Source organism: Serratia sp. Z4 (assembly GCF_009900725.1).
Classification (GTDB): domain Bacteria; phylum Pseudomonadota; class Gammaproteobacteria; order Enterobacterales; family Enterobacteriaceae; genus Serratia; species Serratia nematodiphila.
Map to the genome: position 1 here is coordinate 171,850 of NZ_JAAABD010000005.1, position 56,665 is coordinate 228,514.

At 58.5% G+C, this 56,665-nt stretch carries 54 protein-coding genes, 1 tRNA gene and 1 pseudogene (1 of these 56 cut by a window edge); 20 read left to right on the forward strand and 36 right to left on the reverse strand.

The window, feature by feature from the left end:
* Positions 1 to 1,242, reverse strand: the 5' portion of a protein-coding gene (locus GT753_RS18495; protein WP_004934074.1) for an MFS transporter. The gene continues 294 nt to the left of window position 1, outside the view; 1,242 of the gene's 1,536 nt are visible here — the first part of the coding sequence; it begins with the start codon at positions 1,240 to 1,242; the stop codon falls past the left edge of the window.
* A gap of 140 nt (positions 1,243 to 1,382) precedes the next feature.
* Between GT753_RS18495 and GT753_RS18500 the strand changes: the two genes are divergently transcribed.
* On the forward strand, positions 1,383 to 2,285 hold the full coding sequence (locus tag GT753_RS18500) for a LysR family transcriptional regulator (protein ID WP_031299766.1): 903 nt from the start codon (positions 1,383 to 1,385) through the stop codon (positions 2,283 to 2,285).
* Between the two features lie 199 nt (positions 2,286 to 2,484).
* Positions 2,485 to 2,823 (forward strand): colicin E1 family microcin immunity protein, encoded by a 339-nt coding sequence (locus tag GT753_RS18505; protein ID WP_004934067.1) that lies wholly within the window; start codon positions 2,485 to 2,487, stop codon positions 2,821 to 2,823.
* Positions 2,824 to 3,169: 346 nt separating this feature from the next.
* Here GT753_RS18505 and GT753_RS18510 read toward each other — a convergent pair.
* The 12 genes and pseudogenes from GT753_RS18510 to GT753_RS18565 all read right to left on the reverse strand — a co-directional run.
* Positions 3,170 to 3,650: pseudogene (locus GT753_RS18510) on the reverse strand (IS5 family transposase); the annotation flags it as partial.
* Positions 3,651 to 4,729: 1,079 nt separating this feature from the next.
* Complete coding sequence (gene istB, locus GT753_RS18515; protein ID WP_032666787.1) at positions 4,730 to 5,512, reverse strand: IS21-like element ISSen3 family helper ATPase IstB; 783 nt, start codon at positions 5,510 to 5,512, stop codon at positions 4,730 to 4,732.
* Positions 5,509 to 6,531: an IS21 family transposase gene (gene istA, locus GT753_RS18520; protein WP_033631445.1), complete on the reverse strand. Its 1,023-nt coding sequence runs from the start codon at positions 6,529 to 6,531 to the stop codon at positions 5,509 to 5,511. The genes istB and istA overlap by 4 nt, the downstream gene beginning before the upstream one ends.
* A 1,269-nt stretch (positions 6,532 to 7,800) precedes the next feature.
* Entirely contained in the window at positions 7,801 to 8,418 is a 618-nt protein-coding gene (locus GT753_RS18525; protein ID WP_072010079.1) for a reverse transcriptase domain-containing protein, read from the reverse strand.
* Positions 8,419 to 8,459: 41 nt separating this feature from the next.
* Positions 8,460 to 9,035 carry a fimbrial protein gene (locus tag GT753_RS18530; RefSeq protein ID WP_050501214.1) on the reverse strand — a complete coding sequence of 192 codons (576 nt, stop codon included), beginning with the start codon at positions 9,033 to 9,035 and terminating at the stop codon, positions 8,460 to 8,462.
* A 10-nt stretch (positions 9,036 to 9,045) separates the two neighbouring features.
* Entirely contained in the window at positions 9,046 to 9,546 is a 501-nt protein-coding gene (locus tag GT753_RS18535; protein WP_050501213.1) for a fimbrial protein, read from the reverse strand.
* A gap of 12 nt (positions 9,547 to 9,558) precedes the next feature.
* Positions 9,559 to 10,050, reverse strand: coding sequence for a fimbrial protein (locus GT753_RS18540; protein ID WP_033633520.1), 492 nt, complete (start codon positions 10,048 to 10,050; stop codon positions 9,559 to 9,561).
* 10 nt (positions 10,051 to 10,060) lie between these two features.
* Positions 10,061 to 10,726, reverse strand: a complete 666-nt coding sequence (locus GT753_RS18545) for a fimbrial protein (protein ID WP_139182605.1) — start codon at positions 10,724 to 10,726, stop codon at positions 10,061 to 10,063.
* Positions 10,727 to 10,778: 52 nt separating this feature from the next.
* A complete protein-coding gene (locus tag GT753_RS18550) occupies positions 10,779 to 11,585 on the reverse strand; it encodes a fimbria/pilus periplasmic chaperone (protein WP_081877825.1) in 807 nt (268 codons plus the stop codon).
* 77 nt (positions 11,586 to 11,662) lie between these two features.
* The gene (locus tag GT753_RS18555; RefSeq protein ID WP_033631443.1) at positions 11,663 to 14,248 is read right to left on the reverse strand and encodes an outer membrane usher protein; all 2,586 of its coding nucleotides are present in this window, start codon (positions 14,246 to 14,248) and stop codon (positions 11,663 to 11,665) included.
* 68 nt (positions 14,249 to 14,316) lie between these two features.
* Complete coding sequence (locus GT753_RS18560) at positions 14,317 to 14,853, reverse strand: fimbrial protein (RefSeq protein WP_033631442.1); 537 nt, start codon at positions 14,851 to 14,853, stop codon at positions 14,317 to 14,319.
* Positions 14,854 to 14,957: 104 nt separating this feature from the next.
* On the reverse strand, positions 14,958 to 15,494 hold the full coding sequence (locus GT753_RS18565) for a fimbrial protein (RefSeq protein WP_033631441.1): 537 nt from the start codon (positions 15,492 to 15,494) through the stop codon (positions 14,958 to 14,960).
* Positions 15,495 to 15,931: 437 nt separating this feature from the next.
* Between GT753_RS18565 and GT753_RS18570 the strand changes: the two genes are divergently transcribed.
* From GT753_RS18570 to GT753_RS18615, 10 genes are all read left to right on the forward strand, one after another.
* Entirely contained in the window at positions 15,932 to 16,729 is a 798-nt protein-coding gene (locus tag GT753_RS18570; protein WP_033631440.1) for a winged helix-turn-helix domain-containing protein, read from the forward strand.
* A gap of 6 nt (positions 16,730 to 16,735) precedes the next feature.
* Positions 16,736 to 17,221 (forward strand): hypothetical protein, encoded by a 486-nt coding sequence (locus tag GT753_RS18575; protein ID WP_072010078.1) that lies wholly within the window; start codon positions 16,736 to 16,738, stop codon positions 17,219 to 17,221.
* A gap of 336 nt (positions 17,222 to 17,557) precedes the next feature.
* Complete coding sequence (locus tag GT753_RS18580) at positions 17,558 to 18,211, forward strand: response regulator transcription factor (protein WP_081877824.1); 654 nt, start codon at positions 17,558 to 17,560, stop codon at positions 18,209 to 18,211.
* A gap of 2 nt (positions 18,212 to 18,213) precedes the next feature.
* The gene (locus GT753_RS18585) at positions 18,214 to 18,606 is read left to right on the forward strand and encodes a hypothetical protein (protein WP_033631438.1); all 393 of its coding nucleotides are present in this window, start codon (positions 18,214 to 18,216) and stop codon (positions 18,604 to 18,606) included.
* The gene (locus GT753_RS18590; protein WP_238545827.1) at positions 18,603 to 20,000 is read left to right on the forward strand and encodes an FKBP-type peptidyl-prolyl cis-trans isomerase N-terminal domain-containing protein; all 1,398 of its coding nucleotides are present in this window, start codon (positions 18,603 to 18,605) and stop codon (positions 19,998 to 20,000) included. Before GT753_RS18585 ends, GT753_RS18590 begins: the two co-directional genes overlap by 4 nt.
* Before the next feature lie 246 nt (positions 20,001 to 20,246).
* A complete protein-coding gene (locus GT753_RS25880; RefSeq protein ID WP_238545826.1) occupies positions 20,247 to 20,711 on the forward strand; it encodes a DUF3892 domain-containing protein in 465 nt (154 codons plus the stop codon).
* Between the two features lie 133 nt (positions 20,712 to 20,844).
* Positions 20,845 to 22,071 (forward strand): nucleotidyltransferase, encoded by a 1,227-nt coding sequence (locus GT753_RS18600; RefSeq protein ID WP_033631436.1) that lies wholly within the window; start codon positions 20,845 to 20,847, stop codon positions 22,069 to 22,071.
* A gap of 1 nt (position 22,072) precedes the next feature.
* Positions 22,073 to 22,552 carry a hypothetical protein gene (locus GT753_RS18605; RefSeq protein ID WP_238545825.1) on the forward strand — a complete coding sequence of 160 codons (480 nt, stop codon included), beginning with the start codon at positions 22,073 to 22,075 and terminating at the stop codon, positions 22,550 to 22,552.
* Positions 22,542 to 23,096 (forward strand): 3'-5' exonuclease, encoded by a 555-nt coding sequence (locus tag GT753_RS18610; RefSeq protein WP_033631434.1) that lies wholly within the window; start codon positions 22,542 to 22,544, stop codon positions 23,094 to 23,096. The genes GT753_RS18605 and GT753_RS18610 overlap by 11 nt, the downstream gene beginning before the upstream one ends.
* Before the next feature lies 1 nt (position 23,097).
* Positions 23,098 to 24,204 (forward strand): SAVED domain-containing protein, encoded by a 1,107-nt coding sequence (locus tag GT753_RS18615; RefSeq protein WP_033631433.1) that lies wholly within the window; start codon positions 23,098 to 23,100, stop codon positions 24,202 to 24,204.
* A gap of 250 nt (positions 24,205 to 24,454) precedes the next feature.
* Here the strand turns inward: GT753_RS18615 and GT753_RS18620 are convergent, their stop codons facing one another.
* The 10 genes from GT753_RS18620 to GT753_RS18665 all read right to left on the reverse strand — a co-directional run bounded on the left by GT753_RS18620 (position 24,455) and on the right by GT753_RS18665 (position 33,349).
* Positions 24,455 to 26,803, reverse strand: coding sequence for a primase-helicase zinc-binding domain-containing protein (locus GT753_RS18620; RefSeq protein ID WP_033631432.1), 2,349 nt, complete (start codon positions 26,801 to 26,803; stop codon positions 24,455 to 24,457).
* 10 nt (positions 26,804 to 26,813) lie between these two features.
* Positions 26,814 to 27,149: a DUF5375 family protein gene (locus GT753_RS18625; protein WP_033631431.1), complete on the reverse strand. Its 336-nt coding sequence runs from the start codon at positions 27,147 to 27,149 to the stop codon at positions 26,814 to 26,816.
* Positions 27,146 to 27,409, reverse strand: a complete 264-nt coding sequence (locus tag GT753_RS18630; protein ID WP_033631430.1) for a hypothetical protein — start codon at positions 27,407 to 27,409, stop codon at positions 27,146 to 27,148. Before GT753_RS18630 ends, GT753_RS18625 begins: the two co-directional genes overlap by 4 nt.
* On the reverse strand, positions 27,406 to 27,948 hold the full coding sequence (locus tag GT753_RS18635; RefSeq protein WP_050501271.1) for a host cell division inhibitor Icd-like protein: 543 nt from the start codon (positions 27,946 to 27,948) through the stop codon (positions 27,406 to 27,408). The genes GT753_RS18630 and GT753_RS18635 overlap by 4 nt, the downstream gene beginning before the upstream one ends.
* 5 nt (positions 27,949 to 27,953) lie before the next feature.
* Positions 27,954 to 28,199, reverse strand: coding sequence for a hypothetical protein (locus tag GT753_RS18640; protein WP_033631428.1), 246 nt, complete (start codon positions 28,197 to 28,199; stop codon positions 27,954 to 27,956).
* Complete coding sequence (locus GT753_RS18645) at positions 28,196 to 28,459, reverse strand: AlpA family transcriptional regulator (RefSeq protein WP_033631427.1); 264 nt, start codon at positions 28,457 to 28,459, stop codon at positions 28,196 to 28,198. Before GT753_RS18645 ends, GT753_RS18640 begins: the two co-directional genes overlap by 4 nt.
* A 725-nt stretch (positions 28,460 to 29,184) precedes the next feature.
* On the reverse strand, positions 29,185 to 30,375 hold the full coding sequence (locus GT753_RS18650) for an integrase arm-type DNA-binding domain-containing protein (protein ID WP_033631426.1): 1,191 nt from the start codon (positions 30,373 to 30,375) through the stop codon (positions 29,185 to 29,187).
* 162 nt (positions 30,376 to 30,537) lie between these two features.
* A tRNA-Sec gene (locus GT753_RS18655) sits at positions 30,538 to 30,632 on the reverse strand.
* 98 nt (positions 30,633 to 30,730) lie between these two features.
* Complete coding sequence (locus tag GT753_RS18660) at positions 30,731 to 32,074, reverse strand: esterase-like activity of phytase family protein (protein WP_160125828.1); 1,344 nt, start codon at positions 32,072 to 32,074, stop codon at positions 30,731 to 30,733.
* A gap of 75 nt (positions 32,075 to 32,149) precedes the next feature.
* Complete coding sequence (locus GT753_RS18665; protein WP_031299770.1) at positions 32,150 to 33,349, reverse strand: cyanate transporter; 1,200 nt, start codon at positions 33,347 to 33,349, stop codon at positions 32,150 to 32,152.
* A gap of 126 nt (positions 33,350 to 33,475) precedes the next feature.
* Between GT753_RS18665 and GT753_RS18670 the strand changes: the two genes are divergently transcribed.
* A complete protein-coding gene (locus tag GT753_RS18670) occupies positions 33,476 to 34,330 on the forward strand; it encodes a LysR family transcriptional regulator (protein ID WP_160125829.1) in 855 nt (284 codons plus the stop codon).
* A gap of 6 nt (positions 34,331 to 34,336) precedes the next feature.
* On the opposite strand, the gene GT753_RS25885 is transcribed toward GT753_RS18670, so the two are convergent.
* Both GT753_RS25885 and GT753_RS18680 read right to left on the reverse strand, forming a co-directional pair.
* The gene (locus GT753_RS25885; RefSeq protein ID WP_254071035.1) at positions 34,337 to 34,612 is read right to left on the reverse strand and encodes a hypothetical protein; all 276 of its coding nucleotides are present in this window, start codon (positions 34,610 to 34,612) and stop codon (positions 34,337 to 34,339) included.
* A gap of 111 nt (positions 34,613 to 34,723) precedes the next feature.
* Positions 34,724 to 35,344: a nucleotidyltransferase domain-containing protein gene (locus GT753_RS18680; protein WP_160125846.1), complete on the reverse strand. Its 621-nt coding sequence runs from the start codon at positions 35,342 to 35,344 to the stop codon at positions 34,724 to 34,726.
* A 207-nt stretch (positions 35,345 to 35,551) separates the two neighbouring features.
* Here GT753_RS18680 and GT753_RS18685 point away from each other — a divergent pair, with 207 nt between their 5' ends.
* The 3 genes from GT753_RS18685 (at position 35,552) to GT753_RS18695 (ending at position 38,518) form a co-directional block, all read left to right on the forward strand.
* Positions 35,552 to 36,940: an amidohydrolase family protein gene (locus GT753_RS18685; RefSeq protein ID WP_160125830.1), complete on the forward strand. Its 1,389-nt coding sequence runs from the start codon at positions 35,552 to 35,554 to the stop codon at positions 36,938 to 36,940.
* Positions 36,941 to 37,040: 100 nt separating this feature from the next.
* Positions 37,041 to 37,592 carry an isochorismatase family protein gene (locus GT753_RS18690; protein ID WP_160125831.1) on the forward strand — a complete coding sequence of 184 codons (552 nt, stop codon included), beginning with the start codon at positions 37,041 to 37,043 and terminating at the stop codon, positions 37,590 to 37,592.
* Between the two features lie 2 nt (positions 37,593 to 37,594).
* Positions 37,595 to 38,518 (forward strand): GlxA family transcriptional regulator, encoded by a 924-nt coding sequence (locus tag GT753_RS18695; protein ID WP_160125832.1) that lies wholly within the window; start codon positions 37,595 to 37,597, stop codon positions 38,516 to 38,518.
* On the opposite strand, the gene GT753_RS18700 is transcribed toward GT753_RS18695, so the two are convergent.
* Positions 38,513 to 39,505, reverse strand: coding sequence for an acyltransferase (locus GT753_RS18700; protein ID WP_160125833.1), 993 nt, complete (start codon positions 39,503 to 39,505; stop codon positions 38,513 to 38,515). The two genes, GT753_RS18695 and GT753_RS18700, sit on opposite strands and share 6 nt — an antisense overlap.
* Positions 39,506 to 39,722: 217 nt before the next feature.
* Here GT753_RS18700 and GT753_RS18705 point away from each other — a divergent pair, with 217 nt between their 5' ends.
* A complete protein-coding gene (locus GT753_RS18705; protein WP_004934040.1) occupies positions 39,723 to 40,970 on the forward strand; it encodes an MFS transporter in 1,248 nt (415 codons plus the stop codon).
* A gap of 53 nt (positions 40,971 to 41,023) precedes the next feature.
* On the opposite strand, the gene GT753_RS18710 is transcribed toward GT753_RS18705, so the two are convergent.
* Complete coding sequence (locus GT753_RS18710; protein WP_088381117.1) at positions 41,024 to 41,650, reverse strand: LysE family translocator; 627 nt, start codon at positions 41,648 to 41,650, stop codon at positions 41,024 to 41,026.
* Positions 41,651 to 41,771: 121 nt separating this feature from the next.
* Between GT753_RS18710 and GT753_RS18715 the strand changes: the two genes are divergently transcribed.
* Positions 41,772 to 42,683, forward strand: a complete 912-nt coding sequence (locus GT753_RS18715; RefSeq protein WP_015376176.1) for a LysR family transcriptional regulator — start codon at positions 41,772 to 41,774, stop codon at positions 42,681 to 42,683.
* Here GT753_RS18715 and selB read toward each other — a convergent pair.
* From selB to fdnG, 8 genes are all read right to left on the reverse strand, one after another.
* The gene (selB, locus tag GT753_RS18720) at positions 42,673 to 44,529 is read right to left on the reverse strand and encodes a selenocysteine-specific translation elongation factor (protein WP_160125834.1); all 1,857 of its coding nucleotides are present in this window, start codon (positions 44,527 to 44,529) and stop codon (positions 42,673 to 42,675) included. The genes GT753_RS18715 and selB overlap by 11 nt on opposite strands.
* Positions 44,526 to 45,920, reverse strand: coding sequence for an L-seryl-tRNA(Sec) selenium transferase (gene selA / locus GT753_RS18725; protein WP_160125835.1), 1,395 nt, complete (start codon positions 45,918 to 45,920; stop codon positions 44,526 to 44,528). Before selA ends, selB begins: the two co-directional genes overlap by 4 nt.
* 66 nt (positions 45,921 to 45,986) lie before the next feature.
* Positions 45,987 to 46,592, reverse strand: coding sequence for a glutathione S-transferase (locus GT753_RS18730; protein WP_021504148.1), 606 nt, complete (start codon positions 46,590 to 46,592; stop codon positions 45,987 to 45,989).
* Positions 46,593 to 46,627: 35 nt separating this feature from the next.
* Entirely contained in the window at positions 46,628 to 47,278 is a 651-nt protein-coding gene (locus tag GT753_RS18735; RefSeq protein WP_004934023.1) for a DcrB-related protein, read from the reverse strand.
* A 114-nt stretch (positions 47,279 to 47,392) separates the two neighbouring features.
* Positions 47,393 to 48,322: a formate dehydrogenase accessory protein FdhE gene (gene fdhE, locus GT753_RS18740; protein WP_004934019.1), complete on the reverse strand. Its 930-nt coding sequence runs from the start codon at positions 48,320 to 48,322 to the stop codon at positions 47,393 to 47,395.
* Entirely contained in the window at positions 48,322 to 48,957 is a 636-nt protein-coding gene (fdoI, locus tag GT753_RS18745) for a formate dehydrogenase cytochrome b556 subunit (RefSeq protein WP_004934017.1), read from the reverse strand. The genes fdhE and fdoI overlap by 1 nt, the downstream gene beginning before the upstream one ends.
* Positions 48,954 to 49,856, reverse strand: coding sequence for a formate dehydrogenase subunit beta (gene fdxH / locus GT753_RS18750; protein WP_004934014.1), 903 nt, complete (start codon positions 49,854 to 49,856; stop codon positions 48,954 to 48,956). The genes fdoI and fdxH overlap by 4 nt, the downstream gene beginning before the upstream one ends.
* A 12-nt stretch (positions 49,857 to 49,868) precedes the next feature.
* Positions 49,869 to 52,916 carry a formate dehydrogenase-N subunit alpha gene (fdnG, locus tag GT753_RS18755; RefSeq protein ID WP_103086119.1) on the reverse strand — a complete coding sequence of 1,016 codons (3,048 nt, stop codon included), beginning with the start codon at positions 52,914 to 52,916 and terminating at the stop codon, positions 49,869 to 49,871.
* A gap of 416 nt (positions 52,917 to 53,332) precedes the next feature.
* On the opposite strand from fdnG, the gene sodA reads away from it, so the two are divergent.
* The gene (gene sodA, locus GT753_RS18760) at positions 53,333 to 53,953 is read left to right on the forward strand and encodes a superoxide dismutase [Mn] (protein ID WP_004934003.1); all 621 of its coding nucleotides are present in this window, start codon (positions 53,333 to 53,335) and stop codon (positions 53,951 to 53,953) included.
* Positions 53,954 to 54,078: 125 nt separating this feature from the next.
* Positions 54,079 to 56,007, forward strand: a complete 1,929-nt coding sequence (locus tag GT753_RS18765) for a methyl-accepting chemotaxis protein (protein WP_160125836.1) — start codon at positions 54,079 to 54,081, stop codon at positions 56,005 to 56,007.
* Positions 56,008 to 56,039: 32 nt separating this feature from the next.
* Here GT753_RS18765 and GT753_RS18770 read toward each other — a convergent pair whose 3' ends face one another.
* Positions 56,040 to 56,654, reverse strand: coding sequence for a histidine phosphatase family protein (locus tag GT753_RS18770; protein ID WP_031299772.1), 615 nt, complete (start codon positions 56,652 to 56,654; stop codon positions 56,040 to 56,042).
* Between the last annotated feature and the right edge of the window lie 11 nt (positions 56,655 to 56,665).

Sequence of the window (56,665 nt, forward strand, 5' to 3'; positions counted from 1 at the left end):
CGCCGCAAACGGCCCGTCGGTCGGTAACAGCCCACCGGTCGCCTGCATCAGCAGGGGGATGATCGCCATCGGTTGCGCGACCGCCTGCAACAGCGCGATAACGCGAAACGTCTCGCCGTTCCATTCCGGCGTCAGCTGGGCGGCCAGCACGCAGGCGGTGGCCATCAACAGCAGGCTGATCGCCAGTACCCAGCGGCAATCCACCCGCGGCGTATTGCAAATAATGGCGACAATCGGCAGCGTAATTAATTGCGGCAACGCCACCCACAGCATTAAGTCGGAAGTTTGTTCCTGACGATAGCCCTGAATCGCGGATAAATATCCCGACGTAATATTGACCAGCGACACCATAATTAACAGCACGCCACCCAGCGTAATTAAGGAGAAAGACAAATTCCTTTTGCTTAATAGCTGCAAATTAAAAAAAGGCAGCGGGTGATACCATTCGTTAATCAGAAATAACGCCAATAATCCGCCGCCGCCCAATAATAAAACGTAGATCAGCGGCGAGTTCAGCCAGTCGAGCCGCTCCCCCTGTGAAATGCCCACCGTCAGCATGCCGAGCGCCATGCCGCCGAGCAGCAGGCCGCGCCAGTTGAACTGCCGCAGGCGCTCCAGCCGCAGAGGATCCTGCGGCAGACCGTAGCCGATACACACAGCGGCAATCGCCATCAGCGGCAGGTTCCAGTAGAAGTACCCACTCCAACCCCAGTGAAAGGCGAAAGCGGCGGCGGTGGCGCCCAGCGTAGCGCTCCAGGCCGAGACCCAGCCGTAGGCGCCCAGCCCCAACACCTTGATCAGCGGCGGCATAAAACGCAGCACCACCGTCATCAGCATCGGCGGCAACGCGCCGCCGGCGAAGCCCTGCAGGCTGCGCACCGCCAGCAACACGCCATACTGTTCTCCCAACCAGGGCGTCAGCAGCCCGCCGGCCAGGTAAATGCCGCACATCGTCAACGCCACCCGGCGCAACGAAAAGGTCGGCCAAAAACAGGGGGTGAACCCGGAACCGATCACAAAGCCGGTAACGTAACAGGTGGTCAGCCAACTGCCGGCATCGAAACTCAGCAGCATGCCGCCCTGTATATCCGCCAGCGCGAACTTGCTGGCGTTTTCCCCCACGCCGCTGGCCATCACCGCCAAAAACACGCCGAACAATCCCAGCCAGGTGCGGCCGTTGATTTCGCCGGCGCTGGCGAGCCACCGATTTTTGTGGTGCGGCGTAACAGACACCTCAACCATTCCCCACTCCTGCTGTTTCAGCCTCAATCTTTGTTGTCGTGGGCAGTATCCGGACTTATTTCGATTGTTTAAAATGAAATGATGTAATTAACTAATTGCACAAAACGCAATCCATTGAACGCACCACCACCGGAGAGGCCATGCCGCAAAAAATTGATTTCAACCTGATCTATGCGCTGAATCTGCTGCTGGAAGAAGGGAGCGTGAGCGGCGCCGCCGAGAAGATGAATCTGAGCGCGCCGGCGATGAGCCGCATTCTGGGGCGCATCCGCCGGCAGTTCGACGATCCGATCATGGTCAGGGCCGGCAAGCATCTGGTGCCGACGCCGCGCGCGCTGGAGTTGAAACGCCAGCTCGGCGAGATCATCGAGCAGGCCGCCGCGCTGATCGCACCGAATGATGCGTTCGAACCCGGCAAGCTGACCCGAACCTTCACCATTCGCGCCAACGACATTTTTATCGGCGCGCTGGCGGGCGGCTTGCTGGAGACGCTGCGGGACATGGCGCCGTTAAGCGGCCTGAAGTTTATCGCTGAAAGCGACGGCGAGGATGACGCGCTGCGCAGCGGCAAGGTGGATCTGGTGATCGGTTCCTCGCGCGACTGGCACCCGGAAATCAAGACGCAGAGCCTGTTCACCAGCACCTTTCAGGCGCTGGTGCGCCCTGGGCACCCAATCATCGGCCGGGTAACGCCCGAAACCCTGACTCATTACCCGCATATCAGCGTCTCCCGCCGTGGGCGCACGCAGGGGCCGATCGACGACGCGCTGCGCGATCTCGGCCTGCAGCGCAACGTCGCCCTGACCCTGCCGGGCTTCCATTCGGCGATGATGCTGACCATGAAATCGGACTTTATCCTGCCGCTGCCGCGCCACGTACTGCAGGGGGTGAGCAACATCCACCTGCCGTTGGCGGAGATCGAGCTACCGCTCGAGCTGGAATCGGTGTTTATCGTGCAGGCCTGGCACCCGCGCCTGGATCGCGATCCGGCGCATCGCTGGCTGCGGCAGACCATCAAGCAGTTCTTTTTGCAGAGGGAGTGAGGGGGTTAGGGGTTGGGGAGAAGAGACGCTCGCGGCAGAACCCAAATACGCCTGCCAGATAAGCCGGTAATATGGCATTTTGCCGAAGCCCTGCGCATACTCAGACGTCTTGGGTAAACCGAGCGGCGCGGGCAATGGCATCGATGTTCCATTTCGCCAAGCACGAAACAGAAAGGAACTCATGCGCAGGGAGGCGAAAATGACCAAAGTGTATTATTGGAAAAGTCAGGCGTGGGGCGTGACTTACTTTTTTATCGCGCTTTATTACATCTATTCTTTCCAGGACATGGTGAATATCGCACTTTCGTTGATCCTCTCCATCCTGAGCTTTTTACTGTATCCCTGTGCTAAAAAAGGCACTGAAACGGCCGCCCTGCAGTTCACGAGTGAAGAATTTTGGCACCGCGGACTGTTCGCCGATACCATAGGCAAAAATGGCGTGCTGATCCTGTATTATGCATTCTGTTATGTCATGGCCCTGCCGCTGGGCGCCCTGTATCTGCTTGCCCTGTTTCTCAGAAATAAAAAGGCCGCGTAAGCGGTTTTTACGTCAACGGCTTACTGCCTCATAGTCCTTCTTCATGAACGTTTCTTCTACCCACGCAAGCTGCACTAACACAAAGCGAAAGAAGCAAACTCACTCTACCGGAGCCGACAATCACAGAGGAGGTTGGGAGATATTGATTGGCGGAAGATCACAGGAGTAAAAAACAACACCTATATCGTTCATATATAATATATTTTTTATTAAGGAATTTAATTTTATACACCATGCTATACGCAAACACCACCATGAACAATTTATACTCAACTTCTACAAATCGGTACGGACAGGCTTTGTTGAATAAATCAAAGTGAGGCGACAGGATGGTTCCCTCCGGGATGAGCGATAAATCGGCACAGGTAATCTCGTGCGTTGCACTGTCTGCGGCCAGATGAAGCTTGCGCCACACCCTTCGTCTGTCAGACTCATGCTGCCTGGCTTTCCATTCGCCTTCGCCATAGACCTTCAGACCGGTAGTATCAATGACCAAATGCGAGATTTCACCACGGGTTGGTGTTTTTATGCCGATGCTCTTTGCCCGTTTGCTGACCAGAGAATAATCCGGGCAGCGTAACGGCAAAACCATCAGTTTAAAAATCGAGTCAACAAAGCCCTGTAAAGCCCGAAGCGACAAGTTGAATACGCGCTTCATCATCAGGGCCGTGGTAATAGCCATATCAGTGTAGTGAAGCGGTCGGCCACGACCTTCACGCTGTGCACTGTCAACCCATGCGGCAATGGCAGACTGTTAGAGAACCGCGCTGCCTGAGTGCGTTGTTGTAATCTGGCCAGTTGGTGATTTTAAACTTTTGCTTTGCCATAGGGACCTGAGGCTAAAACAACTGTAGCGTTCAGATCCGTCAATCATCTAAAAGTTCGATTTATTCAACAAAGCCGTACGGACATAAAAAAGATTTATCGAAAAACACGTCACAGTAGTCATCATTAATCTTTCTCTCAATAAATCATGCAATTACACAGTTAAGAGTTAGTTCAAACTATGCATTACCGTTCACTTTTAGGGAGCTTCGGGATATGATTACGAGGAGATCGCTATGCGTCACTGAGCACCAAAACATCACCCTTCTGAATCTGTCGAACGGGCGCTTAGCATGACAAACCGTCCCGACGCCGGACTCACGCACAAACATAGTCAAAAGAAAAATGGCGACGAATTAACAAAATAGAATGCATGTGCCCTGACCCGCTCCATGTATGTGATCCATTCATAATCAGGAATAACCGGCTTCAGTCTGGCTGCATATAATGGCAACCGGCAAATTCGGAGGGTGGTATACAGTCCAGTGCAGAATGGGGACGACTCTGATTATAGTGTTATGCGCCTAGCCTCAATTTGCACCGTTGGAAGAACCAGAGCACGAACCACTTCCCGTTAAGACGTTGTGGGCCTCAGCCAGCCGTTGAAGGACTCCATCATAGAGTTGTTCCTCGGTGTTCATGGACGTGAAAAGTCGACTTGATGCCTCTTTCATCACCCACCGTCCAGCATTTTTCCCCAAATCCAGTGCCGCAGTCTGCGCCCGAAAAACAACGCACCAGCAAAACTATGCCCAAGGCGGAGGTTCAGATATAAGCCCTGTGGCTGTCGTCGTCGCCGCAGACTTTACTGCGGCGCGGCCTTTTGAGACGCAACTACAGATGTATCCCACAGTAATGACGGTAAATACGTTGGCGCTCGTCGCGCCAGCCCTCATCCCTGAGCATTATGAACGAACTGCGGCTGAACCGTAGCCCAAAATAGATTTGTCCTTCGCTGGCACCATGTCGGACCTTTTAAATCCCCGATCCTTTCGCGCAAGCGTGCCAGCGAAGCTGTCAACAACGGGTAAAAAGTGATCCACTTACATCTCCACCGACGGCCTAATATTGATCCACCGTTTTACTCAGGATTAGCTTCAGCGATAACCCCGGCCTTTCTTTTCTGTTTAAGTCGATAGCTCTCTCCTTTGATCTGAACAACATGTGAGTGGTGTAAGATCCGGTCCAGCATCGCGGATGTTAGCGCCGCATCACCGGCGAACGTTTGATCCCACTGCCCGAACGGCAGGTTAGATGTCAGGATCATCGCGCTCTTCTCGTAACGTTTGGCGATGACCTGGAAGAACAGTTTTGCTTCTTCCTGGCTGAACGGCAGATAGCCTATTTCATCGATGATGAGCAGTTTCGGCGCCATCACGCCACGGTGAAGCGTTGTTTTATAGCGGCCCTGGCGTTGCGCTGTAGACAGCTGAAGCAACAGATCCGCTGCTGTTGTGAAGCGTACCTTGATACCCGCCCGTACCGCTTCGTAGCCCATGGCTATCGCCAGGTGCGTTTTCCCCACACCAGACGGCCCCAGCAACACGATGTTTTCGTTGCGCTCGATGAAGCTGAGTGAACGCAGCGACTGGATTTGCTTCTGTGGTGCGCCGGTGGCGAAGGTGAAGTCATACTCTTCGAACGTTTTCACCGCCGGGAAGGCCGCCATCCGGGTGTACATCGCCTGTTTACGCTGATGGCGCGCCAGTTTTTCCTCATGAAGCAGATGCTCCAGGAAGTCCATATAGCTCCATTCCTGATCCACAGCCTGTTGTGACAGCGCAGGGGCAGCACTGATAAGGCTGTCCAGTTGCAACTGTTCAGCAAGTACCATCAGCCGTTGATGTTGCAGCTCGACCATCATGCGACTCCTCTGCTGAACGTATCATAGATAGACAGCGGATGATGCAGTGGCTGTCTGTCGAAGGTCACCAGGCTTTCGTCTACCTGCACGTCATACTGTTTTTTCTCCGGCGGCAGGGCCAGCATGGACTGCTGTTCCTCGATCCAGCGATCACAGGGGCGGGTCTGGATAGTTTCATGTTTCCGTTGGTTCGCTACATCGTGCAACCAGCGCAGGCCGTAGCGGTTGGCTGTTTCAACGTCAACGGTGATCCCCATCGGGCGCAGGCGCGTCATTAGCGGGATGTAGAAGCTGTTGCGGGTGTACTGCACCATCCGCTCCACCTTGCCTTTAGTCTGTGCCCTGAAGGGACGACACAGCCGTGGGGAGAAGCCCATCTCTTTGCCGAACTGCCAGAGAGATGGATGGAACCGGTGCTGGCCGGTCTGGTATGCGTCACGCTGCAGTACCACTGTTTTCATATTGTCGTACAGCACTTCCTGCGGCACACCGCCGAAGAAGCTGAACGCATTGCGGTGGCAGGCTTCCAGCGTGTCGTAACGCATGTTGTCAGTGAACTCGATGTACAGCATTCGACTGTATCCCAGAACGGCAACGAATACGTGAAGCGGCGATTTGCTGTTACGCATGGTACCCCAGTCAACCTGCATCTGCCGTCCGGGCTCGGTTTCGAAGCGGATAACAGACTCTTGTTCCTGAGGTGTGGCGAGTGAACGTATGAACTCTCTCAGGATGGTCATGCCACCACGATAGCCCTGCGCCATGATCTCGCGGGCGATAACCGTCGCCGAGATTTTATAAGGGTGAGCATCAGCGATTCGCTGGCGAACATAGTCTCGGTATTCATCCAGAAGTGAAGCGACGGCAGGACGTGGCGTGTATTTCGGCGGCTCAGACTGCGCCCGCAAATAACGCTTTACGGTGTTACGGGAGATACCCAGTTCCCTGGCGATCGCCCAACTGCTCATACCCTGCTTGTGCAGGATTTTAATTTCCATAACTGTCTCAAAAGTGACCATAAGCTCTCCCGAATCAGGAGAGCAGATTAACCCCTGGATCTGATTTCAGGCGTCGGATATGGATCACTTTCGCACCGTTAGTGACACGAAGCTCTTATGGTGCCAGCAATGACCCGAGATTTGATCCACTAATGCTGAGGTCAGCAACCCAGCCCCTCTCACCGGTAGGTTTTCGTCATCCGTATGCCGCCACTCTAGTTCAGAAGACGGTATCTCGACCAGTTTTTACGCATGTGTAGAACGACGCATGCATGTGCGACACCGAGAATGCGGCGGGATCAGGGTCATACGCGCGCGGAGCGCCCTGGTCAGGACATCGGCCAGCAATCCGTTCGCACCTGCGCATCGATTGGTCGGCGGACTGTACAACCATGAGAGTCCCTGTCGCACTACGGCACAGGGCCTCGATCATCCACTATAGGTATTGGATATACAGGACAGTCGCGGCGCTGTACGTCCCGGCATCCGCCCCCGTGAGGGACAGGTCACTTTGCAGTGTTATTGGATTGTCGCCAGCATGGAGCACCACTTTACCCCCGCCCCCCGCCTCCGGTACTGAGACACGACTCTCGACCCCTTTACCGAGGGCGAGTACATCCGAGCCCAGCGAGAGGCGTATGGTCATGGGCGCCGTACAGTTGACAGGAACGGATGCCGTCACTTGGGATGGTGCTGTGTCCCCAACTGATATGGTCCCGTGGTCGAGTACGACTCCCGGAGTCACGAATTCGCACCACTCACGGCCGGGTGGCGCGTACACACAGGACCCGGGCGGATAGATCGCTTGGGACCATGGGGCGTTTCCGCGCGGAATTGCGATGAACCCAACACACTCCCCCCCGTTCCCCTTCCCACCATGTCCCACTATCCCCGACGCCGAGGGCCCAATCGACGAGAATGCGCGCATGGCGGCGGAAGACATAGTGTCCCCCGGTACGGCGATCGTAGTACAACTTGCAACGTCGCGGCACATCTCGGACCAAGTCGGCATGGCTGCAATGTCACTTCCACCGGGGAACGCGTCGTGACGGTGGGCCGACCCAACCAGCCACCCGGGCGGTACCATTTGTTCAGCGCTAGGAACATCGCGGACTTCATACACAACATAGTAGTTTGCGGAGGTAGGACTTGTAATGGTAGTCTGCATGGACGTGACCACTGGGTAGGGCGCTGAACACACGGATGATGTAGTACCGAGGAGGAGCGTAAGAGTGGCGGGACGAAGTAATCGCATGGTATTTCCTATACATTTTTTGATAATACAGGCAATCACCCTGCTTTCATCAGGTGGTGCTTTGCCCATGTCATCCACCGGATTTCATATTTCCGCACACGGTTATCGGTCTCTGCCTTCGACAGCTTCCTCAAACGTGCCTGCTCATAAAGCCGTGCAATATGTGCCCGATGGTTCTCTATTGCTCTCGGGGCTATCCGGGGCCCTTCGGGGGCATACCATTTCCCCAGCCAGTCAAAGCCATTTTCAATTTTCCCCAGTTGTGTTTTATCCAGGTGAATATCAAAACCACCCAAATCGAAAAACTCATACAACGATTTGATCGTTTTACGTAAATGCCAACGCGTTTTGGTGAAGAAAACAAAGTCATCCATATACCGGGCGTACAACAGTTCCTCGCGCGTCGAAAAATAATGGTCAACATGCCGCAATATACTGCCGCCAACCAGCGGACTCAGTGCGCTGCCGCGACAAATACCTTTTTCAGGGGTATGTATTTCACCGCCGTCTTCAATGCTGTAATAAAGCCATTGCAGGTATAAGCTCCGGCAAACCGCATCCTCGATATGCCAATGTAATTGCCCTACTACCTGATGCTTTAAGATATGCCGGGAATAACCCCGGATACGCCCTATCCCAGTCCTGCGCGGCACTATTTTCAGTCTGGGTGTTTATCACTGCCGGTTTGATGTCCTTACTCATATTCCAGGTTAAAGGTGGCAACTGCACTGAACGCACCCCGACCAATCGTCTTGTCGGCTATCGCTAAGGGCTCGCCTTGGACATAAGCTCTCAGCGCAATGATGTTACCCCCGTCTTGCAACAGGGACTTGTCACTCTGGGTATTGAGCGGAAGGGGTTTAGCCGACGGCGTCTCAAACCCGATTGCAATCCCCGTGGCCTCACTGCCGCCACCAATGGCCAGCAGGCCCGGCAAGGAGCGGTTTTCCGTACCGGTAAAGGTTACGCTCACCGTCTTGCCCAGCGTCAGGTCGCATTCCTCCAAGTGTATCTCGAATGCTTGCCCCAAAGTGCGCGTGTTCAGGTACAGGTACTTGTCGATGATGGTGCCAAAATCCAGCGTGATTTCTTCATCACCCGGCGGTATTACGCAGGGCTCCGCGACCAGAGCGCCATGCAGGTACAGGTTATTGTCACCAGCGGCTAGGGCCGATAGCGGCGCGGCCATCAACATCGGTACCAACAACAGAGCGGCCACCCGAGAATGCACCTCCCCAGTGTGCTGCCACCAGTCCGATTTCCTTTTCATGTCACGCTCCTTATTCATAGTCGGCACGCAGCGTGGCCCAGGCCTCAAAGGTCCCTTCGGTCAGCGTGGCGCCCGCTTGTTTTATCGGTACCGCCTCCAAGCGCGGCGGGTTGGCCAGGTTTATCTTCATCGTGCTATTTGGAGTGAAGGGTTTATCGTTCTGGTACACCCGAATACCGAGACTGCCTTTGTTCGTCAGTAAGGCTTCACGGTCGAACCCTGCCGCACTGCCTTTCAGGCTTAACGTTAACGCCCAACTACCGCCAGCGGCGCTGTCACAGGTGATTTGGTAGTTCAATCCCTGCCGGTAATTCTCGCCATCTACTTTATTGATGCCTACCCGCTCGCCGAAATCGACCTCCACCTGGTTACCGTCGTTGATGGTGCAGGGCGGCGGCTCTATCAGGGTGCCGTGAAACGTCATGTCTGCTTCACCGTCCTTTGCCTGCACCGGGGCAACGCCCCCTATCAGGCCACAGCTCAGCAACAGGACTTTTAGTGTTCTGCACATACTCCTCTCCCGTTACTGGTAATCCACGGCCATTGTGGCCCCTGCGCTAAACTCCCCTCCCGTCAGGGTCGTACCAACTTGTTTCACCGGGATCGCCCACAATTCTGGCTTGTTTGGGTAGCTGAAATGTAGCCACTTGTTGACTGCCAGTTTGTTGCCGCCCTGACGCAGTTCTATACCCAGCCCGGTTTTATTGGTCTGCAACACCTTCGCGTCAAACGCGGCACCATTGCCTTTTATCTGCAGTTTCATCGCATTCGCGGTGTCCCCGGTGCACGACAGCGTGTAATTGACCGGCATCTTGTAATTGTCGCCATCCACCCGGGTGGTCATCACATCGCCGAACTCCACTTCAATCGGCCGGCCATCGTTTATCACGCAAGGCGGTGGTGCCACCACGGTGACCTTGACGGTGACCGTGGCCGAGGGGGCTGCAAAAACCAGCATCGGCAAGGCCGTCAGCACACCTGCCAGCGCTCTCGGCAGCGTTACGATCCCATTCATTGCGGCCGCCTCAGTCATAGCTCAGATGAAAATCCACTACGGCCCGATAGCTGCCTGCCATCAGAGTGGCGGGAGTGCGTTCCGGGGTTATCGTGTAGCTTAGCGTATTCTGCCCCGGCGTCAGCAACAGCGGCTGGCCACGGCTGCCCAGGCGAACGTCTTCACCTTGCGCGTTTTCCATACGCAACCCGAGCCCCGAGACGCCCTGCACCTTCACCAACTGCGGGTTATCGGCGTCACGCGTCGCACGGAAACTCACCGTTACCGCCGGCTGATTGTCCGCCCAGGTCAGGCCGCCGGTACGCTCATCGCGGCTACCGGCCGGGCTTCGCAGACAATCCTCCAAACGCAGCTCGAATCGAATCGGTTCGCCGCGCGCGCCAACCGTTCTCAGGCGCCCCGCCCCCGTCTCACCGAGTGCGATATCCTGGTGGGCGCTGGTCATCTCCAGCCGACATGCGCTCTCGGTTAACGCCCCATGAACGTACAGGGTGCCGTTGGCGCCTTCAACATCCCAGTTGTCCACCGCAGCCTGCGCCGGTGGCAACAACCACACCGCTGTCCCCAGCGTTATCGGGGCCATCAGCATCAATCCGAACAACGCGCCGTAATACTTCAGCTCAATCGCTCCACACAGGCCCCGTCGGTGTCTGCCCGTCTCATGTGTCATGCCCATATTCTTGTCTCCCTTCGCTTGACCGGTGCACGCACCGCAAGACCGTGCTCTGCTACGCTTTCTTCGCCGGTATCACCGTGCATGTGCTGCCAGAGCAACTGAAGCTCAGCTGCGGCCGGCCGCCATAGTCGTTAACGTAGGTCAGCACCGGGCTGTTACCTGCCTCAGTCGCACTCACCGTCAACGGCAAATTGCCCTTTGGCGGCACCATCATCGGCTCGAAGTTTTTGATCCCCGCACCGTCTTTTTTGGTGGCGGCATCAACCAGCGTGACGTAATACGCCGTCGGATTGTTGACCACATACTTGTTGCCTTGTTTGCTCAGGGTCAGCTGTTCCTGCGGCGGCGGCGCATTTTTGTCCATCGCAATGGCGGCCGGGCGGTAGAACAGCTTGATACGTGTCTGCAACGCAATTTGCAGCGTATTCGGCTTGGTGCTCTTCGGCGGAATTTCCCGCAGGTTGAAGTAATAGACCGTCTCGCGATCCTGCGGCAGCGCCTTCGCCACCGGCAGTGCCTGGATTTTCACCTGGCTCGGTTTGCCCGGCTCGATGCGCTGAACCGGCGGCAGTACCGTGAGGGGGCTCTGGATTTTGTTGCCCTTGTCGTCTTCAATCCAGCCCTGCGCCAGGTAAGGCAATTGCTTGTTTTGGTTGCTGACGCTCAGGCTCACCGATTTTTGGCTACCATCGAAAATAATCCGCGTGCGGTCCAGCGCTATCGCCGCCTGAGCCTGCTGGGCCAACAAGGCCGCGAGCAGGGCACCGGCCACTGCCGCCGTCGTCAGGGCCTTTTTCCGCCTGGACGCAACCGGACGGCCCTCGTGATGTTGTTTAATGTTCAATTCGCTCTTTCGCATGTTTTCATTCCTGGCCGTAGCGGCCCTCATAGCATTTGGGTTAAATCTGCACGCCGTGTTATCCCTCGGCGCAGCAGTTACGAAGCCGGTTCCGGCTCGGGCGCAACCACTGGCACGCCCTGCGTCCGCGCGTCAGGCTCTGTGCGCGCCCCCAGCGGATGACACGGCAACAGCAGCGTATTCATCAGCATATCTGCCGGCAGCGGCGTTGGCATGCGCACCTCACACTGCGCGCCGCCGTTCCAGTGCACCGTCATGGCATCGCCGGCGTTAAGGCCGCTCAGGTAAACACTGCCGCCGTCATTGACGATACCCGTCTCCTGCTTGCGGGCGTTCATCACCGTGGCGCCGAATGGGGGTTCACTGCCGTCGGCCAGTTTGATGACCGCCATCGCCTTCTCGCCGGCAATCACGTCGAACTGGCGGTAACCGATAGCGCCTTCGGTGAGCGTGGCCTGCACCACCGACTTCGTGGCTTCGGCGTTATCACCGAGTTTGTTCACATCGATACTCGCCCTGTTGCGGTAATAGCTGTTCACGTCCCCGATGACCGCCTTGCCCCAGGCATTGGTGTTGGTGGTGTTGCCATAGCCCCGCACCGGCACGTCCGCCACCCCCTGCGTGTCAATCAGCATGCGGGTGCCGCCCGGCACCCCGGCCCGATGCAGCGCCCCGCCGTTCGCCGTCATCGTCATGCCGCCCTGCATCGACATCCCGAAGGCGCTGTAACGGTTTTCCTGATAACTGGCGTTAGCGCTCATACGCGCCTTATCGCCTTCATGGTTGTAATACCCGTTCACATTCACCCCGCTGCGCGAACTGCCGGCCCGCAACTGGTAGTTGTTATGCTCATCAATCCGGTCGTAATAGCCCACCTGATGCGTGGTGTCGTCGCGGTTCACCGTGGTGTTGTAGCTCACCGTCGAGTTATCCCCCCACGGCATCGACAGTGAAAGGTAGGCCCCATCGTCTTTCGTCCCGTTGTATTCATTACGGTACGCCGACAGCGATAGGCTCAGGTTGCGGAACCGGCCCACGTCGAAATAACGCGACAACGTCAGGTTGTAGCGGTCGTTGGCCGGCCGGTCCCAATACGTCTCGTGGCTGTAATTGAGATAGGTGCTCAGCCCCCAGTCGCGAAAGTGCTTGTTGAAGGTAATGGTGTACATCTCCTTGCCATTCCCCGTTCGGGTACCGTAATAACGCGCGTCCAGATACTCGCTCATGCTCATAAAGTTCTGCTCTGAGAAGCGATAGCCGGCAAAGGTTACCTGGCTATCGTATTCGTCGAAGTTCTTTGAGTAACTGAGGCGATACGAACCGCCGCTCAACGTGCCCTCTTCCTGTGGCAACCGCGCCCGCGACTGGGTGGCGTCAAATGACAGTGCTCCCAACGCCATCAGGTCACGGCCGATACCCAATGACAGCGCGTTGTAGTCGCCGCCCGCCAGCACACCGCCATACAGCGACCAACCGTTGCTGACACCCCAGGAAAATTCGCCGGTGCCGAACAGTGGGCCACGCGAATGGTGCTGCCAGTCTGACGGTTTACCCGTCGCCAGCTTGAAGCGCACCGAACCTGGCCGTGTCAGATAGGGGATATTCGCGGTATTCACCACAAACTCCTGCACGCCACCGTCCTGCTCTTCCACCCGGACGTTCAGCTCGCCGCTGACCGCATCGTTGATGTCCTGAATGCGAAATGGCCCTGCAGCAACCGTGGTCTCGGACAGCACACGTCCCTGCTGGCTGATAACCACTTTGGCGTTCGTTTTCGCTACCCCCACCACTTCCGGCGCATAACCGCGCAGACTAGGGGGCAGCATGCTGTCGTCCGATACCAGGCTCGCCCCGGTGAAGCGGAAGCTGTCGAACATACCTGAGTCCAGATAGTTTTCACCCAGCGTCAGCTTCGAGCGCAGCGCCGGTATTGCCCGATAGGCGTAATACCGGCTCCAGTCCAGTTGCTTATTGGTCGGTTGTCCGCTCCCTGTCTGATGGTCAAGATTTGCCTGCCAATCGGCACGCAAACGCCATGCCCCCAGGTTGGCACCCGCCGTACCGTTGCCGCTGAGGCTATAACCACGCGATCCGTCCCGCTGCTGATGCTGACTACGTGCGTTGACGTTGTAATCGAAGAGCAACCCTGGAATGCCCTCATCCCAGCGAGACGGCGGATCCCAGTTCTCGTCGCTGTACTCCAAATAAGCCTGAGGAATGCTCAGGTAAAGAGAGGACGTGGGCAGATCGCCACGCACTTCCATTCCCTGTACGCTGGTCTCGTTAAGACACTCTCCCTCGCGCCACCAGGTCAGGTCTTTCAGCACGCCGGGTTTAAATCCTAGTTGTTGCACCAATTCGGGGTTGAGGCAGGCGCGACTGCCGTTTGGGTCCCCCTCAGGCGCATAAAATGCGATCTGTTGCTCCTGCAAACCATTCTTATTAACGTGCACCACCATGCCGTAGGTCCCCGGCATAATGTAGCCACTGCGCGAGAATTGGCTCAGATCGATGTTTTTCCGATCGTTGACATCCAGTACATCTGTATTGAACTGAATATTATCGGCAGCATGGGCGCTTATCACTGAAGTACCCAGCGCAAGGGAAATAAAAAATCCTAACGAATGCAGAGGCGCAATTTTTCCAAGCGAAGAAAACTCCATGCCATTACCTTATTAGTATAAATAAATCCATTGCGCGAAGCGAAAAACAGCGCTCTTCCAGAAGGAATTTAAAAATAGTCCAGTTTAAATCGAATAGATGATAAATAATCGCCCGCTTTCAACGCATGATTATTGGCTACCAATCTCATGGCGTAATTCAATTGACTGTCGCCGGGAATAATATCCATTGGCGGCATAGCCTTGCCCGGTATTGCGACATTACCCTGGGTATCGATGATTCGCAGCGCCACACCGGAGGCATCCCCGTTAACACCAAATAACCCGCCATGAGCTTCACCATCAAAAGTAACCTGAAATTTCCTCCAGCCTTCCTTTCCCGGGCGTTCAGTGATGCAGTTAACCAAATCAATGGAAAAAGGTTGGCTGCGGCCCTGCCCATCGCGAATAATATCGGATAAGGGTAAAACCCCCATATCAATGGTTTGTTCTCGGCTGTCAACAGCAATAGCACAAGCGGTGTCGATGATGGATCCTTGCATATTTACCCGCCCCCATCCGGCAATGTGCTCATCGGCAAAAACAGAGACCACAGGAAAGGAAAACAGGCAAGAAAACACTACAACAGCGGTATTATGCAGCCTCATAAAACGTGCTCCATACTTTGTAATATTGTCAAAAAGGCATGCGGGGATACCGCATGCATATATACACATACAGAGAAAACACTTACTTTATGTGGAGTGAGCTTTTAGTTATAAGCCAGAGTAAAATCGGCCACCGCCTGGAATTCACCTTCAGTAATAGACGCGGAAGAAGCGGTATCGCCCTGCATGTAGGCGGCGAAACTCAGCGTGTTATTACCGTCCTGCAATGTTTGCTCTTTAGTTGGCTCGCCCAGTTTGATGATTTCACCATCAGCCTGAGTGATGGCTACACTGGCGCCTTTAGCCGTGCCGGTAATCCCCAGAAGGCCATTTTTAGCCGCAGATTCCATACCTGTAAAGGTTACCTGCACCTTATTTTTGGTGGCAGGTGAACCGAACGTGCAGTTCTCCAGATCGATCGAGAAATTACGCGGGGTAGATTTCCCCCCGCTGAGTAAAGCCACCTTAGAGATCTGGCCCAGCTCAACTGTCTGGTCAATAGACTCTGGAGTAATAGAGCAAGGCGCATCAATAATAGAACCCGTGAAGGTCACTTTACCGTGCCCTTGGTCAGCAGCTTGCACACCAGAAATAGTGCCGAAAGCCAATACGGCCGCCATCATAATCTTATTCAGTTTCATTTCCACTTTATCCTTGGTTAGGGACTATTCCCTTTTTGTAAAAAGTCGCCATTTATTCGAAATCATAAAACCCAGTACGCAGGAATGAGTCTATCTTTCCTTCCACCGCACCACGTCATAGCTACCGGCAACTGGAAACAATGGTATAGACAACCAAACAAAAAAGATACATAATCTGTTTAATTGAATATAATTAGATAAAAACACCAAAACAAAACAAAAAAACAATAATTATTAGAGTATAACAACAACTACGCAATGAAAATTAAACGATAAAACCTCTTTAATTTCAAAGCCATCCCTGACTGAAATTAATTTATTCAGAAGTAGTTGACTGCCGCCATCGACCTCCCATAGATTCTATTAAAATCCAAATAAGACTAATCTTACCGAAGGCTATTTTAAAGATTACGCACTAGGGTTATTGAGGTATCCTTATGAAATATATAATAAATTTGACACTGGTTTTCGATCCGGAAAGTAGATTGCTGGTGCTTAGAAACAACAGTCAATTAGCAATAGGGTTATCTAACCCCGCTACGCGGTTGTTATCCGAGTTGATAAAGAATAATAAAATGGAGTTAACGCGTGAAACACTGATCAAACATGTCTGGGAGGATTTTGGCTTCTCTCCATCCAGTGCTACGTTAAGCAACCATATCAGTGAGCTGAGAAAAGCCTTTGAAGCGCTCGGAGTAAGTAAAGATATTCTGCTTACGGTGCCACGTATAGGGTTCAAGATGGATGCAGAAATCCATCCGGAAACCAAACCGCCAAAAGAACCACCTCTGGCGGAAGATATTGCGCCACTGCCGCCAGTAAATGAAAAGGTAGCGGTAGAAGATATCATCATGAGTGATTCGCTCGTCAATTCAAAAAAGCCATTACGTAAAATGAATGTGCGGATATTGTCATTTCTGCTTGTGTTGAGTGTCACCGCTACAGTGTTCGCATGGAGCATATTGAGCAAGCATGAACAACATGCGCTCATCGGGATTCAGGCTAAATGTCGTATCTATACTCTGGATGAAGGCAAGGAGGGGCCAGAGCAATTAGAACATGCTCGAAAAATGCTGGCTGAAGAAGCGATAGATTGTTCACAAACTAACCTCGATATTTACTATATGGAAGCACGGCCTGCGAATGAGTTACTTAAAGTTAATTTTATGGCAGTTTGCACCAAGAGCAATGATATGAGCTATAAAAAATGTGATAACTTCAAGCAGGTTAAGTAGGCTAAAATGAACAGAATTGTTATCTTTTTCTCGGCACTGGCCCTCATCATCTTGGGTGGCATTTTTCTTTACCTTAACCATTCAAATTGGAAGCCATTTCGCTGTAACACCCATGTAAATTCAAACATATTCTCAAAGGATGGGCATCCCTTAGTGCTCAACATGGACATCAACATAATTACCGCTCATGAAGGAAGTAGTGAGTTAATCGCTGTAGGGTCGTTGAAAGGGGAAGATAAAAATTATGTTATTGCCAGGCGAATTTTCATCACTATGAGAAAATCCGATTTTACAGGGCTCACAAAAACCACGATAGATCGGCAAGAGCGCCGCCCAATAGATAATGTCCCTGAGGCCCTATGGGAAAAATACGTACTACCAGAAACACCTGGCGTAGTGTTCTACATGGAAACAAAAAAATTAAACAATAATTTATACCTTATCAAAGGACTATCAAATCCTCATTTTGTTTGCGCACTAGAAAAAGATTAATTTCACTTAAGGCTTAATCATGCATTGCATGCATGATTAAGCCGCACCGCATCCCATACAGCAACACCAATAATTAAATAATTAATTTCAAAAAAATGACCAATTAACGATCTAAAAGGCAATAAAAATCAGAACTTATCACTCTTAAACGCCAGTTAATTTTATTAAATTGCGCACGCCGCGAATTGTCAGTTATTTTATAGCGTTACCGATGCAGCTGTTCCACTCAGGATAGCCAAGAACGACACGCATTCAAAATAAACCGGCGACGTATTACCAACACAAAAATTCGAGATACACCATAATTTATCAAAAAGTTAAGAATATTTCCCGAGAATGAGCAAGATGGAAAAAACAAAAAATCTAAATAGGAATGAGACATTGAGAATTGTCATTATTGACGATGATAAATTTTATGCCAAGGGATTAACAATGGCTCTGTCCATGCATCTAAAAAACACGAGTCATAAAATGGAGGTTCTCTTCGAAAAAAAGATAGAGAAAACAACCGACATTGTATTTCAGGCAATACGCTGTGGAACGTTCATCTCTCCCTGCACCCTGACATGCAGCGGTAACAGTAAGCCGTTGTATATCGCCATCGCGGAAAGGAAAGATGCACATTTGCAGCACTTATACCGCAACGCTAATAAATCCAACATCCTTTATCGACATCAATCGGTGAACCTAATCCTGCAGCTCATGGAAAACCTCTTAATTTCTCTACAGAGAGCACCGGTAAAATCACCACCTACTTCAGCGACCTTGCTTCATGCCCCACTCACACCGCGTGAACAAGAAGTTCTGCATCAACTCAAGCAGGGAAAAACACATGCCGGCGTAGCCAGCATCTTGGGCATTAAGGAGAAGACCATAAGCTCGCACAAACGCGCGGCGATGAAAAAGTTGAACTTTAAACGAACCAGTGAGCTGCTCCATTGGATGATCCAGGGTGGATTAACCCACCACCAACCGAGAAAAGGAAATTGAACATGAGCCATTCTTCTCTAACCATCACGGCGGTATTGATGGGCGTACTGTTGGTCAGCGGTTGCCAGTCCACCAAAACGCCGCAGATAAAAACCGCCTCGGCCAGCACGTTGCAGGATGAAAAGGTCAAGCGTGAAACCCAGGATTTAAAGCAGTGCCAACAGAATTTAAACGCACTGGGGACGCTGAAAACGGCAGATTACCCGACTAAAAAACAGGTGTTCGACAACCTGATGTCCGGCGCTTCGCAATATGCCGGTGTGCGCACTCAGGTCAACGAGCGCACGCAAGAGACCGTTGATGCCCTCTATCGTTATCAGGTGAGCTATCAATGCGCCGAGATTAATCAGGCATTGCTTACCGAACTGGCGAAACGCGGTGGTGCGATAAAATGATCGCCTGGAAACGGCTGACCTACCGTTTTTTGGCCTGCCTGGCTGGGGGGATGATGCTGCCAGCGGCTTCATCGGCGCCAAGCAAGGGTAATGCCGATATTCCGGCTTTGCTGCAGTTTGCCGAGCAATACAGCGACAAAGGCTACCCGGCAGAAAAAGCCCCTGCCGCGCGGAATCATCCTCGCACCGAAAAACGCCCAACCCCAAGCGCCGAGAAAGGTAAGCCCGACAACAAACCGCCAGCACAGCGCGAATCCTGGCGAATGAAGGATAAGGCGATCCAGCAACAGCGCACGGAAATAGCCCAGCTAAAATTACAGATAACCCGTCTGCGGCAAAACGCCGTAACGGCAACGGCAACGCCGGATTGGGCCGCGCTATCCCAACTGGCGCAAAGCTTGCGCCAGGCGCTGGGGATGACCCCGACAGAGCGTCAGGCAAAAGTCAACCTGGTACAGATACAGCAGCGGTGGGATCAGGATCGGGCGGTATTACAGCAACAGTTATCCAAAGCAAAAGCAGAAAACCAGGCCTTATCAGCGGCAGCTAACCAGCAAAAAAATTTGCTGCTGGAAGCAGAAAAGCGCGACGCGGCACAGCGGGAGCAACAGGCTGAATTGCAGTCGCAGCGCCAACTGATGCAAACCGAGTTGGATGATACCGTCAAGAAACTGGCAGATACGCGAGCCGACATGGCTTCTTTGCAAACGCGAAGCCCCCGTCTGGTGACGGCCGATGCGCTCAAAGGTGCACAGCCGCGTGAGGATTACGCCGCAGGCATTTCACTAGGAGAGGAAATTCTGCAAATGCAGGAAGAACGGCAGCGTTGGGGAGTGAGATCGGAGAAGGGAATGCTCTTGGCTGGCATTGCAGATGCCTTTGCGGGCAAGCGGATGTTGTCGGATGATGAACTCAATAACACCCTGGCCGCCGCCGAGGAAAAGATGGTATCCGCAAGAGAAAAAATCAGCGCAACCCAACGGCAAAAAGGCGCGGCCTATCTAGGGGAGTTCAAGAAAGATAAGCGCGTTCACCGGGCATCGTCCGGGTTCTGGTACCGTATCGACTATGCGGGTGATGCACAGATCCCCGCTATCGCCTCGGTGGGTGTCGTGGTAAAAGAAACGCTGGTCGACGGCACAGTGGTGCAAGATATGGAAGCGACTGGTGCCACGCTGTCGCAGCCGGTGGCGGATTTCCCACCGTTGTTTAAAGAGGCAATTTCGTTGCTGAAAAACCACGGTACGATGACCCTGGTGGTTCCTCCTGAACAGGCTTACGGAGAGAAAGGCTACCCACCGAAAGTTCCCCCCAACGCCACCATGATCTACACCTTGCGCATAGCGGAGGTATACCCACCTGCTCAAGCTAAAACACAGCCCTACCCCCACTAGCCCTGATATCTCTCATGAATTTAATAGGGCTATCAGTCTGATGCGCAACCTATCAATGACAGATAAAACCCGGTATTGCGATTAATAAAAATTAAATTAAATTAAATCACGAAAATAAACGCCTTCAGAACCGAGCTGCCATCAATACATTGTTAAAATAAATATGAATTATAAAAATTACATGATAACAAATCAAAAAAACCATCCTATTTATATTGACTTTAATGAGAGCAAAAAACATGATTAATGCGACAGATAATTACAAACCTCATTGCCCATAAAATAGCTATTGAATTCACCACCATTAGCTGGCTATACATTGATAACAGTGATTTCAACCCAGGTTACGTAAAGGGCTATCCGGGCCCATTATTTCTGTTTTCCCTTACGTCTATGCGTAAATATTTCCCTAACCGAGGAGTTGTTATGTCGGACCATCAAGTCACCTGTATCAAAAAATCCGATCGCCAAAACGCGCATGAGTGCATTCAGGCTATTGGCGGCGTCAATGCCTATGGCACACGCTGGTCACTGCCCCAGGCCGACGCCATTGCCGGTATCGAGGCAGGCACCTGGCGCTTTTGGGTCACCGCAAATGGCCATTCCGTCTGGGTGATTGTCTCAACCAGCGCGGCGGGCAATAAATACCTCAAGACGCAAAATGACGGCGAACAGCCCAATAACCTGCTGAGCCTGCCGGAATGCCCCTGACGTCACCCGAGTTTCATGATTGATACGGTTTATGGGCACGCTTGCGGCCCATCGCTTCACCCCTTTTTATTATTGGCCGCTGTGGCGTTCTCACGCCCGCAGTACAGCGGCCCCCATAGAATAAGGAAATACTATGTACGGTTCCACTACCGCCAGAAACCTGCCTTCAGGGAAAAAACAGCGTATCGCCGATTTATTATCGCAAATTATTGAAACGCTGGATCTCACCAAAACCCAATATGCCAACATCGAAAGCGCCTATAACGGCGTCGGCACCTTTCTGTCCGAAGGCGACGATCCGCTATTGCAAGACGCCGTTATTTACCCGCAGGGCAGCGTGCGGCTCAACACTACCGTAAAACCCAAAAACGAAGAGCAGTACGATATTGACCTGATTTGTTATCTGCCCCATGCCACCCAGGCGGATTATACCGGCGTGATATCGGCCATTCGCCAGCGGCTGGAATCGCATAAAACCTACAAAACGCTATTAAGCGAGTTACCGCGCGGGTTTCGCATCAATTACGCCGGGGATTACCATCTGGATATCACGCCAGGCCGCGATCACACCAGTGCAGCAGAACGTTTAGGCCAGCCGCTATGGGTCGTGGATGCACAAACCGCCTGGAAGGAGTCCAACCCCAGCGGCTACGCCGAGTGGTTCGAGAGCAGCGCCAGCGCGCAGCCCCTGCGCTCCATTCTGGTCATGGATTCCGCCAGCCGCGTCGGCACCGAGGCGTTACTCCCGTTGCCGGACAGCACCGACAAGAAATTGCTTAATCGCATCGTGCAAATTCTCAAACGCCACCGTGACGAATGGGCCGCAGAACAGGATGAGGTCCAGCAGCGCTGCCGCCCAATTTCGGTCATCATCACCACGCTGGCGTGCCATGCCTACAACCACATCATTGCTGACAGGCGCGCCTACGACAACGACCTGGATATCCTGTTAGACGTGCTGGAACTGATGCCGGATTTCATCGTGTCGGCACAGGGAGAAATACAGGTCAGCAACCCGCACATGCCGGAGGAAAACTTCGCCGAGAAGTGGAACCGTTCAGAGCAGGATGAAGGCCCTCAGCGCAGCGAAGCCTTTTACCAGTGGCATGCCACGGCCCAGGCGACGTTTAACACCATCGCCGCCAGCGTGGGGGAAGATAACCTGTTCCTGAGCCTCGAAGACAGCTTCGGCAAAGACCCGGTCGATGTCGTCAGGCAACGTCTGATGGAGCATATGCAGTCAGCCAGAGAACAAGGCAGCCTGCATTTGGATAAGAAAACCGGCGGGCTGATTGCCACCGGCCTCGCCGGTACGGCAGCCCAGGCCGGCGTGCCTAAAAACACCTTCTACGGTGAATAACGTGGTTATCAGGCATCACTGCAAACCGCTGACCATCGCTCAGCAATATCGCGCGTTGAAAGCCGGTGGTCCGTATGAACGGTTGCGCATTATCCATCACGACCGCACCCTGCTGTGGGAAGGGTGGTTGCAACCCTCGCTGTTTAGCCGCCGCTACAAGGTCGTGGTCCGGTACAGCCTCGGCACCCCACCGATTTGCGTGGTGACAGAACCGGATCTCTTCACGCTGGCTGGCACACGGGCCATCCCGCACCTGTATCCCGCCGACAAGCATATTCCCGGCGCCAGGCTGTGCCTGTTTTTGCCCCTTTCACAGGCCGACGACGGGCTCAGCGAATGGCGCGCCCAGTTAAAAATCAGCGACACCCTCATTCCCTGGGCGTCGCTCTGGTTGTTTTATTTTGAACAGTGGCTGCACACCGGCCACTGGGAAGGCGGCGGTAAGCACCCACGCACCTGCGAGGTTAAAAATGAGCGTTGAACATGAAGGCTTTATCTCGGTCGATATTGAAACCGCCGGGCCCATCCCCGGCGTGTGCAGCCTGCTCTCTATTGGCGCCTGCGTCATCGACCGCCCGGCGGAACGCTTTTACATTGAAGTGCAGCCGCTGAATCTGCATTACGAGCCTGAGGCGCTGGTCGTCACCGGTTTCAATCTGCAGACCCAAATAGCGCGCGGCATCGACCCAAAAGAGGCCATGCAACAATTTGCCCACTGGGTAACTTCCGTCACCAACGCCAGGAGCAAACCGATTTTTGTCGGTTTCAATGCGGCGTTCGACTGGTCATTCATCAATTACTACTTTCACGTTTATCTCGGCCATAACCCGTTTGGCTTTGCCGCCCTCGATATCAAGGCTCTGTACATGGGCGCCACCGGCTGCGACTGGCAGGACACCCGCTCCAGCCGTATCGACGCCCGATTTAATCTCAAAAACCACGGCAGCCACAACGCGCTGGATGACGCGCTGTATCAGGCTGAGATGTTTGTGAAAATCAACGCATACATGAGGGAAAAGCACTGACATGGAAACGGTAAAATACATTCTGATAAAGCTGGTCGACTGGAAAACGCGCCAACGGAAAATTCAATACCTCATCATGCTGCTGGGTGCCGGGCTCCTGGGGGGGAACAACTTGCTGGGGCAGGCGTTAACGCTGGAGAAAGGCGATGCCCGCTTTTCGCTGGCCGTCTCGGAGGGGAATGTCATCACGGACTACGTCGTCAATTTCGTGGCGGTGTTTATCATCCTGGGGGGATTTGTCTGGCTGCTGGTCGACGCCTACCGGGAGGCTAAAGTCACGGTGCGCAAAAAGGGGGTGGTTATCGAAGGGAGAGCGCTGCGGAAAGTCGCGACAACGCCGCTGCATAAAACGGTCTCGCGTCATTTTAACGGAAAGATAGACGCATTAACCCTCGATATGACGCAGCGGATGCGGGATGGCGCAATCAGTCACCCGGAAGAGGCCTTTGACGACAATATCAGCACGCTGGCCAGCAATATCGCCACCCGCATTGACGGTATCGACCATCAGGATTTGACGCTGGTGTACGGCGGGCAATTGCCGGTTCCGTTCACCTTCTACATTGGCGCCATTCTCGATGACAATGGCCCGGTTTGCGTCTATGACTGGGACAGAGCGCAAGAGGCCTGGCGGTTGATTGACAACGAGGCCGACGACGACGGCGCCGATTTTACCCTGATGGAAAGCCTCGTCACCTCAGCGGCCAAAGATGTGGTGCTGGCGGTCTCGGTGTCCTACCAGGCCGACATTACGGCCATACGCCAAACCTTCCCCGCCTACCCGCTGTCGCATCTCTCGCTGAATGCCACAACGCTCGGTAATCACTGGTCGCTGTCCAAACAAACCCGGCTGGCGCTGCAATTTATCGAACAGGTCAAAATGCTGACGGCGTGCGGCGCCGAACGCATCCACGTGATTCTGGCCGCCCCCAGCAGTATTGCGCTCAATTTTGGCCGCCGTTATGACAATCGCAATCTGGCGCAGCTCATTGTTTATCAATACGAGAAAGAACAGCAACCGGCCTATCCCTGGGGGGTGGTGATGCCGACGCAGGGGCAACGCCGGGGCGCGGTGGTTAAGCCTCCCGCCGCTCCCTCATCCGACTGACTGTCGGGCTGTCCTGCGACTCAGTACAGCGTCAATAGGGGGGGCGAAACGAGGATATAAAAAAACCGGCCTGAGCCGGTTTGGGAGCGCTTGTCGTTATGATACCGGCCGCTCTGCGGCCGGGGTAATGCCCTGGTGTTGCTGCGTATTTTTCACTGTCACTATAGGCGGTGCGGCGAGTGAGCGTCCAATGGGTTCGGCAGATCAATAAAGGACAATTGATCGGCCCGGCCGATCGTCCTGCTCATCGTCACAGCGCCCCACATTTCGGCAGCCAGTCCGCTTCGCACTCTTCACTCAATACCACATTGGTCTGCATCCCCAGCCGGGTTTTACGTTTGAGCAGGGTTTTCTCATACTCTCTCAGCGTCTGCGGCACCGCCAGGCCAAAGGCCGTCAGGTTCATCACGTGCTGATAGCCCCGTGCGGCCATAAACGACAGGTAGGCGTGGTAGAGGTAGCGGCGCGGGTTCGGCGGGGTGATGTTGGCGTTGCCTATCATCATCCCTTCCGGGGTACCCAGCACCGTCAGGTAACCACAAAAATCGACCAGCGGATCGGCCTGACGCTTGATAGTCAGCGCCTCGTCCGAGCTTTGCTGCGCCTGGAGCAGGGTGCGGGCCTCGTTCGGGTTGGCGAAGCGCTGCATCAGGTGACGCACAATCACCGCCAGCTCCTGGGTGATTTTGTCCAGCAGCTGCGGGTCACGTTCTGCCAGCGGTATCGCGTCCGGGAAGGTGATAATCACCCGCCGCCGGGAGACCCCGCCGCTGCGGTCGCTGAACTGCATCGGGTTGTTGTTGACCGCCAGTATCACTGCCGAGATGTGGGCGGCGTAGGCGTCACGGTATTTGGGGTCGATGGCGACCGCATCGCCGCCGGTGATGGCCTTGATACCCGCCCCGTCACCGCTCCACTTCTCCTGATCGGGCAGGAGTATCAGCGAGTAGCCGACCACCGAAGCCCGTTCGCGCGCCGACTCCAGGTTGTCGATGGTGGCGGAGGTGGTGTTGTCACTTCCTGCCAGCAACCGGGCAATGGCTGCCATCACGCTCTTGCCGCTGCCGCCCGGGCCGGTCACTTCAAGGAACAGCTGCCAGTCATAGCGGTTGGCCAGCACCATAAAAAGCGCCGCGAGAATACGTTCTTGCTTGTCGTAATTGCCCCCGGCAGCCCGCGCCAGCCACTGCCAGAAGTGCGGCGCATGGTCGGCCAGGTTCTCCTCGGCACGCGGTGGCGTGTAGTCCACGCTGTTGACGGTGCGCAGCCAGTGCGCTTGCCGGTGGGCGCTGAACTGGCCGCTGACGGTATCGAATACCCCGTTACGAAAACCAATCAACCGGCGGGCAGGCTCACCCATCTGCGGCACCATCAGCTTGAGGGTATCCAAAATGCTGTTGATACCGGCGGCAGAGAACGGCGCACGCACCTTCTGGAACAGTGCGGCAATCTCCCGGCTCAGCTGTCGGTGTGGCAGCACCTGCCAGGCGCCGCGCGTATAGCGGCACAGCTCTTCCCCCACCGGCGGCACCGCCAGGGTGTTGCCGTAGTGCTCGGCCAGCAGCTCGGCTTTCTCGCTGGCGCTCATGGCTTTCAGGTCGGCATCGCTCAGTGTGTCGAACGGGCTCGGCTGCGGTGGCTGACTGAACGCCTGGAGCTGGGCGCGCGTGGCCTCAGTGCCTTGCTGGCAGTAAATATCGTTCCAGTCGCCCTCCGTGGGCGGCAGTGCCGGGATACCGCCGGTGAGTGTGGCCGCCTCGGCGGCGCGGGTCTGCCCGGTGCCGCTGCGGTCATTATCGGCCGCCAGCAGCAGCCGCGCATCCGGGTAGTGGCTGCGCAGCTGCTGCGCCACCGCCGCCAGGTTGTTGGCGCTCAGTGCCACGCACACCGTTTCGCCGGTCAGGCGGTGCACGGTGAGGCCGGTGGCATAACCTTCGGAGAGCCAGATAACCGCGTTGTCCGGGCCGCAGAGGGTGTGGCAGGTGGCTTTCACCTGCCCGCCTGCCAGCATGCGTTTGTCCCCGCTGGCGTTAATCAGCTGCACGTTGACCACCTCACCCCCGGCATTGTGCAGTGGCAGCAAGAGGTCACCGGGCTGGAAGGTGATACCGCCAACGCGCAGCGGCTGGCCCTGCAAGGTCAGGGCTTCTGCCTCCGGCCAGCCTTTGGCGCTCAGATAGGCGTTGCCGGTCTGACGTTGAGCAGCAGCTACCAGAGCCTGTGCCTGTCGCGCGGCCTTGCGCTGAGCCTCGGCCTTGTCTTGCCCGCCGGTCTTCTGTGAGGCATGGCCGGTCTCAGCGGCCGGAGGCAAGGCGCTGGCGTTATTCCCCATCACGGCGGCCACCTGTTCGGCGGCGGCCTTTGCTGACAGCGACAGGGCCTTTTCCACCAGGTTGAGGCCGTCACCGGCCCCGCACTGATTGCAGAACCAGGTGCCGCGCCCGTCCTGGTTGTCGAAGCGGAAGCGGTCTTTACCGCCGCAGGTCGGGCACGGCTGCGGCTTGCCGTTCGGCTGCAAGGCGATGCCGAGGGCCGGGAGTATCACCGGCCAGTGGCCGGTGGCAGTGCGTACGGTCTGGGAAACGAACTGGGCGCTCATGCTCTTCTCCTCAGTGTACGGTGGCGTTCTGTGCCGCCGACAGGCGCTCGCAGCACAGCTCGTCCATCATCTTTTGCCCCAGCGCGGTCAGGCGCGGTGCGGCCACCAGAACGTCCGGCTGCACCATGTCGCTCAGCATGGTGCACGCCATGTCCATGCCGTCTTCTGCGCCGTACTGACGCACAAAATGCCCCTCCAGGCGCAGGGCAATCGTCATCTGCAGCTCGTCCAGCGTGTACCCCAGACTCACCCGGTAAAAGGCACAGGTGTCCAAATAGGCTTGTGCCACGGCGCGGCGAAAAACGGCGGTGCGGACTTCAATCGGTAAACAGGATGAGGTGTTCATGCGGCGGTGGCCTCCATGCGGGCAAGGATTTGGGATTCACAGGTGTTGACGACGTGGCCGAGCTGGTCGGTCAGCAAGGCAATGACCGAAGCAAACGATGCCTGTTGCGCGACGTCGGGGCGCTGCCCGCCGAGGTCGAGGGTGTCCAGCAGGTCAAGGAACAGCACGCCGGTGGCGTGCGCATGCTGGAGACGCAGAAAATCGGCGTGCGGAATAGGGTAATGGGTGTCGCGGTAGTAGCGGTCGGCCAGGGTGTTCATGCTGCCGCCTTAACCGGCAGACGACCGGCAAAGGACAACACATAATCACGGGCCAGCACGCGGCGGGCGTTGCGCTCAGAATCCGCCACGATGCGCACGATACGCGGGGCGGCAGTCAGCGCAGAACGGCGCACGGCCGCAAACAAAAAGCAGAATGTAGGGTGAGTCGGGGTGAGGGTCGTAGCCATGGTGGCAGCCTCCATTGAGTCATGGTTATTGCTACCACCGAAGTTCTCACGCAAGGGTGGTAGCCCAGACGGGGGTGAGAAACCGGCCTCAATGAATACCGGCCAGCCCGAAGGCTGCCCCGCCTGAGCCACCATTGATTGACTGCTGCGATAGCATAACATCCACCGCGCAAAAAATGAGCAAGCAAAGGCTGCGACATAAAAAAACACGCAAGGCGCGTGTTGTGTCGCCATTGAGTAACACGGGTTCTCACGCCCGGCTGCCGATTGTGCGGCAGCGGGAGGACTATAGCGCAGGGCCGGACGTGGGGGCAAGCCGTAAGACGCCCCCGGACGTTCAATCGATCGCATAGTGATCAACAGTCGGTCAGTGGGTCGTTGCGAGTATCGGCAGCCACGCTGGTCAGCGGCACCGGCCCGGCACGGAACAGGCGCGGTTCGGCCTGGCGACTCGCCAGACGAATAACGCCATGTTTTTCGCTGCGGTGCTCCGGCAAGACGATATCCGGCTGCTTGCGCTGCAACAGGATAGCTTCCGCGATAAACAGTGCGTCGTTGTCGCTCAGGGTAAAGTGCTGGCGACCCAAGGTTAACTGCATCATGCGGCGGCCTCCTGGTGACGGTTAGCGATACGTTCGTCCATCCACTGCTCGACCTCAGAGGCCAGCCAGGCGACGTTTTTACCGCCGAGGGAGACCTGAGCCGGGAACTGCCGGCGGCTCATCATCTCGTACACGGTGGAGCGGGACAAGCCGGTGGTGTAGAGCACTTCCGGCAGGCGGATAAAGCGCTCGCGCGGGGTGTAACTGCCAGGAATAACCGGCGACAGGGTGGATGGAGTGGGGGTGGAAACGGTCAACATAAAACGCTACCTCTTTGTGTCCGGCCAACGCTGGCCGGGACTGTGTGAACTTCGGTAGCGCCCTATTATGTGAATATTTACCGGGGTGGCAACAAGGCGTTGTTGTGTGGTGGGACAGCTTTTATGCCTATTTTTCAACCAAATGGGCATATAGGTTAATATTGACCTTTATTGGCAAACCTTGGCAAACCCGAAGAAATGAACAAGCCATGAATAGCCGTTTATTAATAGGCAGAAACAGGCTCACAGGTGCAACCCCAGGCTAGCCAGAGAAAAGACCCTTCTTAGCCGAGTGAACAGCAGTGAACACCGGGTGATGAGTGAAGAAATAACTCATCACAGTTTATTTATTGATTTAACTACTTTTTTATCTAAGTGAACAGTAGTGAAGAGTTTAAAGAAGAACTAAAACCGCAGAGGTGATTTTGCAATCAATATCTGAGGCGGCTGCAAAGAAAGCGCTGGCGGGAAAAATACAGTAGGCCCACTCCCATCGCACTATCTCCCCCCCCCCCCGAAAACAGCCTTTTTCCTGGCTAGCGGGTGTCAAATAACGCGTGCATGCATGGAGTGCATGATTTTGCATGCAAGAAAATGCATTTTTTATCCCCTGCCACGCCAGTACTGGCGCGGCCTGCGGCCGTTCATGCAACTGCATGAAAAGCGACACATGAAGCGCGCAGGCGAGGCGGGGGTAGCATTGCGCGCCAGGGGGTTTTAACGATTTATTGACGGTGAGGTCGCTGGGCCAAACCCGCGATAAAATCGGCGTACCACTGCAACATGTCACGACGCTTCTCAAGGTACTGGGCATGGTTGTATGTGCCACGAATGCCGTTCTTGTCTACATGGGCGAGTTGCATCTCTATCCAGGCAGAGTCAAACCCTTGCTCATGCAAAATAGTAGACATCGTATGCCTGAAACCGTGACCGGTGGCTCGCCCCTTATACCCCAGCAGCTCTATTACCTGATTCACGCTTTCTTTACTTATGGGTTTCCTGCGATTGTTTCGTCCAATGAAAATGTAAGGATAGTGACCTGTGATCGGTTGCAGCTGTTTAAGCAATTCAACCGCCTGAGTAGAGAGCGGTACAATGTGCGGGCGGCGCATTTTCATGCGCTCGGCGGGAATCTCCCAGATACCCCGTTCAAAATCTATCTCCTCCCATGTAGCAAAGCGCATTTCTTGCGTGCGCACACCGGTCAGCATAACGATCTTCGCTGCATTCTTCGTGATGATGCTGCCGGTATACCCTTCCAAGTCCTTAACAAAGTAAGGCAGCTCTTCAGCAGAAAGGAACGGATGGTGCTTTTGCTTAGGCACAGCCAGCGCACTGGCGAGATCTGGGGCCGGGTTATATTCCGCCCTACCGGTAATAATTGCGTAGCGGAATACCTCTCCGCAGCGCTGGCGTACCTTACGGGTCTTTTCCAATGCTCCGCGCTTCTCAATGCGCCGCAGCACTTCCAGCAGCTCTAAGGGCTTAATTTCTGCAATCGGACGTTGACCAATGTACGGAAACACATCCTGCTCAAAGGTACGCATGATTTCTTCCCTGTAGGCCAGAGTCCACCGGTCAGCCTTGTTCGTGTGCCACTCGCGGCTAATAGCTTCAAAGGAATTCTCAACAGAAAGCTTCTGAGCGAGCTTTTGCGCCTTTTTCTCGGCTACAGGGTCAATGCCATTAGCAACTTGCTTACGGGCCTCTCCGCGCTTTTCTCGCGCGTCGGCCAGCGTTACCAAAGGGTAGGTACCAAAGGACATTAGCTTGGCTTTTCCAGCATAGCGATAGCGAAAACGCCAACCTTTACTCCCGTCAGTGTTGATAAGGAGAGACAGGCCTTGGCCATCGTTGAGGGTGTAGGGTTTTTCCTGCGGCTTGGAACGTCGAATTTGTAAGTCAGTTAGGAGCATGTGTATAAGTGGATTCTGTGTATAAAAACATTATACGCACCATTATACACATTTTTCTCGGATTCAGGCGGTAACGCACGGATACCAGCGGACAATAGAATCACATAATCAATTGATTTAATGCATTTTAATGGACATCACAGGAACCACCCGGACAAGCTTTGGCGGAAGATCACAGGAGTCGAACCTGCCCAGGACCGCTGGCGGCCCCAACCGGATTTGAAGTCCGGCCGCCCCACCGGGGACGAGGATCTTCCTTGGAGAAGAGAAGAAGCAAGGCGCTGATTATAGCGCAGTTTGTTCGCTGCGCTAAGCGGGAAATGGCGGCCGCCGGCGATTCGGCGGCCGGGGGGAGCTACTTCAGGAAATCCTTCACGTCCAGCAGGATGAACTCGTTGTCATCCGCCATATTGGGCTGGCGGCTGGAGGAGAAAGGGAAGTTGTTGTCGTTGCCGACGATGATGTGGTTGGCGTCCACCACGTCCACGTTCTCGATGGTGAAGAACGGGAAGGTCAGCACGCCGTCGTTCAGCGGCTTGCGCGCCAGCTTGTTCGGATCCTGAATGTTCATCAGGTCGATATAACCCAGTTTCTCGACCGGTTTGCCGACGTTGGCGTCCGAGAAGGCGATTTTATACACCCGCTTGAACTTGGCCAGCTGGCTGAAGCAGTTGTCGGTCGGCGCGCCGGCGGCGCAGGCTTTATCCGGCGTGCCTTCGCCGTTGTCGCGCTCGATCACCAGCCCGTGGGTGGCGTCGATCATGTTGAAGTCGCCGATGGCGTTCTGGTTGTCTTCCAGCACGTACTGCCAGCTGCGGCCGGTCCAGGCCTGCCGTTTGACGTCAAACTCCAGCACCCGCAGGTAGCGTTTGCCGCCGACGTTCTCGAACTGCTCGCCGTCCCACAGCGCCCCTTCCAGCAGCGGGTACAGCTTGCTGCCGTCCGGCGAGGCGGCCATGCCTTCAAAGCCTTTGGAACGCGCCACCTGGAAGTTCTGTTTGCCGTCCGGCGCGCCCGGCAGGGTCAGCGTCGGGTTGTCCGGCGATTTCACTACTTTGCCATCCACCTGGGTGTCGAACACCGCCAGCACTTTGCCGTTCAGGTCGGCCTTGATCAGGTAAGGCCCAAATTCTTCGCCGATCCACAAGGCATCGTCGGCAAACTGGAAGCTTTCCGGATCGAAATCGCTGCCGGTCAGATAGCGCTGTTCGGTGCTCTCGTTGATGATGTGGAACGGCACCTTTTTATCCGGATCGTGCAGGAACACCGTCTTCAGCGGCGCGACCGTGCCGTCTTTGAAATCGATCTTGTAGTGGTTGAGGTACAGCATGGCGTCCGGCGAGTTAGCCTTGCTGCCGAAACCGTTGTCGGTCAGCACCCAGTAGGTGCCGTCGGGCATGTGTTTGATGCCGGAGTGGCCCTGCAGCGGCTGGCCGTTGATCGGCAGGCCGAGGCCGGTCAGGCGATCGGCCGATTTGCCCGCCACGCTGCCCAGCTCGGTGACGCGTTTGCCGCTGGTGTATTTGCCGCTCTGTTGCAGATCGCTCGGTGCATCTTTCGGCGTGGAAACGGCGGATTTTACCGGCAGCAGCGCATGCCCGGCCAGCGTCGCCTGCACCGGCTGCGCCTCGGCCCACAGGTTGGCGCTCAGCGCCATGCAGCCGACCAGCAGCGCCAGCCGGGTTTTGGTGTTGTGCATGTCATTGTCCCTTTTCGTTGTTATCGCCCAGAAGTAAAAGCAACGTCACTATAGGGAGCGGCAATGACAGAAATATTATTCGGCGAACGCCCGCCGGTAGCTGTGCGGGTGGAAGCGCCAGGTAATGGCGATCAGCACTACCACCAGCAGCGCGTGGATCTGCCAGTCCAGCACGAAGCCGCCGCTGTAGTCGCGCAGCAGGCCGGAGAGGTAGGGCGTCACGCCCGCCAGCAGGAAGCCGACGCCCTGCATAAAGGCCACCAGCCGCCCTGCCGCCGCCGGCTGGTGCAGGTGATCGAGCGCCAGCACCAGGCACAGCGGGAACGCGCCGCCCAGCCCCAGCCCGGAAACCAACACCCACAGCCACGGCAGCGTTTGCGGCAGGTAAATCAGTCCGATAAAGCCGATCAGTTGCATCATCAAGGCCAGCAGCAGCAGCGGCCGCCGGTCATGATTGCGCGCCAGCGCCGGCAGCAGCAGCGCGCCCATCACCTGGCCGAAGGTCATCAGCGCCAGCAGCGAACCGCTGGCCTGCGGCTGCCAGCCGAGCTGCATGTAATACGGCGGCAGCCAGGCGATCAGGCTGGTATAGCCGCCGTTGATCAGGCCGAAATAGGCGCCGAGCAGCCAGGCGCGCCGGTTGCGCAGCAGGCTTGGGCCGCGGTGTTCGCCCGCCGCGCCCAGGCGAGACAGCCCGCGGCTGACCGGCCACCAGGCCAATAGCGCCACCAGGGCCGGCAACGCCCACCAGGCCAGCGCGCTGTGCCAGTCATGCCCCGCGCTCATCAGCCATGGGGTGATCGCCGCACCCAGCCCGCCGCCGCCCATCAGCGCCGCCGACCACAGCCCGGCCACCAGCGCCATGCTTTTAAGGAAGTGATGCTTGATGATGCCGGGCATCACCGCCTGGATCACCCCGATGCCGAGCCCGCCCAGCACCGCGCTCATCAGCAGTTGCACGCTGCCGGGGGCCAGTTCGCGCCAAAGCGCGCCCAGCCCGATCGCCAGCAGGCTCAACGCCACGGCGCTGCGTTCGCTGAACAGTCGGTTGATGGCGCCGCCCGCCAGCGCCATCAGCCCCATCATCAGCACCGGCAGCGTGGTCAGCAGTGCCGCGCCGCCAAAACTCAGCCCGGTGGCCTGGCGCAACGTCGGCAGTAACGGGCCGATCGAAGTCAACAGCGGCCGCATGTTCAGGCCGATCAACACCAGCGCCAGCAACAGAGGATTGAGCCAGCGACGTGGAGAAGGTGAATTAACAGAATGATTTAACACGGTATATTCCTGGTACTGCGAAATGAAGAGTGCGGCGTCACAGTGCGATCGCCGCAGCGTTGCGTTACTGTAGGTAACGCCGCTAGTATTGGGAAATTAAATAATAAAATAGCCAACAGTGGGAAAATGAATCGTTACCCGATGTTCAATCCGCAGCTGCTGCTCAGCTTCGTCGCCGTGTGCGACAGCAACAGCTTCACCCGCGCCGCAGAGCGGGTGTTCTTGTCGCAGTCTACCGTCAGCCAGCAGGTGCGCCGGTTGGAAGAGATGCTGGGCAAGCCGCTGTTTGAACGCTCCTCGCATCAGGTGCTGCTGACCGAAGAAGGCGTCAAGTTGTTGAGCTACGCGCGCCGCATCATCGCGCTGAATGAAGAAGCCCACGACGCGCTGACCGGCATCTGGCGCGACGGCGTGCTGCGAATCGGTATGCCGGAAGATTTCGCCGTGCCTACCACCGAGCTGCTGGCGGAATTCAGCCGCGAGCACCCGCACCTGCGGCTGGACGTCGCCAGCGGCCTAAGCGCCGATCTGCACAGCGCCTACGCGCGTGAAGAGCTGGATCTGATCCTGGTGAAGCAGCGCCGCCGGCAACCGCCGCGCGCCGCGCGGCCGGAACCGTTGCTGTGGCTGGACAGCCTGGCCTTCCCGGCCATCGAGCAATCGCCGGTGCCGCTGGCGGTGTTTCCACTGAACGGCCTGTACCGCGACGAGCTGTGCCAGGCGCTGGACAACCTCGGCAAACGCTGGCGCATCGGCTACAGCAGCGCCAGTCTGGCGGCGCTGACCGCCGCCTCCGCCGCCGGGCTGGGCGTCACCCTGCTGCCGGCCGGCTGCCGTCTGCCCGCGCATCGGGTGCTGGGCGAAGCCGAAGGATTGCCGCCGATAGACAGCTTCGAACTGGCGCTCTACTACCGCGACGGCGCCCCCGCCGCCACGCTGGCGCTGGCCCAGCGGCTGACGGTGTTTTGCGGGTTGATGTGAGATCGCTTACGCCACTATCTGCGGGTATTCACGCTGCAGCCAGTCGATAATCCGTACCCACAGCGCTTCGGTCTGCTCAAGGCAAGCCTGTACCGCCGCGTCCGTCACCAAATCGCCGGAGTAATCCGCCACATTGCGCTGCTTTCGCAATGCATCCAGGCAGATCATTGCCTCGCGCGGCAACCCTACGGTGAGCGGCAACGTTTGGATCATGGTCTGGTGATGACCGGGTTTGCTGGTCAGCGTACGGTACCCCTTGGCTTGTAAAGCGGCATTAGCCATTTGCATGATCGCCTTATATGCCGTGTCGAAACGGCTCTCATTGCTGAGCTGAGTGATACCGCATCGCGTCGGTTGCGCGCGGCGGCCAGCAATTTTTTAATCGCCCCTGCGTCAGGCGTTATCACCTCCAGTCCCAGCCCGACCAGATTGTCCAGCGTCATCCTTGTCTCCCGCAATCCAAAGTTGGGGTTTCTGCATAATGTCCTGTATAAACGCGGAGTTCTCGGCCAAAGCCGCCCGCCACTCCTCCGGCGAGTACAGTTTGGGGTTAATTTCCCGACCCAGCGTTTCCTGCAGCGGGTAAACCGCCTGAATCACCTCCGCAAAAGACAGTTTGCCGACAATCAGAACATCGATATCACTGGCCGCCGTCGCTTTGCCACTGGCGACAGAACCAAAAATAAAAGCGCGTTCAATAGCTTCGCCAAACGCTGCCAATGTCTGCCTTAAGCACTCCGCCGGCCCGCAAACCTTGCGGAAAATCGCCGCCAGCTCTGGGAAAATCAGGCAATCAGCGTTGGCCTGATAGCAAATTTGGTTGCCCTGCCGCTGCCTGAGCAAAATGCCCCCCTCAGCCAGCCTGCTCAACTCTTTATGTAAAGTCCCGGCCTGAGTTGCGGTACGCCGCGCAATTTCCCGCACGTGAAACGCTCGCCCGGGCTCAATAAACAGCAGGCTTAGCACTTTTCTACGGTATTCGCTGAACAGCAGTTCGAGCATCGGATCGTGCATCACGCTGACCTCAATGTAGCTTTAATGACTACAAATGTAGCCATTAAAGCTACGAAAGAGCAAGCCAGGAAAGCCATTCAACCGATAGGCGCCGGTCATTACCAAATCGAATAGTCACCAGTGGCAAATGTCGCTGCCAACCGGCCGCTTCCTCTCCTAAATTGGGGGATGTTTTCACTCCCTCACCTCTGGATTAAGGAACCGAACGTGGAAAACCCTCAACAACCGGGCCGCAGAGCCTTCCTCAGCCAAACCGGCAAACTCACCACCGCCTGCGCGGTGATCGGCCTGACCGGCGGCGTGGCACAGGCCGCGTCTCTTGGCGGCGAGCAGTGTGCGCCAACGCCGATGACCCTGACCGATCGCCACTACTGCCTGAGCGAGGTGCGGCTGGAAGACGGCTTTGAATACGACGGCGACACGGTGATCGGCACCCGCACCGCGCTGTACACGCTTGAGATCAAAGACGGCAAGATCGCCGCCATTCACGCCGCCAACGCCGTGTTGCCCGCCGGCGTGCCCCGCTATCAGGCGCAGGGCCAGCTGCTGCTGCCGGCGTTTCGCGATATGCACATCCACCTGGACAAAACCTTCTACAGCGGCCCGTGGCAGGCGCCGCGCCCGCGCCAGGGCAAAACCATCATGGACATGATCGCGCTGGAGCAGACGCTGATCCCGAAACTGCTGCCCACCTCGCAGCAGCGGGCGGAAAATCTGATCGCCTTGCTGCAGTCCAAAGGCAGCACCGTGGCGCGCAGCCACTGCAATATCGATCCGGTCAGCGGCCTGAAAAGCCTGGAGCACCTGCAGCGCGCGCTGGAAAACCACCGGGCGGACTTCAGCTGTGAGATCGTCGCCTTCCCGCAGCACGGCCTGCTGCACTCCAAAGTCGATGCGCTGATGCGAGAAGCGATGCAGATGGGCGTGCAGTACGTCGGCGGGCTCGATCCGACCAACGTCGACGGCGCGATGGAGAAATCGCTGGACGCCATGTTCCAGATCGCCCTCGATACCGGCAAAGGCGTGGATATCCACCTGCATGAAACCAGCCCGGCCGGGGTCGCCGCCATCAACTACATGATCGCCACCGTGGAGAAAAACCCGGCGCTGCACGGCAAGGTCACCATCAGCCACGCTTTCGCCCTGACCACGCTGACGCCGGGCGAACTGGCGGAAACCGCCACCCGGCTGGCGGCGCAGCAGATCACCATCGCCTCCACGGTGCCGATCGGCAGCCTGATGATGCCGCTGCCGCAGCTCAGCGAGAAAGGGGTGTTCGTGATGACCGGCACCGACAGCGTGATCGACCACTGGTCGCCGTTCGGCACCGGCGACATCCTGGAAAAGGCCAACCTGTACGCCCAGCTGTACCGCGGATCCGACGAGTATCACCTGTCGCGCGCCATGGCCATCGCCACCGGCGGCGTGCTGCCGCTGGACGATAAGGGCCAGCGCGCCTGGCCGAAAGCTGGCGATGCCGCCGAGTTCGTGCTGGTCAACGCCAGCTGTTCCGCCGAGGCGGTCGCCCGCCTGCCGGCGCGCAGCGCCACCTTCCATCAGGGGCGCCTGGTGGCTGGCCAGGTGAGCAAAGCCTAAGGTCGGTCCGCTGTTGTCATCATGATGGCCGTTTTTGGCCTTCTGCCAGAGTAAGGTGCAGCGCAAGATGGTCGCTACACACACTGGCGGAGGGCCGAAAATGTCACAGAGCGCGTTATTGATCATCGATGTCCAGCAATCATTCCAGCACCGTCCATTCTGGCAGGAGGACGATCTGCCGGCGTTTCAACAGGCGCTGACCCACCTGATCGCGGGCTGTCAGCAACGCGGCGCGGCGCTGGTCGACGTGCTGCACGTCTCGCCGCAGGGGCCGTTCTCGCTGGCTTCAGGCCACGTGCAGCGCCTGCCGTTCCTCACCCACCAGGCGGATATCACCGTGCATAAGCATGTACACAATGCGCTGACCGAATCTGGCCTCGACGCCTGGCTGCGCGAGCGGGATATCAACCACCTGATCATCTCCGGCATCCGCACCGAACAGTGCTGTGAAACCACCACCCGGGTGGCGTCCGATCTCGGTTATCGGGTGACCTTCGTCACCGAGGCGACGCTGACCTTCCCGATGCGCCATCCCGACGGTGAAGTCTTTACCCCCGCGCAGCTAAAGCGGCATACTGAAACCGTACTGGTCGATCGTTTCGCCCGCATCGCCAGCGTGGATGAGGCGCTGGCGCAACTCGCACAGGAGTAACCATGCCGCAGGCCGTCTATTTTCTGCTGTTGCCCAACGTGCTGTCGCTCGACGTCAGCGGCCCGGCGGAAACCCTGCGCCTCGCCGGGTCGTTCAGCCTGCGTTACCTCAGCCCGGCGCCGCAGATCGTCTGCTCCATCGGCATGACGCTGAGCGGCCTGCAGCCGTTGCCCGAACGCCTGGAAGACGGCGCCATTCTGGTGTTGCCGGGCGTCGGCGATTCGCAGCGCTATTTCGCCGGTGAAGAGGCCGAGCAGGCGCGCCGCTGGCTGGCGACGCTGCGGCCCGATCTGCAACGGCAACGCATCACCCTGGTGTGCATCTGCTCCGGCGCGCTGCTGGCGGCGCAGGCCGGGCTGCTCGACGGCTATCAGTGCACCACCCACCACGACGTCATCGAACGTATCCGCCTGCAGGCGCCGGCGGCGCAGGTGAAAGAGAACCGCATCTTCGTCGAAGACCGCGGCGTCTACACCAGCGCGGGCATCACCACCGGCATCGATTTGGCGCTGCACCTGGTCCACCGCCACTGCGGCTCCGGCCGGGCGCGCGACGTCGCACGCGACATGGTGGTTTATTTCCGCCGCGCCGGCGACGATCCGCAACTGTCGCCCTGGCTGCGATACCGCAACCACCTGCACCCGGCGGTGCACCGCGCGCAGGACGTGATGGCCGCCGAGCCGGAGGCCGACTGGTCGGTGCCGCAGGTGGCGGAGAAGGCGCACGTCAGCAGCCGCCATCTGGCACGGCTGTTTCGCAGCCACGTCGGCATCAGCGTACGGGAATATCATGAGCAGCTGCGGTTGGCGGTGGCGCAACAGCGCCTGCAGCAAGGGTATGGGTTGGAGAAGGCCGCGCTGGCGGCCGGTTTTTCTTCCGGGCGGCAGCTGCGCCGCGCCCAGCAGCGCCAGCGCTCGCCGCTATGACACCAGCCGGCGGGTATCCAGCCGCTGCAGGCCGACAGACAGCAGCAGGCTGAGCCCCAGCGCCACGCCGAACACCCAGAAGATATCCAGCAGCGGGTGGCCGGTGAAATCCAGGTGCCGGCTGCGCATCACGTTAACGATAAGGGCGTGAAAACCGTAAATCGCCAGCGAATGGCGGGAAAATACGCTCAGCCAGCCGATCGGCTGCGGCAAACAGTGTTTCACCCACACCAGCAGCGCCACCGCCGCCATAAACACCAGCGGGCCGCTGTAGATGTAGTAGGTATCGGCGAAGTTGCCGTTGATGAACAGCTGATGCTTGGTACCGCGCGCGATCAGCGCCACGCACAGCGCAAATCCCAATGCCGCCAACCAGCCCACGGCGCGCCCGCGCGCCTCCATCATGCCAATCGCCCGCCCGGCCAACGCATACAGCAGGTAGTAGAAGGTATCGCCGTAGATATACAGGTTAACCGGCAGCAGGTGCGCGTTGCCGAAGGCCAGCTTGTCGGTATTCGGGTTGGCGATCGCCGCCAACACCACCAATGCAGCGGCCAGGTAGCGACGCGACACCGGTTTAACGCTGATCAGCGGCGACAGCAGGTAAATCACCGCGATGGCGTAGAAAAACCACAGGTGGTAAAACACCGGCTTTTGCAGGATGCCGCGCAGCGACGGCCAGAAACCGATCTTGGTGAAGGCCGCGATATAGATCAGCGCGATGGCGCTGTAGAACAGAATGCAGCAGATGATGCGGGTGAAATGCCGCCGGCCGGCGCTCTTTTCGCCGAAGAACAGGTAGCCGGAAATCATAAAGAATAGCGGCACCGACACGCGCGACAGTGAGTTCAGCACGTTGGCGATGTCCCAGTTGTGCAACCCTATCGCCGCGCCGTTGGTGACGTAATAGGTGGTGGCGTGGATCATCACCACCATCATGCACGCCATCGCCCGCAGGTTGTCTATCCAGCCGATTTTCTCGCTCAAACGCTCGCCCGATCTTGTGTCATATTGATATGTTAAGAAGAGGTTATCGGGCACGGCGTTCGGCGACAACCCAAAAGCGAAATATCAGAATGCACTTAAACAACACTTTATGATTGCGAAGGTGAACAATTGGCGGCAAAATAGCCGCCACAACTCGCTCAGTTTGCGCTTCCCGCCCTGGCAGTTCCTTTTTCTCTTTTACTATCAGTACAATAATATGAAAACGACATTACCACCTGCGGCACGTTTGGGCCGGCAGGCGCTTTTATTCCCTCTTTGTCTGGTGCTGTTCGAGTTCGCCACCTATATCGGCAACGATATGATTCAGCCGGGCATGCTGGCCGTCGTGGCGGATTTCAACGCCGGCGAAGAGTGGGTGCCCACCTCAATGACCGCCTATCTGGCCGGCGGCATTTTCCTGCAGTGGCTGCTCGGGCCGCTGTCGGATCGTCGCGGCCGTCGCCCGGTGATGCTGGCCGGGGTGGCGTTCTTCATCGTCTCCTGCCTGGCGATCCTGCTGGTCACCACCATCGAGCAGTTTATCGCCATGCGTTTCCTGCAGGGCATCGGCCTGTGCTTTATCGGCGCGGTCGGCTACGCCACCATCCAGGAGTCGTTCGAGGAGGCGGTGTGCATCAAAATCACCGCCCTGATGGCTAACGTGGCGCTGATCGCCCCGCTGCTCGGGCCGCTGGCCGGTGCGGCGTTGATCCACGTCGCGCCGTGGCAGAGCATGTTTGTGCTGTTTGCGGCGCTGGCGGCCATCGCCTTCTACGGCCTGTGGAAAGCGATGCCGGAAACCGCCACGCTGCAGGGCGAGGCGTTTTCCGCCGCCAACCTGTGGCGCGACTACCGCCAGGTGCTGGGCAACCGCCGCTTCCTGTGCGGCGCCCTGGCGATCGGTTTCGCCAGCCTGCCGCTGCTGGCCTGGATCGCCCAGTCGCCGGTGATCCTGATCAGCGGCGAGTCGCTGTCGACGTTGGACTACGGCCTGCTGCAGATCCCGGTGTTCGGCGCGCTGATCCTCGGCAACCTGACGCTGGCGCGCCTGACCGGCAAGAACAGCGTGGAGCGCCTGATCAAGCTGGGCGCGGGCCCGATGCTGCTAGGGCTGCTGATCGCCGCGCTGGCGACCCAGTTCTCCAGCCACGCCTACCTGTGGATGACCGCCGGCCTGAGTCTGTACGCCTTCGGCATTGGCCTGGCCAACGCCGGGCTGTACCGCCTGACGCTGTTCTCCAGCAACGTCAGCAAGGGCACAGTGTCGGCCACTATGGGCATGCTGAGCATGATGGTATTCACCGTCGGCATCGAGCTGGCCAAGGTCGCCTACGTCTGGGGCGGCAGCGGGCTGTTCAACCTGTTCAACCTCATCAGCGGCCTGTGCTGGCTGACGCTGGTGGCGCTGTTCCTCGGCAAACGCCGCAACGGCGACCCCACGCCGCAGCCGAACGGCGCGGCGTAAACGCGACGATAAAACGCCGGTCCGGTTTCCCGACCGGCGTTTTTTATGCGGCTTCAGCCGAGCAACCCCCACAGTGCATACCCCGTTCCCACCACCGCCACCGCCAACAACAGCAACGCCGACAGGACAGAGATCGCCCGCCGCGCGCGCTGCAGCGCCGTTCCCGACAGCAGGGTGATATAGGTCAGCAAAATGGCGAAGTCCGCCAGCACCCACAGCGCGGTCAGCAGCGTCAGGCTGGCGCCGATCGAGGGGGTGACGGCGATGAACTGCGGGAAAAAGGCGACGAAGAAGATAATGTCTTTGGGGTTGGCGATGCCCACCAGAAAACCGTTCAGGATCGCCGAGCGTTTTTGCGGCGGCGCAACGGGCTGCACATCGGGGGCTCGCGCGGATAAATCCTCATACAGCGAGACGATCGCCATACGGCCAATAAACAGGCAACCCAGCAGGCCTATCCACTGCAGCAAGCGCATATCCACGGCGAACAGCCCGGTGATAATCAGCGCGGCGACGCCGATCAGCAACAAGGAGGCTCCGTTGCTGCCCAGCGCGGTCAACAGCGCACGCCGGGCGCCAAAGCGCGCCGCGGTGTTGGCCACCACCATCACCACCGGCCCCGGCGTGGCGATCAGCAACAAAATGGCGGCGAAATACGCCGCCAGCAACGACAGGTTCATCTTTATTTCACTCACATTCAGTCAGTTGGCGTCGCGCCATTATCATGCCGCCGCCCCCGCCTTGAAAAAGGAGTAATCCTGTCGTTTACTGTGAATCAGACTCATTATTAGAGACGCCGCGATGGCCAGTTCCCTTCCGCCGCTTTACGCCCTGCGCGCCTTCGAAAGCGCCGCCCGCACCGGCTCGTTCACGCTGGCCGCCGAGGAGCTGCATCTCACCCCGAGCGCGGTCAGCAAGCACATCAAAACGCTGGAGCAGCACTTCGGCTGCCGGCTGTTCCAGCGCAACGGCCCGCGTATCGAGGTCACGCCGCAGGGGAAAATCTTCGCCGCCGAGCTGCAGCAAGGGTTTGGCCGCATCGAGCAAGCCTGCGAGCTGTTCAGAAGCCACCGCGATCTGCTGCGGCTGAAGGCGCCCTCCACCCTGACCCTGCGCTGGCTGCTGGACTGCCTGAGCCGGTTCCGGCAAACGGCGCAGGCGTTCGAGGTGCAGGCAGCCAGCGTCTGGATGGACATCGACAGCGTGGATTTTTTCAGCGAACCCTACGACTGCGCCATCCTGCTCGGCAACGGCCATTTTGGCGCCAATACCGCCGCCGCCAAGCTGTTCGACGAATGGCTGATCCCGATTTGCGCCCCCGCGCTGCTCGCCGACGGGCAGCGGGATCTCGCCGCCTGCCCGCTGATCCACCCGTCGCCCGATCGGCGCGACTGGCGGCGCTGGCTGCAGAAAAGCGGCATCGCGGCCCCGATCGATCTCATGCGCGGCCAGGTATTTGATTCGCTGGAACAGGGCAACGCGGCGGCCATTGCCGGGCACGGCGTCTCGATCGGCGATCTGGCGCTGAGCCTGCGGACGATTGAGGAGGGATTATTGGTGCTGCCTTGTGACGTCGCCGTGCGCACCGGCGACGGTTACTATCTGGTATGGCCGGAAGAATCGGCAAAACGGCCGCTGATCGAACGTTTACAGGCGTTTCTCACCGCCCAAACGCCCGACGTCAGCCGGGCCGCCGTCAGGTTTATCGGGTAGGGGACTCGCTACCGAACAACCCGCCGTCGCGCAGCAGATGCTCGTTGCCCTTGCGGCGGGTAAAGCCGCTGCGATCGAAGAACTCCAACACCTGGATCGCCAGCTTGCGCCCGACGCCGAGCCGATCGCGGAAATCGGCGGCGTTGGCGCCCCCGCGCTCCGCATCCAGCTCGCGGATCAGCGCCGCGAACTGATCGATGCGTCGGCTGAGGTAGTAGCGATCCACCACCACCGCCGTCACATGGCCCAGTTGGGCCGCCTTGCGCAGCAGCGCGCGCACCCGGCTCTCCTCTTCGCCCAGCTCGCTCGCCAGATCGCGCACCCACCACGGCTCGTCGCCGAACAGCGGTTCGATGCGCGCCCACAGCGGCGCCTCTTCGGCGCTGAACGCCAGGCCATGTTCCGGCAGGTGCAGCCAGCCGCGCGTATTGCGCAGCGCGCCGGCCCGCTGCAGCCGATCGATCATCATAAACACCAGCGTTTCCGGCTGCTGAGGCAGGGCCATGCGCCGCAGGCGGGCGCGCCCTAAGCCCAACTGATCGGCGTGCTGTTGGTGGTACTCCGCCAGCACCTGCAGCAGGCGGCTTTCCGCCTGTTGCACCTGATCCTGCGCCAGCGCCCGGTCACCGACGATCAGCAGATCGCGGTTCGCCAGCAGCTCGTCCAGGCCATCGTCCGTCAATTGACGCGCCCAGGCGAACGCTGCCAGTGACAGCGCGCCGTGCGGCAATTCAAGCGCCAGCGCCTGCGCATCGTCCTGCGCCAGCGCCAGGGCCTGCAGCCATGCCAGATAGTCCGGCTGACGCTTGCCGCGCTTGGGCGCATTCAGCCTGAGCACCCGAGCCGCGCCCAGCGTTTGCCGCGCGCCGATATCGCGCAGCACCAGCCGATCGTTCTGCGCCAACCACAGCGGACGATCGAGGATCAGTTCCGCCAGCCCGTCGTTCAGCAACGAAATGCGCCCGGTGATGTGGCTGGCGGCATGGTGCAGATGCAGCGGCTGCCAATGGCGGATCGGCCGATCCGTCTCCAGCGCCACCAGAATGCGTTCCGCCGCTTCGTGCGGACGCTGCGCCAGCAGCCAATCGCCGCGCGCGACCCGCTCTTTATCGACATCGCCGCTGATGTTAAGCGCAATGCGCTGCCCGGCCTGCGCCTGCTCCACGGTCTGATTCTGGGCATGCAGGCCGCGCACCCGCACCGGCGCGTCGGCGCCGGTCAGCCACAGCGTATCCCCCACCTTCACCCGGCCGCCGAGCGCGGTGCCGGTCACCACCAGCCCCGCCCCTTTGACGCTGAACGCGCGGTCTACCGCCAGGCGAAAACGGCGCGTCAGCGCATGTTCAGCGGGCGACAACGCCAGCAAATGCGCGCGCAGCGCCTCGATGCCCTCGCCCGCCACCGCCGCGGTCACGAACAACGGCGCATCGGGCCAGCCCTGGCCCGCCAGCTCGTCGCGCACCTGACCGCGCACCTCATCGATACGCGCCGCGTCCACCCGGTCGGCCTTGGTCAGCGCCACCGTCAGCGCCGGGCGCCCGCTCAGGCGCAGGATCGCCAGATGCTCGCGGGTTTGCGCCATCACGCCGTCGTCGCAGGCCACCACCAGCAACGCATGATCGATGCCACCGACGCCCGCCAGCATGTTGGCGAGGAATTTCTCGTGGCCGGGCACGTCGATAAAGCCCAGCACCCGGCCGTCCGGCTGCGGCCAGTAGGCGTAACCCAGATCGATGGTCATGCCGCGGCGCTTTTCTTCCGGCAGGCGATCCGCGTTGATCCCGGAGATCGCCTGCAGCAGGGTGGTTTTGCCATGATCGACATGGCCGGCGGTGGCGATGATCATGATGCGCTCAGCGCTGCGATCAGCGCCCCTTCCTGTTCCAGGCAGCGCAGATCCAGCCACAGCCTGCCGTCGCCGAGGCGGCCGATCACCGGCTGCGGCAGACGGCGCCAGCGTTCGGCCAGCGCTTCCAGCGTGGCGCCGCGGCCGTCGCGCGGCGTGAAGGTCAGGGCATAGCTGGGCAGGCGATCCACCGGCAGCGAACCGCTGCCGATCTGCGACCAGCACGGTTCGGCGCGCAGGTCGAAATCGGTGGTGAACCGCGGCGTCAGCGCCGTCAGCAGCCGCTCGGCCGCCTGTTGCATCTCCTGCTGCGGGCGAGTCAACAGCCGCAGCGTCGGCAGCTGCTCAGCCAGTTTTTCCGGCTGCAGATAAAGCCGCAGCGTGGCCTCCAGAGCCGCCAGCGTCAGCTTGCCGACGCGCAGCGCGCGCTTGAGCGGGTGCTGCTGCAGGCGCGCGATCAGCGCCTTTTTGCCGACGATGATGCCGGCCTGCGGGCCACCCAGCAGCTTATCGCCGGAGAATGTCACCAGATCGACGCCGGCGGCCAGCAGCCGCTGCGGCATCGGCTCGGCGGGCAGGCCGTACTGCGCCATATCGATCAGCGAGCCGCTGCCCAGATCGGTGGCGGTCGGCACGCCCTGTTCGGCCCCGAGCTGCGCCAGTTCGGCCTCGTCGACCGCCGCGGTAAAGCCCTGAATGCTGTAGTTGCTGGTGTGCACTTTCATTAACAAGCCAGTCTGCTCGTTGATGGCCTGGCGGTAATCCTTCAGATGGGTGCGGTTGGTGGTGCCGACCTCGACCAATTGACAGCCGGCCTGGCGCATCACGTCGGGAATGCGGAACGCGCCGCCGATTTCCACCAGCTCGCCGCGCGACACCACCACCTCTTTGCCGGGGGCGATCGCCGCCAGCATCAGCAGCACCGCCGCCGCGTTGTTATTGACGATGCAGGCGTCTTCCGCGCCGGTCAGCCGACACAGCAGACTCGCCACCGCCCGATCGCGATGGCCACGCCCGGCGCCGTCCAGATCGTACTCCAGCGTCACCGCCTCCCCCATCACCGCGTTCACCGCATCCTTCACCGGCTGCGCCAGCAGGGCGCGCCCGAGGTTGGTGTGCAGCACGGTGCCGCTGAGGTTGAACACCGGCAACAAAGCCGGGCGTTGCTGCCGGGCCAGCTCGTCCCGTAGCGCCTGCGGCCAGTCGCCGCACCAGGCCGGCAAGCGTTGCCGTTGTTTGATCGCGTCGCGCGCCTGGGCCTGCAGCCGGCGCAGCAGTTCGCCGATCAGCGTCTGGCCATGCTGCGCCACCAGCGGTTCAATCGCGGGTTCACGCAGCAGGCGGTCGATGGCGGGCAGTTGGCTGTAAAGAAGGTGGGATTCAGTGCTCATGGTCGCTCGGTTTTCAGTTTAAACGTATCGGCATAGCAAAACCCCGCCGCGGCGGGGAGAAAAAACTCAGGGCGGCGCCGTGCGGGCGAAGCTTTCGCGGGCGAACAGGCGTTCGGCCAGTTTGACCAGCGCCGGGCGCTCGACGCACCAGTTGGGCAGGATGCGGCGGAAATTGAGGTAGCCCAGCGCGCAGCCGGTGGCGATATCCGCCAGCGTCAGCCGCTCGGCATTGAGCCACGCTTTTTCCCGCGCCAGCGCCTCCAGGGCGTCCAGGCCCTGCGTCAGCTTGTCACGCTGGCGCAGCATCCAGTTTTCGTCCTGTTTTTCCGGCGCGCGCCGGCTTTCATGGAACAGCGTCGCCGCCGCTTCGGTCACGCCGTCCGCCAACGCCGCCACCTGCCGGACGCGCAACGCTGCGGCGCGTTCGGCCGGCAAAAACGCCGGCTCCACCGCCAGCAGCTCGAGGTATTCGGCCACCACCGGCGAGTCGTAAAACACCTCGCCGTCATCGGCGATCAGCACCGGCACCTTGGCGAGCGGGTTCAACTCCTTCACCCGGCTGCCGGGCTCATACGGCGGATCGTTGACGAACTCGAACGCAATCCCCTTCTCCAGCAGCATCACGGAAATCTTGCGCACAAAGGGGCTGGTGTAACTGCCGATAAGCTTCATCCGGTCTCCTCCGCTTCGTCCTGGCTGCGGCGTCCTTACTTCACCGCCAGGGTATCGATAATCCGCTGCACCAGCGCCTGATGCACTTCCGGCGTTTTGGCCGGCGACAGCATTTGCAACGTCACCACCCGCTTGTTGAACACCGTCAACACCAGGGTGGAGACCACCTTTTGCCCGTTGACGGTCTGTTCGGTATCCACCCGGCGAAACTTCTGTTTGCCGACGCTGAAGTTCTCTTCTTTGGTGGTCTGGATATTCTGATAGCGCTCGGCCAGCACCGTGATGGCGCTCTGCGTCAGCTCTTTCAGCATTTTGTCGCTGGTGTTGAGCTTCATGCCGTCCGGCGGGATCACTTCGGACGAGACCGCGCTCTGGCGCGACTTGCCGTCAAGGAAGCGCTGAATGGTGGAGGTGCTGTCGTTGATGATGCCGCTGTTCAGCGTTTGATCGCTAAAGCCCGGCGGCAGCTCGAAGGTGATCTTGCCCTTCTGCAGCGACACGTTCAGCCCCGGCGGCGCGGGCGGGGTTTCTACCGGCGCAGGCGGCGGCGGTGGCGCGGGCTGCGTCACGGTCGGCTTGGTGTCCGGCGGCGGCACCGCCGGTTTGGTGTCGTCTTTGTTGTCGCAGGCCGCCAGTCCAACCGCCAACACGGCGACCGCGGTCAGTTTTGCCAGGGTGTTTAACATCGTGGTTCCTTTCGCTTGGCGCGTTATGGCCTAAACGTAGCAACTCGCCCGGGCGATTGCCAGAAGCCCGTTCTGAAATTGCTCATCCGGCCCCGCGCGAACGGGGCCGGGCGGTTACTCCGCCGGGAACAGGAACGGATTGATGCTGCTGCGGCCGAAGCCTTCTTCTTCCATACGGGCATCCAGCACCAGCGAAGCCAGATCGTCGGCCACCGCTTCGACCTGCGGGTCTTTTTCCTGATAGAGGATCTTCAGGTAAGTGCCGCAGTCGCCGCAGCTCTCCGCCTTCACCGCCGCCTGCTCGCTGTCCAGCGACCAGTAGTTGAGATCGCGAGTCTGCTCGCAGTTGCTGCACTTCACCCGCACCACGTGCCATTCGCTTTCGCACAGGTTGCAGTGCAGGTAGCGCAGGCCGTTGACGGTGCCGATGTGCACCATGCTGGAGACCGGGATGCTGCCGCACACCGGGCAGAACTGGCGCTGCTCGCCGTATTCGGCGCGCGCCTTGCCGGGGATCAGGCTGGCCATCTGCGCCCAATAGAGCGACAGCGCGGCCCAGAGAAACGGCGCCTTCTCGCTGCCTACCTTGCCGAACTCGCGGTTGAGCAAGGCGTCGGCCATCAGCTCCAGCTCGTGCGCCGAGGCCTTCTCCAGGTTGTCCAGCACCGCCAGAATGTGTTCCGGCGCCTGCGGGCGCAGCTCGGCGATCAGCGACGTCAACAGCTTGCGCCAGTGCTCGCTGCGCGGGAACACGCTCAGATCGAGCGGCGGTTTGCCGCTGGCGGCGCCCTGCGCCAACGCTTCGCTAAGATCGAGCGCCAGCGGGTTATCGTGCAGCGCATGCTGCTGCGCCTGCGCCAGCTCGGCGGCAAAGTTCAGGTAGTCACCCAGCGGGTTGTCGACAGCCAGCTGACGCAGACGTTCGGCGCGGCGGCTGTACAGGCTTTTCAGGTTGGCGAAAAGTAACGGCGGGATGTTCTCCGCCGTTGTGGACTTCTCACGCTGTGCCCCTAACTGCTCTTTAGGAACGATGCGGATACTCATCAGGGTTTATCTTCCTGTCGTTTCTCGCGGACCTCACGGTACCAGCGCGGATGATGTTTCTTGGCCCAGGCCGCCGGCACCCAGCCTTCCACCATCGCGGTAATGGTGCCTTTTACCCACAATGCGGCGTAAATGTGCACCATAATTACGATGATAAGGCCGACCGCGGCCAGCGAATGTACCAGCAGCGCGATGCGGATCAGCGGAATGGAGAACGACGGCGCAAAATACGGCCGCCAGATCACCACGCCGCTGGCCAGCAGCAGCACCAGGCTGATAATCGCCGCCCAGAACACGCACTTCTGGCCGAAATTATAGCGCCCGGTATCACCCACTTCCTCGTTCATGGCGATTTTGTGGATGTTCTTGGCCCAGACGATATCTTCCCGGTTGATCAGGTTGTGCTTCCAGTAGCGCAGGAACATCAGCAGGAACGCGGCGAACATGATCACCCCGACAAACGGGTGCAGAATGCGCGCCAGCTGCGGCGTCCCGAAGATGTTCATCAGCCAGTTGAAGGAGGGGAAGAAGAACCCCAGCCCGCTGATGGCGGCGAACACGAAGCAGAACGCCACGATCCAGTGGTTGATGCGCTCCGGCGCGCTGTAACGCTGAATGGGCTTTTCCTTTCTCATTTGCGCGTCTCCTCGTCGTGCGACTCGTCGTGCTCGTCCTCATCTTCGACGCGGTTAGGCCCGACGCCGACATAGTGGAACACGCTGGCCGCGAAGGTGGCGGCAAAGCCGATGGCCGCCAGGGGTTTCCACACGCCCTTCCAGAAGGTCACCGCCGGGCTGATGCTCGGGTTGTCCGGCAAACCGTGGTACAGCTGCGGTTTGTCGGCGTGGTGCAACACGTACATCACGTGCGTGCCGCCCACCCCCGCCGGATCGTACAGACCGGCGTTCTGGTAGCCGCGGGTATTCAGCTCGCTGACGCGATCCGCCGCCACCTGCTTCATCGCTTCCTTGGTGCCGAAGTGAATCGCGCCGGTCGGGCAGGTTTTCACGCAGGCCGGTTCCTGGCCGACGTCCACGCGGTCGACGCACAGGGTGCACTTGTACACCCGGTTGTCGTCCTTGTTCATGCGCGGCACGTCGAACGGGCAGCCGGCGATGCAGTAGCCGCAGCCGATGCAGTGCTCGGACTGGAAGTCGACGATGCCGTTGGCGTACTGAATGATCGCGCCTTCCGACGGGCAGGCCTTCAGGCAGCCCGGATCGGCGCAGTGCATGCAGCCATCTTTGCGGATCAGCCATTCCAGCTTGCCGTTTTCCTCCACCTCGGAGAAGCGCATCACCGTCCACGACTTGGCGGTCAGATCGGCGGGGTTATCGTACACCCCGACGTTGTGTCCCACTTCGTCGCGGATGTCGTTCCATTCGGAACAGGCCACCTGACAGGCCTTGCAGCCGATACAGGTGGTGACATCGATCAGTTTGGCCACTTCTTCCTGGTGGTCACGGGCGCGCGGCGCCGGCGTGAAACCATTGGTGGCGGATTTACGAATGATGTCTTGAGATTGCATGGCCATAATTCGTCTCCGTTACACCTTTTCCACGTTGACCAGGAACGCCTTGAACTCCGGCGTTTGCGTATTGGCGTCGCCGACGAACGGCGTCAGCGTGTTGGCGATAAAGCCTTTCTTCGCCACCCCTTCGTAACCCCAGTGGATCGGGATGCCGATGGTGTCGACTTCCTGGCCGTGCACCTGCAGCGTGCGAATACGCTTGGTCACCACCGCCTTGGCCTTGATGTAGCCACGGTTGGAGCTGACTTTCACGGTATCACCCTGCTTGATGCCCTTCTTCTCCGCCAGCTTTTCGCCGATTTCCACGAACTGTTCCGGCTGGGCGATGGCGTTCAGCCGCGCGTGCTTGGTCCAGTAGTGGAAGTGCTCGGTCAGACGATAGGTGGTGCCGACGTAAGGGAACTTGTCGGATTTGCCCATCGCCGCCAGATCGTCCTTGAACACGCGCGCCGCCGGGTTGGACACCACGTTCGGGTGCAGCGGGTTGGTGCCGAGCGGCGTTTCGAACGGCTCGTAGTGTTCAGGGAACGGCCCTTCCGCCATCTTGTCGGTGGCGAACAGGCGGCCCATGCCTTCCGGCTGCATGATGAACGGCCCGACGTCGCTGCCCGGCGCGGCGGTGCTGTAGTCCGGGATATCGGCCCCGACCCACTTGGCGCCGTCCCACTCCAACAGCTGGCGTTTCGGATCCCACGGTTTGCCCTGCGGATCCGCCGAGGCGCGGTTGTACAGAATGCGGCGGTTGAGCGGCCATGCCCAGGCCCAGCCCAGCGTATTGCCGAGGCCGGACGGATCGGCGTTGTCGCGCCGCGCCATCTGGTTGCCGGCCGGCGTCCAGCTGCCGGCGAAGATCCAGCAGCCGCTGGCGGTGGTGCCGTCGTCGCGCAATTGCGCGAACGAGCTGAGCAGTTCGCCTTTTTTCACCAGCACTTTGCCGTCGGCATCCAGCAGATCCGCCAGCGCCTTGCCGTTGTTCTCCTGCGCCACCTCTTCCGGCGCCGGGTTGTCCGGCGTCAGGTAGTCCCAGGTCATGTTCAGCACCTGCTCAGGCACCGCGCCACCGTCGCGCGCATACATCTCGCGCAGGCGGCTGAAGATGCCCGCCAGGATCTCGCCGTCGTTCAGCGCTTCACCCGGGGCGTCCGCGCCTTTCCAGTGCCACTGCAGCCAGCGGCCGGAGTTGACGATCGAGCCGTTCTCTTCGGCGAAGCAGGTGGACGGCAGGCGGAACACTTCGGTCTGGATCTGCGACGGATCCACTTCGTTGAACTCGCCGTGGTTCTGCCAGAAGTTGGAGGTCTCGGTGTTCAACGGATCGATGGTCACCAGGAACTTCAGCTTGGACAGTGAAGCCACCACCTTGTTTTTGTTCGGGAACGACGCTACCGGGTTAAAGCCCTGGCAGAAGTAGCCGTTGACCTTGCCCTGCGCCATCATCTCGAAGTACTGCAGCACGTCGTAGCCTTTGTCCCACTTCGGCAACCAGTCAAAGCCCCAGCTGTTGTCCTTCTGCGCCTTGTCGCCGTAGAAGGTCTTCATCATGCTGACGAAGAATTTCGGGTAGTTGCCCCAGTAGTTCACCTGGCCCGGCAGCAGCGCCTTCGGCGTGTTAGCCTTCAGGTAGGTCTCGAGATCGGTCTGTTTCTCCGACGGCAGCGTCAGGTAGCCCGGCAGGCTCTGCGACAGCAGGCCGAGATCGGTCAGACCCTGGATGTTGGAGTGGCCACGCAGCGCGTTGACGCCGCCGCCCGCCATGCCCATGTTGCCGAGCAGCAGCTGGATCATCGCCATGGTGCGGATGTTCTGTGCGCCGACCGAGTGCTGAGTCCAGCCCAGGGCGTACAGGAACGAAGCGGTCTTATCCGCCACGCAGGTTTCGGCGATGTATTCGCACACCTTGAGGAAATCGTCCTTCGGCGTGCCGCAGATGTTGCTCACCACGTCAGGCGTGTAGCGGCTCACGTGCTGCTTCAGCAGGTTCCACACGCAGCGCGGATCCTGCAGCGTGACGTCGCGCTTGGCGAAGCCGTTCTCGTCGAACTGGTAGTTCCAGGTGGTTTTGTCGTACTTGCGGTTTTCCGCGTCGTAGCCGCTGAACAAGCCGTCTTCGAAGGCAAAGTCTTCCCGCACCAGCAGGCTGGCGTTGGTGTAGGCCTCGACGTATTCGCGGTTAAATTTGTTGTTGGTCATCAGATACAGCAACACGCCCGACAGGAAAGCGATATCGGTCCCGGAGCGGATCGGCGTGTAGAAGTCCGCCACCGATGCGGTTCGGGTAAAGCGCGGATCGATCACGATCAGCTTGGCATTGTTGTGTATTTTGGCTTCCATCGCCCAGCGGAACCCCACCGGATGCGCTTCCGCCGCATTACCGCCCATGACGATAATCAAATTCGCGTTCTTGATATCAACCCAGTGGTTGGTCATCGCACCGCGACCAAATGTTGGAGCAAGACTTGCTACCGTTGGTCCGTGTCAGACACGCGCCTGGTTGTCTACGGCAAGCATGCCGAGAGCGCGACTAAATTTTTGCGACAGAAAACCGGTTTCGTTGCTGGCGGCCGAGGCGCACAGCATGCCGGTGGTCAGCCAGCGGTTGACGGTAACGCCCTGGTCGTTGGTTTTGATGAAGTTGGCGTCACGGTCTTCCTTCACCAGCTTGGCGATGCGGGTAAAGGCGTCGTCCCAGCTGATGCGCTGCCATTTGTCCGACCCTGGCGCCCGGTATTCCGGGTACTTGAGGCGGCTTTCGCTGTGGATGAAGTCAACCAGGCCGGCGCCTTTCGGGCAAAGCGCGCCGCGGTTTACCGGGTGATCCGGATCCCCTTCGATATGGAAAATGCTTTCTTTGGCGTTTTTGGCGCCATCACCAAGGCTGTACATCAACAGCCCACAGCCGACGGAACAATACGTACAGGTATTACGGGTCTCGCGGGCTCGCAGCAGTTTGTACTGCCGGGTTTCCGCCAACGCCACTTCGGGGGCAAAGCCCAGCGCGGCCACCGTCGTTCCTGCCATACCGCCAGCGCAGATCTTAAAGAACTGCCTTCTGCTGACCTGCATGGGGGTCTCCTTTACTCTCGATTGTCACATTGTTCAAATGCGCCTGCCCGCTAGCGCGGCAAACGCGAATGTCACTGTTGTTATGCTTGCTACGAACGCCGGCCATATTACCACAGCGTGCTTGTGGTTGTTACACACTCGTGCTCATTCAGTGAACGCATTGGCACATTTCGATACATTTCGGCGTTGGCGCTCCCTACAGTATAGAGAGTAACCAACGCGCCGGGGCGGCGGTTCGACGCGGCACCCCAGCGCCCTCTTCTATCAGCATGTTAACGCAACGATTTGTTCATTAACCACACAGTTCACAGGGCATTGATAATCATTTTCAATATCATTTAATTAACTATAATGATCCGACTGCTTACGCGGTGCTCGCCCTTTGCGCCGCCCATACACCACTGGAGATGATGATTATGAGTTATTCACTGCCATCCCTGCCTTACGCTTACGACGCACTGGAACCGCATTTCGACAAGCAGACGATGGAAATCCATCACACCAAACACCACCAGACCTACGTCAACAACGCCAACACCGTGCTGGAAGCCTACCCTGAGCTGGCCAAATACAGCGTTGAAGAGCTGATCCAGGATCTGGATAAAGTGCCTGCCGACAAACGCACCTTCATGCGTAACAACGCCGGCGGCCACGCCAACCACAGCTTCTTCTGGAAAAACCTGAAAACCGGCACCACGCTGGGCGGCGATCTGAAAGCGGCCATCGAGCGCGATTTCGGCAGCGTTGAGAAATTCCAGGAAGAGTTCGAGAAAGCCGCAGCCACCCGCTTCGGTTCCGGTTGGGCCTGGCTGGTGCTGAAAGACGGCAAGCTGGCCGTAGTGTCTACCGCCAACCAGGACAGCCCGCTGATGGGCGAAGCCGTCGCCGGCGCTTCCGGTTTCCCAATCATCGGCCTGGACGTGTGGGAACACGCTTACTACCTGAAATATCAGAACAAACGCCCTGACTACATCAAGGCGTTCTGGAACGTGGTCAACTGGGACGAAGCCGCCGCGCGCTTCGCCGCGAAGAAGTAATTCGCCCCTGTTGATGAAGATGCCCGCCGCCGGCGGGTATTTTTTTGCCTGAAATCCGCTAAAGTTTGACCACTTCCTGCCGATGGTTTGTTCAATTGACGTTCGCCCGGAGAAGGAAAAACGCTATGGCGGCATTGCAAGCATTGGCAGGAAAGTTCACTCATCTCACCGTAGGTAAAAAGCTCGGCCTCGGCTTCGCGCTGTTGCTGCTGTTGGCGGTCGTCATCGCCGGCACCGGAGCGCAATATCTGCACATCATCGAATCCCGCGCCGATCGCATCGACTTCAGCAACCGGCTGAACGAGGAGATCAACCAGGCCAAATACAACCGCGCCATGTACGGCCAGACCTACCAGCCGGAGTATCTGCAGAACAACCGCGCCAATATTGAAAACGCCGTCAAACTGATAGATCAGGGGCAGGCGCTGGACTGGGACGCCCAAAGCCGCAAGGATCTGCAGCGTCTGGTGACACTGATTGGGGAATATCAGCAACAGCAAAAAATCTTTGAGCAGGCGGTCTCGGCGAAAGACGCGGTGCGCCAGAGCTGGAACATGTCGGAAGTGCAGGCCAGCCTGAGCCAGGTGGAGCGCCAGCTCACCAACGGCGATCTGCAGTTGGCCTTCATCCAGCTGAACCAGAAGCTGACCCAGGTGCGCTACGGCGCGCGCGGTCTGCTGCTGAGCCTGAACAAGGAAACCGAAGCGCCGCTGATGGCGGCCATCGACGACGCGCGCGACGCGGCCAACGCCCTGAGCCGCCGGGTCAGCGACGCGCAGCGCCCGCAGCTGCAGTCGCTGCTGGCCGCCCTGGACGATTACAAAAACCGTATCGCGGCCTACCTGCCGGCCTATGAGCACGAGCAGCAGATCAGCCGACAGCTCGGTGAACGCGCACAAGCGATCGGCACGCTGGTGAACGCCTTTATGCAGGACGAATTGGCGCAGACGCGCAGCAACATCAACCTGGCGCAGCTGCAGATGGGCATCACCACCCTGATCGCGATTATCGCCGGAGTGCTTATCGCCTGGCGCATCACGCTGCAGATCACCCGTCCGCTGCAAAGTACGCTGGCGATGGCGGAACGCATCGCCAGCGGCGATCTGCGCCAGGCGCAGACCAGCACCCGCCGCGATGAGTTGGGGCAGTTGCTGAACGCGGTGGCGGCGATGAGCCAAAATCTGCGCACCATGATTGAGAAGATCCAGATGGGGGTCAGCCAGGTCTCCACCGCCTCCGCGGAAATCGCCGCCGGCAACACCGATCTCTCTTCCCGCACCGAGCAGCAGGCGGCGGCGGTCGAGGAAACCGCCGCCAGCATGGAACAGCTGACCGCCACGGTGAAACAGAACGCCGACAACGCCCATCATGCCAATCAGCTGGCCACCGACGCCTCGCAGACCGCGCAACAGGGCGGCAAGCTGGTGGAGAACGTGGTCAGCACCATGCGCGATATTTCCAGCAGTTCGCAGCGTATCGCCGAAATTACTACCCTGATCAACGGCATTGCCTTCCAGACCAACATCCTGGCGCTCAACGCCGCGGTGGAAGCAGCGCGCGCCGGCGAACAGGGACGCGGCTTCTCGGTGGTCGCCAGCGAAGTGCGCAGCCTGGCGAGCCGCAGCGCCCAAGCGGCGAAGGAGATCGAAGGGCTGATCGCCGAATCGGTCAGCCGGGTGAAAACCGGCACCGAACTGGTGGAAAGCACCGGCAATACCATGGAGCAGATCGTCCGCTCGGTTACCCACGTGCGCGACATCATGGCCGAGATCGCCGCCGCCTCCGATGAACAGACGCGCGGCATCGCCCAGATTGGCCAGGCGATCGTCGAAATGGACCATACCACCCAGCAGAACGCCGCGCTGGTGGAAGAGTCCGCCGCCGCCGCCGATTCGCTGGAAGAGCAGGCCGACATGCTGTTGCAGAGCGTTTCGGTGTTCCGTTTGGCGGAGCAGACCGAACCCGCCGCCGTGAAAGCCGCCGCGCCGAAAGCGCCGGCCGTAAAACCCGCGGCCGCCAACGCCGCAGCGGAAGAGAACTGGACCACCTTCTGACGCCCGCAGGCGAGGAATATCCGTTCCTCGCCCTATCTTTGTGGCAACAGGTGGGTCGCGACTCCCCAATTCAACAAATTAAAACCAGAGGCGGTCGCATCAAGCATTGCGTAGCCGCAATTGCGATGACCGTATCTGCGGAGGTCCTCCTGCGGGTCAGCCCCTTTAAGCCACCAAATCAGTGCCTGCAGAGCATGGCCGTGCGTAACAACACCAAGCGTTTGATTTTGTCCATCGACAGCCAGATCGGACAGACAAGCCATCAGGCGCCAGGCAACCTCATAAGCATTCTCCCCTCCCGGAGCCGACGCCTCTGCCTTACCGGCAAAGAGGCACTGCGTCGCTTCTGGATAATCGCGCATGGCCTGCGCATAAGATAATCCTTCCAGTCGGCCAAAATCTTGCTCCTGCAAACGCTCATCCATTTGCACAGTGCAGCCACATCTCTCAGCCAACGTCTCCGCTGTCGTAAAAGCCCGACCAGCCGGTGAACTGATCAACAAAGTGACCGATAACATTTGCAAGCGAGCGCCAAGCCCAGCGATTTGACGTCGCCCCTCTTCTGTCAGCGGACTGTCACTTCGCCCCTGAATAATCCCCGAGCGGTTCCATTCTGACTCCGCATGCCTCAATACAATGAAACGCATGGTTTTTTCTC

What these genes read in the sequence shown, in the direction of transcription:
- GT753_RS18500 (WP_031299766.1), top strand. Translation starts at nt 1,383, where the DNA reads ATGCCGCAAAAAATTGATTTCAACCTGATCTATGCGCTGAATCTGCTG.
- GT753_RS18505 (WP_004934067.1), top strand. Translation starts at nt 2,485, where the DNA reads ATGACCAAAGTGTATTATTGGAAAAGTCAGGCGTGGGGCGTGACTTAC.
- istB (WP_032666787.1), bottom strand. Translation starts at nt 5,512, where the DNA reads ATGATGGTCGAGCTGCAACATCAACGGCTGATGGTACTTGCTGAACAG.
- istA (WP_033631445.1), bottom strand. Translation starts at nt 6,531, where the DNA reads ATGGTCACTTTTGAGACAGTTATGGAAATTAAAATCCTGCACAAGCAG.
- GT753_RS18530 (WP_050501214.1), bottom strand. Translation starts at nt 9,035, where the DNA reads ATGAAAAGGAAATCGGACTGGTGGCAGCACACTGGGGAGGTGCATTCT.
- GT753_RS18535 (WP_050501213.1), bottom strand. Translation starts at nt 9,546, where the DNA reads ATGTGCAGAACACTAAAAGTCCTGTTGCTGAGCTGTGGCCTGATAGGG.
- GT753_RS18540 (WP_033633520.1), bottom strand. Translation starts at nt 10,050, where the DNA reads ATGAATGGGATCGTAACGCTGCCGAGAGCGCTGGCAGGTGTGCTGACG.
- GT753_RS18545 (WP_139182605.1), bottom strand. Translation starts at nt 10,726, where the DNA reads ATGGGCATGACACATGAGACGGGCAGACACCGACGGGGCCTGTGTGGA.
- GT753_RS18550 (WP_081877825.1), bottom strand. Translation starts at nt 11,585, where the DNA reads ATGCGAAAGAGCGAATTGAACATTAAACAACATCACGAGGGCCGTCCG.
- GT753_RS18555 (WP_033631443.1), bottom strand. Translation starts at nt 14,248, where the DNA reads ATGGAGTTTTCTTCGCTTGGAAAAATTGCGCCTCTGCATTCGTTAGGA.
- GT753_RS18560 (WP_033631442.1), bottom strand. Translation starts at nt 14,853, where the DNA reads ATGAGGCTGCATAATACCGCTGTTGTAGTGTTTTCTTGCCTGTTTTCC.
- GT753_RS18565 (WP_033631441.1), bottom strand. Translation starts at nt 15,494, where the DNA reads ATGAAACTGAATAAGATTATGATGGCGGCCGTATTGGCTTTCGGCACT.
- GT753_RS18570 (WP_033631440.1), top strand. Translation starts at nt 15,932, where the DNA reads ATGAAATATATAATAAATTTGACACTGGTTTTCGATCCGGAAAGTAGA.
- GT753_RS18575 (WP_072010078.1), top strand. Translation starts at nt 16,736, where the DNA reads ATGAACAGAATTGTTATCTTTTTCTCGGCACTGGCCCTCATCATCTTG.
- GT753_RS18580 (WP_081877824.1), top strand. Translation starts at nt 17,558, where the DNA reads ATGAGCAAGATGGAAAAAACAAAAAATCTAAATAGGAATGAGACATTG.
- GT753_RS18585 (WP_033631438.1), top strand. Translation starts at nt 18,214, where the DNA reads ATGAGCCATTCTTCTCTAACCATCACGGCGGTATTGATGGGCGTACTG.
- GT753_RS18590 (WP_238545827.1), top strand. Translation starts at nt 18,603, where the DNA reads ATGATCGCCTGGAAACGGCTGACCTACCGTTTTTTGGCCTGCCTGGCT.
- GT753_RS25880 (WP_238545826.1), top strand. Translation starts at nt 20,247, where the DNA reads ATGCGACAGATAATTACAAACCTCATTGCCCATAAAATAGCTATTGAA.
- GT753_RS18600 (WP_033631436.1), top strand. Translation starts at nt 20,845, where the DNA reads ATGTACGGTTCCACTACCGCCAGAAACCTGCCTTCAGGGAAAAAACAG.
- GT753_RS18610 (WP_033631434.1), top strand. Translation starts at nt 22,542, where the DNA reads ATGAGCGTTGAACATGAAGGCTTTATCTCGGTCGATATTGAAACCGCC.
- GT753_RS18615 (WP_033631433.1), top strand. Translation starts at nt 23,098, where the DNA reads ATGGAAACGGTAAAATACATTCTGATAAAGCTGGTCGACTGGAAAACG.
- GT753_RS18620 (WP_033631432.1), bottom strand. Translation starts at nt 26,803, where the DNA reads ATGAGCGCCCAGTTCGTTTCCCAGACCGTACGCACTGCCACCGGCCAC.
- GT753_RS18625 (WP_033631431.1), bottom strand. Translation starts at nt 27,149, where the DNA reads ATGAACACCTCATCCTGTTTACCGATTGAAGTCCGCACCGCCGTTTTT.
- GT753_RS18630 (WP_033631430.1), bottom strand. Translation starts at nt 27,409, where the DNA reads ATGAACACCCTGGCCGACCGCTACTACCGCGACACCCATTACCCTATT.
- GT753_RS18635 (WP_050501271.1), bottom strand. Translation starts at nt 27,948, where the DNA reads ATGCGATCGATTGAACGTCCGGGGGCGTCTTACGGCTTGCCCCCACGT.
- GT753_RS18640 (WP_033631428.1), bottom strand. Translation starts at nt 28,199, where the DNA reads ATGATGCAGTTAACCTTGGGTCGCCAGCACTTTACCCTGAGCGACAAC.
- GT753_RS18645 (WP_033631427.1), bottom strand. Translation starts at nt 28,459, where the DNA reads ATGTTGACCGTTTCCACCCCCACTCCATCCACCCTGTCGCCGGTTATT.
- GT753_RS18650 (WP_033631426.1), bottom strand. Translation starts at nt 30,375, where the DNA reads ATGCTCCTAACTGACTTACAAATTCGACGTTCCAAGCCGCAGGAAAAA.
- GT753_RS18660 (WP_160125828.1), bottom strand. Translation starts at nt 32,074, where the DNA reads ATGCACAACACCAAAACCCGGCTGGCGCTGCTGGTCGGCTGCATGGCG.
- GT753_RS18670 (WP_160125829.1), top strand. Translation starts at nt 33,476, where the DNA reads ATGAATCGTTACCCGATGTTCAATCCGCAGCTGCTGCTCAGCTTCGTC.
- GT753_RS25885 (WP_254071035.1), bottom strand. Translation starts at nt 34,612, where the DNA reads ATGGCTAATGCCGCTTTACAAGCCAAGGGGTACCGTACGCTGACCAGC.
- GT753_RS18680 (WP_160125846.1), bottom strand. Translation starts at nt 35,344, where the DNA reads ATGCACGATCCGATGCTCGAACTGCTGTTCAGCGAATACCGTAGAAAA.
- GT753_RS18690 (WP_160125831.1), top strand. Translation starts at nt 37,041, where the DNA reads ATGTCACAGAGCGCGTTATTGATCATCGATGTCCAGCAATCATTCCAG.
- GT753_RS18695 (WP_160125832.1), top strand. Translation starts at nt 37,595, where the DNA reads ATGCCGCAGGCCGTCTATTTTCTGCTGTTGCCCAACGTGCTGTCGCTC.
- GT753_RS18705 (WP_004934040.1), top strand. Translation starts at nt 39,723, where the DNA reads ATGAAAACGACATTACCACCTGCGGCACGTTTGGGCCGGCAGGCGCTT.
- GT753_RS18710 (WP_088381117.1), bottom strand. Translation starts at nt 41,650, where the DNA reads ATGAACCTGTCGTTGCTGGCGGCGTATTTCGCCGCCATTTTGTTGCTG.
- GT753_RS18715 (WP_015376176.1), top strand. Translation starts at nt 41,772, where the DNA reads ATGGCCAGTTCCCTTCCGCCGCTTTACGCCCTGCGCGCCTTCGAAAGC.
- selB (WP_160125834.1), bottom strand. Translation starts at nt 44,529, where the DNA reads ATGATCATCGCCACCGCCGGCCATGTCGATCATGGCAAAACCACCCTG.
- selA (WP_160125835.1), bottom strand. Translation starts at nt 45,920, where the DNA reads ATGAGCACTGAATCCCACCTTCTTTACAGCCAACTGCCCGCCATCGAC.
- GT753_RS18730 (WP_021504148.1), bottom strand. Translation starts at nt 46,592, where the DNA reads ATGAAGCTTATCGGCAGTTACACCAGCCCCTTTGTGCGCAAGATTTCC.
- GT753_RS18735 (WP_004934023.1), bottom strand. Translation starts at nt 47,278, where the DNA reads ATGTTAAACACCCTGGCAAAACTGACCGCGGTCGCCGTGTTGGCGGTT.
- fdhE (WP_004934019.1), bottom strand. Translation starts at nt 48,322, where the DNA reads ATGAGTATCCGCATCGTTCCTAAAGAGCAGTTAGGGGCACAGCGTGAG.
- fdoI (WP_004934017.1), bottom strand. Translation starts at nt 48,957, where the DNA reads ATGAGAAAGGAAAAGCCCATTCAGCGTTACAGCGCGCCGGAGCGCATC.
- fdxH (WP_004934014.1), bottom strand. Translation starts at nt 49,856, where the DNA reads ATGGCCATGCAATCTCAAGACATCATTCGTAAATCCGCCACCAATGGT.
- sodA (WP_004934003.1), top strand. Translation starts at nt 53,333, where the DNA reads ATGAGTTATTCACTGCCATCCCTGCCTTACGCTTACGACGCACTGGAA.
- GT753_RS18765 (WP_160125836.1), top strand. Translation starts at nt 54,079, where the DNA reads ATGGCGGCATTGCAAGCATTGGCAGGAAAGTTCACTCATCTCACCGTA.
- GT753_RS18770 (WP_031299772.1), bottom strand. Translation starts at nt 56,654, where the DNA reads ATGCGTTTCATTGTATTGAGGCATGCGGAGTCAGAATGGAACCGCTCG.